Consider the following 56577-nt stretch of genomic DNA (forward strand, 5'->3'; position numbering starts at 1 on the left):
GCCTTGGCGACGTCGGCGCCCGGCAGCACGACGAGCGCGTTGTTCCCGCCCAGCTCCAGGTGCACGCGCTTGAGCGAACGCGCGGCGGCTTCGCCGACCTTCCGCCCGGCCGCGGTCGAGCCGGTGAACGACACGATCGACACCTCCGGCGCGTCGACCACCGCGGCGCCGACGGCGGCGTCGCCGGGCAGCAGGTGCAGCAGGCCTTCGGGCAGCCCGGCCTCCTCGAAGACGCGCAGGATGCTGACCCCGCCGGACACCGCGGTCCGCAGGTCGGGCTTGAGCAGCACGGCGTTGCCCAGCGCGAGCGCGGGCGCCACCGAGCGGATGGCCAGGATCAGCGGGAAGTTGAACGGCGAGATCACCGACACCACGCCGGCCGGCACCCGCCGCGCCAGCGACCAGCGGGGTTCGCCGGTGCTCAGCACCTCGCCGAGCGGGTGCGTGGGCAGGGCCGCGGCCTCGAAGCAGATCCCGGCCGCCATCTCGGTCTCGATCCCGGCCTTGGGCCGCGTCGAGCCGGCTTCACGGACGATCCAGTCCTGCACCTCGGCGGCGTGCGTCTCCCACAGGTCGCCGGCGCGGCGCAGCACCGCGGCGCGTTCGGCGGGTTTGCGGCGGGCCCAGTCGCGCTGGGCCTGCGCGGCGGTGGCGGCGGCTTCCGCGACGTCGTCCGGCGTCGCGATGCCCACCCGGCCCAGGACGTCCCCGGTGGCCGGTTCGACGACCTGGTGGGTCCCGCCGCTGCCGCCGCGGAATTCGTTCTCCAGCAAGGTCATGATCACTCCGGTGTGGTCGGTTCGGTGTCGACCTGGATCAGCCGGGGGCCGTCCGGGGTCGCCTTGAGCTGGGCGCGCAAGTCGTCTTCGTCGCGGGCGGTGGTGGCTTCGACGCCGTAGCCGGCCGCGATGGCGGTGAAATCGAGCCCGGGGATCTCCGTGCCGGGCACGTCCGGCGTCCCGAGCAGCTCGCCGAACCACCGCAGAGCGCCGTAGACGCCGTTGCGCAGGATCACGAAGGTGACCGGCACGCGGTAGTGCGCGGCGGTCCACAACGCCGTGATGCCGTAGTTGGCCGAGCCGTCGCCGATGACGCCGACGACCGGGCGGTCCGGGCTCCCCATCGCGACGCCGACCGCGGCGGGCAGGCCGAAGCCGAGGCCACCGGCGGCCGGGAAGAAGTAGGAGCCTGCGCGGCGCAGGTCCATCTGCCGCCACCAGGCCGAGTTCGTCGAAGTCGACTCGACGACGTAGCGCGTGTCACGGGGTTGGGTGTCGCGCAGGGCGGCGAACACCTGCTCCGGGTGCAGCGCTTTCTCGCCGGTCCTGGGCTCCGGGCTTTCGACGTATTCGCGTTCTGCTTCGCGGGCCGGGATTTTCCCCAGCAGCGCCTCGATCACCGGCGCGGGGTCGGCGACCAGCGCCTCGCCCATCGGCGCGCGGGCCGCGGCGCCGAAGTCGTCGGTGACCTGGATCAGCCGGGTGCCTTCGGGCAGGTACGCGCCGGGCACGTGCTGGTGGTAGCGGAAAACCGGCGCGCCGAGCACCAGCACGAGGTCGTGCCCGGTCAGCGCGGCCGACACGGTCGCGATGCCGGCGGGCAGCACGCCGCGGAAGAGCGGGTGCCGGTTGGGGAAGGGCAGCCGGTGCGGCGACGGCGCCACCCAGGTCGGCAGGCCGAGGCGCTCGGCCAGGGCGACGGCGCGGTCGAAGAGCCCGGCGGCGTCGATGTCGCCGCCCAGGACCAGCGCCGGGTTCTTCGCCCCGGCGACGCTCGCGGCGAGATCGTCGAGCTGGGCTTCGCTCGGAGCCAGCCCTTTCTGGACCCGCCGGTCGAGCGTCGCCGTCTCCTCCAGCTCGACGGCCCAGTCGTCGTAGGGCACCGAGAGGTAGCTCGGGCGCCGGTGCAGCTCGGCCTCGAACACCGCCTGGGCGAGCGAGCGCGGGACGTCCGCGGCGCAACTCGGCTCACCCGACCAGGCCACCAGGGGCCGCATCAGCTGCGTCGCGTCGACGTTGGCGAGCATCGCCTCCAGCCCGATCGCCGTCCTGACCTGCTGGCCCGCGGTGAGCACCAGGGGAGAGCGCGAGTAGACGGCGTTGGTGAGCGCGCCCATCGCGTTGCCGGAGCCGGCGGCGGCGTGCAGGTTGACCAGCACCGGGCGGCCGGTCGCCTGGGCGTAGCCGTCGGCCATCCCGACGACGGCGCCTTCGTGCAGGCCGAGGACGTACCGGAAGTGCGCCGGCAGCTCGGCGAGGAACGGCAGCTCGTTGGACCCGGGGTTGCCGAAGATGGTGGTCAGGCCACGGCGGTCCAGGAACTCGTGGGCGAGCCGGCGGGCGGTGGGCATGGGCGGGGCCTCCTCGAAGTCGGACCGACCCTATGGAGCCGCGCGGCTGTGTTCCAATAGATGTTGGCGCGTTGCATCATCGATGGGATCGATATGCCGGACTTCGACCTGAACCTCGTGCGCACGTTCGTGCTGCTGTACGAGACCCGCAGCGTGACGGCGACGGCCGAGTCCCTGCACGTCACGCAGCCGACGATCAGCTACAGCCTGCAGAAGCTGCGTCGCCGGTTCTCCGACGAGCTGTTCCGCCGCACCGGCGGCGGCCTGGTGCCGACGACGACCGCCCGCGCGCTCTACGAGCCCCTGCACAGCGCGCTGTCGGAGATCGAGACGGCGGTGAGCGGCGCGAAGTCGTTCCCGCCGTCGACGGCCCGGGCGGCGTTCACGCTGTGCCTGTCGGACCTGGGGGAGATCTCACTGCTGCCGCGCCTGATGGCGGCCCTGCCGTCGCGCGCTCCCGGAGTGACGCTGACCGTCCGGCCGCTGGACGTCGACCGCGCGGCCGACCAGCTCGGCCGCGGCGAGATCGACGCGTTCGTCGCCTCCTCGCTGACCAGCTCCCAGCGCGTCGCCCGGATCCCCCTGTTTTCCGAGGGCTACCTGGGCATGGTGGCCTCGGACCACCCGCGCCTGGGTTCTGCTGTGTCGTCGGATCAACTGGCGGCCGAGCGCCACGTGACGGTGTTCGGCCCGACGGGTCACGACGGCCCGCGTCGCGCGCTGGAGGCGTCCGGCCTGCTGGACCGCGTGGTGCTCGAGGTGACCCGCTTCGCGGCGCTGCCGTACCTGGTGCAGGACGGCGAGCTGGTGGCGATGGTCCCGCGGCTGGTGGCGGAGATGTTCGCGGCCGAGCACCGGGTCCGGCTGTTCGAGCTGCCGTTCGAGGTCGAGCCGGCCCAGGTGTCGGTGTACACGCGGCACACGCACGCCCGCAGCCCGGCCCAGCACTGGCTGGTGGGCTTCATGCGCGAGGTGCTGGGCTAGGTGGTGCAGCGGGCGCCGTCGAGGGTGAACCCGACGGGTGTCGGGTTGCTGCGGTCGAAGGAGCCGTTGAAGCCGATGTTGACGGTCGCGCCGGGGGCGAGGCTCAGGTTGTAGGAAACCGCTTTCATGGTGACCCGCGAACCGCTCTGGGAGAAGTCGCCGTTCCAGCTCTGGGTGACCCGCTGCCCGGCGGTGAAGTTCCAGGCGGAGGTCCACGGGTTGAGCGTCTGATTGCCGGTGTTGGTGACGAAGACGTTGGCGGTGAAGCCATTGGGCCACTGGTCGGTGACGGCGTAGCGGACGCTGCACGAGGCAACCGCAGCGGGCGGCGGCGGAGCCTGCGTCTGACTGGTGGCAGCGGTGGTGGTCTTGGGCGCGGAGGAGGTGGGTGAGGCGGAGGTCGAGGTCTGCTTCATGACGGTGGGCACGGGCGTGGCACTCGGCGCCGCCGTGGTGGTGACCGTCCGCGGAGTGGTGGCGGGAGCGAGCGGATCGGGCGCCAGGGCAGCCTGCCGCCCGGGCGAGCTCTCCGAGGTGACGGCAATGATCACCAGGCTCCCGATGACGACAACGCCCCCACAGAGGGCCGACACCCACCGAATCCGCCGCCCGGCACGTTGTTGAGCAGCGGAGGCCTCCCGCGCCCGCTGCTCGAGCCGTTCCCGATATCCGGCATCGGTGTCATCCACCCGAGGCCGCGTGATGGGCACATAAGTCCCAAGCGACCGCGGCATGGCCCCGGTCTCCCGAAGCAACTCATCGACCGAGATCTCTTCATCATCCGGCCGGCCGACGCGCGCCATACCGCAACCTCCAGTTCGCGAGGGCGCTCGAACGCGCTGGCTTGCCCGGCGAATCCTAGGAAGCGAAGGCGCTCTTGTAAACCGTATGAGCATGACGGCGTTTCGCTGGTAGGTGACCAGATCCGCGGCCATCAGGTCGAAAGGTGTCGGCACTCTTCTGGTCTCGTCACTGCGAGGCCAGGGTGCCTGGATCGATGCAGGCTCGGCGAAACCTACCGATCTTGCCAGGGGTGCTTGAGGTGTGGATCCGGACCCCCCTGAACGAGGGGGCGGGGTGGCCGTATACTCTTTCTTCAGCAGGTCCGAGTGGCGGAATGGCAGACGCGCTAGCTTGAGGTGCTAGTGCCCTTAACGGGCGTGGGGGTTCAAGTCCCCCCTCGGACACTTCCCATATCCCCAACTGTGCGCATCGAGACTAGTCTCGATGCGCACAAGTCGTTTACCGGGGTGGTAGGTCGCGTGCAGCTGGAGCTGTCGGTAGACCTCCGCTTTGCGGTCGGTGTCGGCTGCGGCCAGCACGTTCCGGATGTCGCCCAGCCGCTCGATTAGTTCGGCGATCTGCTCTTTGGTCAGCCGTTGCGGCAGGGGGCGTGCGACGAGGCGTGCCTTGGCCTCCGCGCGCCGGGCCTGTGTTTCGGTGATCCAGGCGGTGACGAGCTTGACGTCGGCTCCGGCTTCGAGGGCTGCGCGTTGGCGTCCGAGTGCTCGGTCGCATTCCTCGACTGCCTTGGCGGCGGCGACTGCGCCGGGATCGACGTCGAGTTCGGGCTGGGCTGCGTAGAGGTCGTCGATGGTCTCGGCGAGGCGGTGAGGTGCGAAGCAGGTGCTGAGCCAGCTGTCGAGCGGCCCGATGAGGTCCCGTTCGGCGAGGTAAACGTTGCGGGGGTGCTCGGTCCTGTTGGCCAGACCGTACTCGTTGGGGTAGCGGCAGCGGTAGAAGAGCTGGTCGCGGCTCTTCTGGCCCTGCATGCGCCGGCCGCAGATCCCGCAGTGCAGCAGGCCGCGCAGGACGTAGCGGTGCTGGGTATGCGTCCGTTCCCTCGTCTTGCGGCCGGCGCCTTTGGCGGCGGTGATCTCCTGAGCGCGTTGGAAGGTGTCGACGTCGATGATCGGTTCGTGGACGATCTTCTCGGAGAAGATCCACTTGTCGCGGGTGTTCCAGCGCATCTTGGTCTCGTGGCCGAGCCCGACGTCCTCGACGTCGATGAGGACTTCGTCTTTGCGCTGCTTATTCCAGACTTGGCGGCCGGTGTAGCGAGGGTTGGTCAGGATGACGCTGACTGCGCCTTTGGCCCAGGCGACGCCGGTGCGGTGCCGGTTGCGGGCCGGGTCGCTGCTTGACGGGGAGAGGATGCCGTCGCGGGTGAGTGCCTCGGCGATGGCGAACTTTCCACGGCCGGCGATGTACTCGGCGTAGATCCGCTGCACGACCGGCGCGGTGGCGGGGTCGGGTTCGAGCCGATGCAACCGTTTGCCTTCAGCGGCCTTCGCCGGATTGGGGTGCGGACCGGCGTCGGCAAGCTGGTAGCCGTAGGGCGGCCGGCCGCCGAGGAAGCGGCCTTCGACGGAGGCCTGGGCGGCCATAGCGGCCCGGACACGGATCTTGATCCGGTTGCGTTCGCCCTTGCTCATCCCGCCAAAGACCGACATGACGAGATCATGCGCTTCGGACTCCGGCTCGATCGCGCCGCCGACCTCAGGTACCCACAGTCCGACGCCGTAGTGGACGAGGACGGGGAAGGTCAGGCCGTACTGGTTGCCGTAGAAAGCGCGCTGGGGCTCGCCGATGACGACGGCGTCGAACCCGCGGTCGGCGGTGCGCATTACCGTCAGCAGCCGGGTCGCCTCGGGCCGGCGCTTCCAGGGAATCGAGCGAGACTGTCCGACGTCGAAGAACTCGGCGACGATCTCGCCGTGCTTGTCGACCAGCGCCTTCGCCCGGGCAAGCTGCCAGTTACGGGATGCCTCCGGGTCCTGCTGGTCCTCGGTGGAGACGCGGCCGTAGAACGCGAACCGCATGATCAGGCCGCCTTGTCGGCGTCGAGCAGCAGTCGTAGCAGAGCGCTGGCGGCCTCGTGCGACAGTTGCGGTGGAGACGCTGGCAGCAGCACGATCGTCGCGCCGACGTCGCGCCGACGAACGAGTTGAGGCCGGCTATCGGCGGCGTCCTGGCGCGTCGGCGGTCGTGAACGGCGACGCGCTGCGCTTGATGGTGAAGAGGTGTTCGCAGGAGTCTTCATGTCCGCCCCAGGGCGTGGTCGGTGTGCACGGATCGTCCACGACACCGTCGTAGCTACCAGAGCGGAAGTGCCCGTTCAGGTCAACGTCGGCGGTGCGCGACTCGATGACCAACTCCGCTCGGGGAGGAGGCAGGGAGACACCGCGATGCCAACTTGTTAGCTACGGGCCCGGTTCGTCGTCGCTACCGCCTGGTCCTTAGTACGGATCTCTGGTTCGGAATAGATCGCTGTTCTGGCGCCACCTGACCACAGAGGCCCTGGGGTCTGTTCAGCGACACCTGCCGGGGCTCCGACCTGCGCTTTCAGGTCATGTGAGGGGCTCGCGGCGCCCTACGGGGTGGCTGCTGGTTCTGTGACGCCCCTGGAAACACTCCGAGATACCGTCGATCGTAGCTTGCAGGTCCCCCTTGGGGGAGAATGCGGGACATGCAATCGGTCTACGAGGTTCTGTCGGAGTTTGGGGCTTCTGCTCACTCGGATGTGGACGAAGGTGCCACGTTGAGGGCTCATCCGGACCGTCCCCAGCGTCGAACATTGTCTACGCGGACCGGTTCAAGGAGTTCTGGCTCTGGGAGTGGCTGGGCACCGGCTCGTCGCCGCTGAAGCCGTCGATGCCCTGCTCGATCTAGACTTCAACTACTACCGTGTGGCGCTCCTGCGCCCGCGATCTGATGGCAGCACCGACCTAGACCCCGCCGAGCAACCTGCAGAGAGAACCGAACCCGTGCCGAATATCTTCGACAACATCACCGACGGCACCCGTCTCGGGTTGGCGCTACGCGAGTCCCTCCGCGACTTCGACACTGTCGATGTTGCTACAGGTTACCTTGACTTGCGCGGATGGTCTGCCTTCGCCGATATTCTTGACTCCAAACTCAAGCCCACTCCGGGCGAGCGACCGGCCGCGCGCGTCCTCGTCGGGATGGTGGCTCCTTCGGACTCCGAGCAGCTATTGGACTTGCTGCAGGACCAGGTCCAACCACCGGAGTACGGGGCGGACATCCACGACCGCGAACGGGCCCTCGCGAGGCGTGACCAGCTCGTCAAGCACTTGCGCACCCAACTTATGCGCGGCCTTGCCACGCCCGACGGACAAGTGACGCTGCAAACGCTCAAACGCCAGTTGCATGACGGAGTCGTCGCGATGAAGGTTTTTACCGAGAAGCCACTGCACGGTAAAACCTACATATTCCACGCCCCGGCGAAAAAGCACGGTGCCCGCTGGGCATACGTCGGCTCGTCAAACCTCACTGGCGCCGGTCTGCATCGCAATCTTGAGCTCAACATCGACGTTCAAGATTCGGACGCCACCGGTAAGCTTGCCGCCTGGTTCGACGAGAGATGGGACGACCCGTTCTCTCTGACCATCACCGAGGAAATCATTGGATTGATCAGCGAATCGTGGGCCGACGAAGACCAACCCACCCCGTTCGAAGTGTACTTGAAAGTATGTCACTCCCTGGCGCAGGACGCTCGTGACGGAATGGGCTATGTGCTTCCGAAGTCAATGAGCACCCTGCTGCTGGATTACCAGGAGAGCGCTGTGCGCACCCTGGCCCGGCGGGTAGTACGTCGCGGCGGCACAATGCTTGGTGACGTCGTCGGTCTCGGGAAGACTCTCACCGCGGTCGCGACTGCACTGATGCTTCAAGCCGCCGAAGACTACTCTACTCTGGTGTTGTGCCCGAAGAACCTCGAGCCGATGTGGACGGAGCACCTCGACGCCTACGACATCAACGGCAGAGTTGTGCCCTACTCGATGGTCGACAAGGTCCTGCCTGAGCTCAAACGGTTTAACCTCGTGATCTGCGATGAGTCGCACAACCTGCGCAACAACGGTACTGTCGCATACGAGGCGATCCACCGCTACATCCGTGCCAATGGCTCCAAGGTACTCCTGCTCACGGCGACGCCTTACAACCTTGCCTTTACCGACGTCGCCAACCAGATCGGCCTCTATATCGACGAGGACGATGATTTGGGCATCGTCCCGACTGCGGCCTTACTCGCCGATCCCGGCCTGGTCGCCAAGGTTGACGGCAAGATCAACACCCTGACAGCATTCCGCCGGTCCGAAGAGCCCGAGGACTGGAAGCGGCTAATGAGCGATCACCTCGTGCGCCGTACCCGCTCTTTCATCAAGCGCACCGCCAAGAAGCAGCTGGTGACTGGGTCCAACGGCACCTACGTGGAGCGTGAGTACCTTCAATTTGCCAACGGCGAGAAATTTTTCTTTCCAACCCGAATTGCAACTCCGCTCAGTCACACCTTCAGCATGGACGACCCCGCCGCACTGATGGAGGACGACGCGACGCTCGATGCGATCCGTGACCTGATCCTCCCCCGATACAGGCTTGCCGACTACGATAATCCTAGGGCCAACCATACTGAGGCTGACGCGAGAAATCTTGACGATATCCGCTCAGGTCGCGGCAACGTCAGCGGCTTCGTGCGGATCGGCTTGTTCAAGCGGCTCTCTTCGTCCGGCCACTCGTTCATCTTGTCCCTGCAACGTCAACGCACGCGCAACGAGCTGTTCATCTACGCCATCGACAATCAGCTTCCGATACCGCTCGGGTCCTACAGTGACAAGCAGATCGCCATCACCGATGAAGACATCGAAGGCGACGGTGACCTACACGGCAGCATCGCCACCCGTTACCAAGCTCTGGTCTCGTCCTTGCCCGTCAAGACCAAGTGGGTTAACAGTACCGTCTTCAGATCCTCCTTGCGCAAAGATCTGATAAGGGACAACGAGGCCATCACTGCCCTCCTTGACCGGTTCGGCAACTGGGATCCCGCTCGCGACTCCAAGATCAATGCACTCGTCGACCTGCTAAGCAACCAGCACCTTGGCGAAAAGGTCCTCATTTTCAGCGAGTACGTCGACACCGCTACATACGTCGCCGGCACACTAAGTGAAGCTGGCATAGATCACGTCGGCCTCGCTTCCGGCAGCACGGACAACCCCGCGATGATCGCTCGACGGTTCTCGCCGGAGTCCAACAAGCTTCCGGGGCAGAACCAACCTGACGCAGCCGCCCTCTCCGATCCGATCGATGTGCTGGTGGCCACAGACGTTCTGTCTGAAGGGCAGAACCTGCAGGATTCCCACATCGTCGTAAACTACGACCTGCCGTGGGCCATTATCGGGATTATCCAGCGCGCCGGTCGTGTCGACCGCGTCGGCCAGAAGTCTGACACCGTTCACGTCTACCTGATCACCCATGAGAAGATCGAGCAGCAGATCCGCCTGCGACAACGCATAAGGGCGCGCCTTGGTGCAGCCGCTGAAGCTTTCGGCTCGGACGAGCAGTTCTTTGGGGGTGAGCAGGAAATTAAGATCCTTGATGACTTCTACAACGGCCGAGTCGCCGACGACCCCGATGACGCAGAGGGGGAGGCTGACGCTGTCAGTGAAGCTTGGCTTGTGTGGTCCAATGCACAACACAAGCACCCCCAAGCCGCGGCAAAAGTTCTGACTATGCAAGACATGGTCCACAGCACCCGCGACCAGTACCTGCACGAGAACCACGGTAGCGTCACCTGCTACGTCGCCACCGCCTCCGGCGTCGACGCCTTCGCCACTGCCATCAGTACCCCGCACGGGGTCACTCAACAGCTGCTCACCCCGCTGGAAGCGCTGCGGATATTCCGCGCCGACCCCGATACCCCGACAGCACCCCTACGCCAGGACCACTTCGACCAGGAGAAGGCCCTGGTCCAGGGCCCGCTGAAGACAGAGACGATCGCTGCTGGCAACTTGAAAGGTGTTCGCAAGTGGGCCTGGCAGCGCCTTGGGGGAACAGTGTTCGGTGAGAAGGCGGCAGATGCGCTCAGTGCCCTGCACGAGCGGCCGCTCACAGAGCACGCCACCGTCCGGCTAACTCAGGCACGCCGCAACCGGTACAGCCTCGATGACCTAGCCGACCTGATCGCGCAACTGCACGCCGAGGATCGGCTTGTCATCAAGTCAACCGATTCTGACACGATCAAGATCGTCTGTTCGGTAGGAGTACGAGAAGAATGACCGACCCGCTCATCTCCCGAGCTGAGGAGCATGACTACCAAAAGTTGTTCATTCAAGACCTGAATTGGTCGCGGCCTGACCACCCTCCAGTCGTCTACAGCGAAGACGGGCACAACCTCATCGCGACCAACGTCTCTTCCTATAAGGGACTTCGCGTCTGGGTGTGCGATCAGAGGCCAGGTTCAAAGCTCGAGGCAGCGCTCGATCAGCTGATCGCGAAGACAACAACGGACCGGCTCGTCATCTTCCACGACGCAACCGAGCAGGTGTGGCGCTGGCCGGTCAGGCGCGCCACAAGCAGCTCCACTGCGATTCGGCTGAGTCGACACCTGCACCGCACCGGTGTTCCCAATCCGAAGTTTGCGGCTAAGCTCGACGCTATTCGTCTACCCGCCGATGTAGTGCTCGATCCAAACGCGGTCCTGGCGAAAGTTCGCTCCGCGTTCGACGTTGAAGCGCAGAACGAAACGAAGCATGCGTCCAAGATCATGGCCCGCCTCTATATGGCAATGGAAAAGGCGTATTCTGTAGATTGCGAACGTAAAGAGCGTGACCATCAGATCTCCGTTACCCTTGCGCGGATCCTGTTTCTCATGTTCGGTGATGATACAGGCATGTGGGCTCAGGATCTCTTTCGCGACTTCATTTACGAGCATACCTTCCCGGATGGTTCAAACATTGGGGAGCGTCTCGCAGAACTGTTCGAGTATCTTGATATGCCGCCAGCCATGAGGGATGGTGCATCGGGGAAGTTTGACGGCTTTCGGTATGTCAACGGCGGTATCTTCCGCGAACGCATCACGCTCCCGGTTATTAACGCCGAGTTCCGCAACATCATACTCGAAGCCTGCGACCGGGACTGGGCAACCATTAGTCCCGCCATCTTCGGATCAATGTTTCAATCTGTCCGCAACGCTAAGACACGCCGGGAGCTTGGCGAGCACTATACGTCCGAGGAGAATATCCTTAAGACCCTAAACCCGCTGTTCTTGGACGAGCTGCGAGCCGAGTTTGCGCACATCAAGACTCTCGATAAATACGAAGCCGACCGGCTCCGCAAACTCCGTGACAGGCTCGGCGCAATCCGTTACATGGACCCCGCCTGTGGCTGCGGAAACTTCATTATTGTTGCGTATCGGGAGCTCCGCGACCTCGAACTGGCCATCATGGAACGCCTGCATGAGATTACCGGCGACGGTACCATGCTGTTCGCCAATGTAGGCCTCAAGGTGACGCTCGACCACTTTTTCGGGATTGAAATCGATGAATGGCCAGCGCGAATCGCTGAAACTGCCATGTTTTTGATCGACCGACAGTGTGACCTAAAACTTACTGAACGCCTCGGCTGGGCCCCTGATCGACTTCCTATCCAAGAGCAGGCTACTATTGTCGTAGCCAATGCGCTTCGCATGGATTGGGTGCAAGTCTGCACTCCATCGGATGGAACCATTATTGCAGGAAATCCTCCTTTTATTGGCACCAAGGAACGTAGTAGAGCTCAGGTCGAAGATCTTCGGCTTGTATGGGGAGCTCGCTATGACGGATTCCTCGACTATGTTACAGGTTGGTACGCAAAGGCAATAGACTATTACGCAGATCGCCCTGGGCTTTGGGCTTTTGTTTCAACAAACTCGATCTCTCAAGGCCAGGCTGTCCCGACCCTTTGGGGTCGTATCTTCTCATTGGGATGGCGAGTCAAGTTTGCACATCGAACGTTTCCGTGGAAATCTGAAGCTACTGGCCAGGCTGCGGTGCACTGCGTAATCGTGGGATTCACCAAGGAGGCGGGCACACCTCCGCTCTTATTTGAGCACGGCTCAAGTCCTGTTGACGAGCGGGTATCGCGCGTTAAGGAAATCAATGCCTATCTGGTTGACGGGCCGAATCTATTGGTGCAGAAGCGGATGCATCCACTGTCGCCTGAACTGCCGGAGGTGATCGCCGGCTCAAAGGCGGTCGATTGGGGGTTTCTCACCGTGGAGCCAGAAGAGTACGCCGTTGTGTCGTCGGACCCCGTGGCTGCTCGGTACCTTCGGCCGTATAAAGGTGGTGACGAGCTGATCAACGGACACGATCGCTGGTGTCTCTGGTTTGTCGGGGCCGATATTGAAGAACTAATGCAGAGCCCATTAGTGCGTGAGCGACTTGAGGAGGTTAGAAAGAAACGACTTGAGAGCCCCAAGGTTGCTACCAGAAAGGGTGCGACCACGCCGCACCTGTTCGAAGAGCGCCGCCAGCCTGCCTCGGACTACCTTGGGATCCCGCAGACGTTCACCGAGAATCGGCGCTACGCAACAGTTGCGAGAGTCTCCCCGGAGGTGATCGCGTCGATCAAGTTGTTCACCTCGCCCGACCCAGACGGTTATCTTTTTTCCGTGATTTCATCGTCCATGTTCATCACGTGGCAAAAGACTGTCGGTGGACGGCTGAAGTCAGACCCAAGCTTCACGAACACGATCGTCTGGAATACGCTGCCACTGCCGCCTGTTACTGCGGCGGTTCGGAGTCAAATTATCGATGCTGGCCGAGAGATCTTAGCCGCACGCGCGATGAAGCCGGAGAAGTCACTCGCTGAGCACTATGAGCCGCAAAGTATGGCCGCGGAGTTGATCGCGGCACACGATGCGTTGGATCGCGTCGTTGACCGCGCTTTCGGGGCCTCGCGCCCCTGTAGATCAGAACGGGAGCGCCAGCAGTTGCTATTCGATCGATACGAAGAGTTGATCTCTCCGCTCATGGCCACCGCGAGTCTTGACGGTCGGAAGCGTCGGCGATCTCCCCAAGGTTGATTACGAGCCGCTTGGAAGTCGCGGATATCGCCTGTGGGGACCGCCGTCCTGCTTGGTCTGGCGTGTTGTGAGTAGAGATCTGGGCTGCGTGCGCCTGCTGGATTGTGTTAATTGCTGGTCAAGACGGTTTCGCATCCTGCAGAACTGCCGCGATTGGGCACTGCGGTTAGTCGCTCTCGGGTTCTTGGCTGTCGGCTCTGGTGATCGACAGAGCTTGAGTGGCTGTGAGCGCGGAGAAGTCGGTCGGCTGTCGATGGGCGAGCAGTTCCGCAGCTCGGACCAGCGATGCGATCGATGCACCCCCACGTCCCGCAGTAACTGTCATTTCCGTGAAGTCCACGTTCAAGCTTCCAGGTGACTCGTCGTCGGGCCGGCGAACGTTCACCTTAGTGACTTGGTAGCTGTCGTCGATCGAAGATCGAATCCGCGCGATATCTGAGCTGACGTCGCCATCTCCCTCGGCGCCGACGTAGATCCGCCGAGACAAGCCGCGCAGGTCGACTGAGTCGAGCGCAAGTCCGTTGATCAGCGGAGCGATGTCGTCCCAGTTCGCAGCGGTACTATCGGTGCGTCCCTTCAGCCTGCGGGCGTCGGATGCGATCAGAAGGCGCCACAAAGCAGCTTCGGCGGTAAGTAGCCGGTTGCGAACGAACCAGAAGGGATCACCGTCGTTCAGGCCCTTGCCTCCGTCTTCCGAGTCTAATTCAGAATTCCGTAGCATCGGCGTTGATAGCTCTGCGGTTGAGTCATCGTCATGTGAGCTGTTGATCACCAGCTGTGCTCGCTTGCCTGTCCAGACTTCAAGGTTCGGCACGACGAGGGCGGTAACGTCCATGTCGACTAGGACGTCGCTGAGCTCTTCGAGCCTCTCAAGGGACATCATCGAGCCAATGAATTGCCAGAGTCGGGTGTTGGTTCGCGCGGTCTCGTCGGCGAGCAAGTACGGAATCAGTACCCGAAGCTCAATTTCGGACAGCTCTCCGCTTGTTCCAGCAATAGCGTCGACGACTTCGGTTGAGAGCCCAAGTCTGAGAAGCTCTGCCGAGCGTCGGAGACGTAAGGCAGCATCGGGTGTGAACATCTCATCGGTAGTCTCCTGGAAAGTTGCCAGGAACTGTTCGGTGAGAGCGGCGCCGTTCTCCGGCGGTGCGGCGCTCCGCGCAAGCCGCTCGACGTCATGAGGTGTCAATAGGCCACGGCCGCCCTTGAGAACGTTGGCCTGCACGAGGCGCAGCAAAGGGGCTTCTTCCCGACCCTGCGGTGTGGAGCGCGGGGTGTCGAAAGGTGCTGCCAGGTCTGCGAGCGAGACCACGTCGGTAAGGAGCACGCGGCTGGCCTCGCGGGCGCGCTCGCGCAGAGGGCCGGCTGCGACGGAGGGCTCGTCAAGGGCGGTGATGGACAGTACGACCGGTTCCTGGCGGGCTAGGCTGCGTACATCCTGTTCGGTGACGTCCGGTCGAAGGTCGTTCCTCAAGAAGATCGGCCGTGCGTACAGCTTTCCGGCGTCATGCCATTCCACCACGAGGTCCGGCATGTAGCTATGGTTGAAGTAATCTGTGCAGACGATCTTGGCGTCAGGGCTGAGCGACGTGACCTCTTTCGCAACCGCGTCCTTGACTCCGGTGATGATGTCGTCGGCGTTGTTCGACGCCATCGCTGAGCGGATCTGCTCGGTCACGGCGACGCTGCGCGTGCTCACTTCATACCCTTCCGGTTCAGCGTGCCCTCCACTAGGGCCAGCTCTTGAGCTGTGAGCATGAAGTCCTCCTGGCGCCGGTTGACGACGAAAACTTCGACCCGTGCAGCAGCTGTAGCCAATGTGTCAACGTCGATCTCGTTGTCCGCCAGAGCTTCCGAGTGATGCTCCTCAAGGGCCGTCTTCATCCGTTCGGCCGATGTTAAGTCGGCCCAGTCGCTTGAGCTGAACGGCATACGAGTGATCCACCAGAACTCGCGGCGCGCGTCCTCTCCGTCCTTCAAGTCTTTCGCCGTAATGCTGTACGCGTTGGCCAGGAACTCCCAGAACTCCTTCGCCTGTTTCCCGCCCACCGAATCGTAGCCCTTGGACTCGATATACAGCGGAGTCTTCGGGCTCCCGTGAATCATCCCGAACAGGTCGTAGACCTTCTTCTTGCCGTCCAGGCGCGTCAGGGTGCAAATCGGAGCATTGTGGTAGGCATCGAAGGGCAGTTCGATCCACGTGGTGCTCTCCAGCCAGCGCTTGGCCAGATCGGCACCGTCGATGCCCTTCTGCTGCACCGTCTCAGCCGCCGACATGGGGAACAGGATAGCAACCCTAAGTGATCAGCGTCACCCGTGGAGGGAGATGATCATGGCATGTACAGCGCAGACACCGATGAGGTGGGCCAACTCGCCGTTCAGCACCGCGGCCTGGGCGTCGGGGCGGGGACACCGGCGAGGTCGGCGAACTCGTGGATGAAGCCGATGCCGTTGAGGTTGGTGAGCGGCCGGCCGTGGAGCTGTTAAGGGCGATCTGCATGCAAGCCCGGTAGTCATCCGGCTTGTACTCATACGCCACTCCGAGCCTTCACGCAGCCGGCTGCCGTCGGCCTTGGCCAGCATCGGCTCGACCCAATCCGGGACGCGGGAGGAGGCACGCGCAGCCATGGACAGCCTCCCGACGTCGAGACATCATCGCCTGGTTTCGACGGTAACCCCGACTGGTCTAACTTCGCCGTGTTTGCGCTGGTCACCACCCTGATCGGTGACATTGGGTGCGGGGACGAGCGCCCTGAGCTGCCGCCTAGCTACGGCGGGGGTGAGCTTGAGCGGCTCGGCTTGACAGCGTGCGAGACGTCTCGCAGTATCCGAACAAGTGTTCGATGAGTTCGGGTTCGCTCGCGGCTTCCCCTCGTGGGCGTCTCCGGTGCGTGTTCGTGGTGCTGGAGGTGCGTGGTGGCGGTGCCGGAGGCGGTGGCCGGGCTCGCGGCGATCCCTGGTGTCCGCACTGCGGCGCAGCTTGGTGACCCAGCCCCGGATGCCTCGGCGTCTGCCGGTTCTTTGCCGGTGGCGCCGGCTCTCGCCGGGCTGGTGCCGGACGGTCTGCGGCGCGGCAGCACGGTGGCGGTCCGCGGCTCGACCGCCTTGGTCCTGGCCTTGTTGGCCGAAGCGATGCGGGAAGGATCGTGGGCGGCGATCACCGGCATGCCCGAGGTCGGCCTGGTGGCGGCCGCGGAGCTGGGTGTCGACCTCGATCGGCTCGCTCTCATTCCCGCTCCCGGCGCTGAGGTCGCCGCGGTGCTCTCGGCGTTGATCGACGGGTTCGATCTGGTCGTGCTCGGTCCGGCTGTCGCCCGCGGGATTGAGCCGCAGTTGGCCCGTCGGTTGGCCGGACGTGTCCGCAACCGGGGCGCGGTGCTGCTCGCCGCCGGCCAGTGGCCCGGCGCGGAGCTCGAGCTGAGCGTGTCGAGTCGTCGGTGGCGGGGTCTTACCGGCGACGGCTTCGGCCACCTGGAGTTCCGTGACGTGGTGGCGACCAGCCGCGGCCGCGGTGCGGCGGCTCGTCCTCGCACGGTGGCGCTGCGGCTTCCGGGCCCCGACGGTGCTGTCGCTGCCGTCGAGGCATCCGCCGACCGCAGGCTGACCGAGGTCGCCGGATGATTCACACAGCGCGGCGGCGGCCTGTGAGCTGGTCGGAACCGTGGCGGGGTGCGCGGTGATCGACCAGGCGAGCAGCGCCGTTCGGTCAGGTGCGCGCGGCGAGTTCGGCGGACGGATTCCCGTCCGGCCGGCGACGGGCAGTCTCGTCGTCTGCTTGCGCGGTCACCGGTTCGACCTGGACCTCTACGACAAGCTCAAGCCCTACAGCCACCGCTACCGGCTGCACGGCACGCTCTGCGAGGTCTGCCGCGCGCAGGAAGGCTGCGATCCCGCGGCCCGGCGCCTCGCCGAGTGGGCGCACCTCGACGTCACGATCCAGCACGCACCTGGCACGGCCCCGGGCAACGGGCTCGTCCTGGTGGCCCATCCACCGGCCGCGGGGACGTTGGCGGGCCGGATCGAACTCCACCTCGACGGCGCCGAGGTCGGCGCGGTCACCGCGAGCCTGTGCGCGAGCTGCCGGACGGCCACCCTCGACTACGTCCACGTCGCCGCGGACTACCGGCGCCTCGGCTTCGGCCGGACACTGGTGGCGGCCGTGGTGGCTCGTGCCCCGTCCTACCGGTGGACGGCTCCACTGCCGGACGGGCCGGTGGCGCAGTCGTTCCGTGCCCGGATCGCCATGCGCCGGGCGGATCTGCCGTGTGTCCACGCCGGTCTCGTGGAGCGTAGGCGATGAGTATCTATGAGGCCTTCTAGCGGTCCGGCGGCGCGATTGAATGCTGTGCGTCTCCTGCTCAAGATTCTGATCAGCCCTTGAGAGGACGCCAGATTGCTTGGCGCGTCGTGTCGGATGCGCGGTCACTCGTTCGTGGTAGGGATGAGCTCGGCGCCAGACCGGGCCGCAGGGGAAGGGACTTCACCATGGCGGGTACCTCCGCACGCGAGATCAGGCCGTTGCGGTTCGGGGTCGTTGCGCCGATCACCGCTGACCTGCCGGCCTGGCGTGATCAGCTGCGTGTGCTGGCCGACAGCGGTTACTCGACGATCTTGATGCCCGACGTGCCGCAGTGGCAGCCGGCACCGGGGCCGGCGCTCGCGGTGGCGGCGACGATCACCGGCTTGCGGGTGGGCACCTGGGTGTACGCGTCTCCGGTCCGGCCCGCGTGGATCACCGCGTGGGAGGCCCACTCGTTGTCCGTGCTCACCGAGGGCCGTTTCGAGCTGGGCATCGGCACCGGCCGGCCCGGGATCGCCGACCAGCTCCGTGAGCTGGGCCTGCCGGCCACCCCGGCGGGTCAGCGGCTGAGCCAGGTGCGTGACGTGGTCGCGGCCCTGCGTGACCTCGATGGCCCGGACCGGCACACGCCGGTGGCCATGGCCGTGGGCGGCCCGAAGGCGCAAGCGCTCGCCGCGGAACTCGCCGACACGGTCACCTTCGTGATGCCACAGATCGAGGCACGGACCGAGACGATGCAACGGGTAGAACAATTCGAGAACCGCCGCGGGGTGGAACTAGCGTTGCACGTGCCGGTGGTCGGCGATTCGGTCGCGGCGTTCATGGCCGGACCCGACACCGACCCCGCTGCCGTCCGGGCCGCGGACTCGCTGGCGTTCCTGCCCAGTGACCCTGCTGCCGCGGCTGAGGAGATCCAACGGCGACGAGAGGAGATCGGGTTCTCCTACTTCGTGGTCGGCGCCGAGGCTGCCGGTGCTCTTGCGCCGGTCGTTGCCGAGCTGGCTGGCCGGTGACCGCGAAGGTATGCGTCCCGAGTGCGACACTCTCACGCGCCGGCACGGCGGCAGCTTCGACTGCGCCCTCGTGCCGATGATCTAGCGGTGGTCCTGCAGCGCTACGGTCGGTGACAGAGGAGCACGGATAGCGGGAGGTTGGTGTCGGGTGGTGGAGGCTGGATACCCGGTGTCGATCAAGGGCGTGCTGGTCCGGGATGGCCGAGTCGTGTTGATGCATAAACGAGCGCGACGAATGGGAGCTGCCGGGCGGCCGGATCGAACCCGGCGAGACCCCCGAGTAAACCGTCGCTCGCGAGATCACCGAGGAGGCCGGGCTACCGGTCGAGGTCGATGAGATCCTCGATGCCTGGGTGTACACATCGCCGTGGCCGCGAAGGATGTGTTCATCGTGACCTACGGCTGCACCACGACCTCCAGCGCCGCGCCGGTCCTCAGCCATGAGGACAGCCGAATCGGCGAATTCCGGGAAGACGAGGTCTCCGAGCTTCCGATGCCGGAGGGGTACAAGCGGTCGATCGCCACCTGGTTCGACCGGCTCCGCGCCCGGCAAGCGGCCCAGTAGTGTCCCTCGCCGGGGCCGTTCAGCACGCTGTGCCACCAGCAACGGCGAGGTCAGGCGGTGAGCGCCAGGGAAGAGGTGGGGAAGTGATCGTTCAGAAGCGCTTGCAGAAGGTCAGGCAGCTGAGCAGGCAGCAGCTTGTCCCGGCAATCGGCGAGGTCGATCGCTGACCACCAGCGGCGCTCGATGAGCCCGGCCCGTTCGTTGGCGGTGTGCCGGATGGCGACCTGCGGTGCAGTGTCGTCCGTGCGGGCGAGGTAGACGTGGTCGATGCGGTGGTGCTCGCGGCCGCGGTAGGTGAAGCGGCTCTCGCGGGTCCAGAGCTTGCGGCCGATCTCGTTCAGGACAAGCCCGGTTTCTTCGGCGATCTCGCGGCGGGCGGTGTCTTCGAGCTTTTCGCCGGGGTCTTGTCCGCCGCCGGGGAGTTCCCACCAGTGGTGGTCTGGGCTGTCCGGGTCGCGGGCGTGGATGAGCAGGACGTCGTCGGCGGGGTTGAGGAGCAGGACGCGGGCGCCGACCCGCAGGGCCGGTTCGCTGGCGACGGTCATCGGGTGGGGCCCCTTGTGTTCGGCGGCTGGTGCGGCGGCCGGGGCACGAGCCCTCTGGTTAGAACAGTGTTGCTTCGCGGTCCGCGGCCGGGTCGGACGTTATCAGCGGCGTGGTCGCGCTGAGCGTCAGCGCGACGGCGAGTCCCGAATGGTCCGTCAGCGCAGGGTTCCCCGAACGGGTGTCGTGGACGTACGAGCAGCTGGTGAGGTGGGCGAGGAGCGAGGGCGAGGCGTGAGCGTGGTCGTAGCGGTAGCCGAGCTCGGCGCGGCGGGCCCAGCTGTGCTCGACAGCGGTCGGATGCAGCGCGCGGAAGGCATCAGAGAGGCCGTGTTGGTGGGTGAGTGCGGTGTAGAAGGTGGTCTCGAACGGTGCGAACTGCCCTGGGTGCGGCGGCACGTGCCCGGGTTCCAGGACGTTGAGATCACCCAGCAGGAGAACGGCGGCGTTGTCGCCGGTGGCTTCGTACGCCTGGTGGAATGCGTTGATCCACTCGCGTTTGCGGGTCGTCTTCGCTTCGGTGGCGTCGCGGGAGGGGACGTAGGCGCCGAGGATGCGCAGCGGTCCGTCGTCGGTGTTCACCGCGATGCCGGCCAGTCGGGCGGGCAGGTAGGTCATCGCCGCATTGATGGGGTCCACGGTGCACTCGAATCTGGAGAGCAGCATGACGCCGCGTTCCTTGTCCGGGTGCTCGGGGAAGGTGACCGACCAGCCGGCGTCGCGGTAGGACTCGGCGATCAGCTGGGTGCCGGGCCCGGAGCCGGTTTCGGTGAGCACGAAGACGTCCTCGCCGCGGCGGGCGAGCCAGTCGCGTTGGCGGCGGGCTCGTTCGAGGGCGGGGTTGCCGACGTTGAGGGTGAGGACGGTCAGGGGCACGCCGGGCTCTCCGTGAGGGTGCGGTGGATCAGGTCGACGATGGTGCCAGCCGTGGTCCGGGGATCGTCGGCGCACTCGACCAGCTGGACGGGCCAGCCCTGGTCGCGCAGGAACGTCGTGGCCGCGAGGTAGCCGTAGGTTTCGCGGAAGCTGCTCCCTGCGGTGCGTTCGAAGCGGCTATGCCCGCCGCGGGCACGAAGGCGTTGTTCGACGGCGGCCGGGGCTGCGCTGAGTGTGCAGACGAGGTCGGGGCGGTACACGCCGTGGTTGAGTGCCCAGACGACATCGAGGGGAATGTCGTCCAGCCCCTGCAGGACCAGCGACGACGCGACGTACCGGTCGCATAGCACGACCTTGCCCTCGGCCAGAGCGGGGAGGATCTCCGTGGCGAGCTGGTGATGGCGGTCGGCCGCGCAGAGGCAGGCCAGGGCCATGTCGCGGTAGGTGTCGGTGCCGTGCCGGGCCAGCTCACCCAGAGGCGTGCGGGACGGCTGGATAGTGGCGTGCACGGGCACGCCGTCTGCCTCGAGCAGGTCGGCGACCAGCGTGGTGATCGTTGTCTTCCCGACGCCGCCGGGGCCTTCGAAGGTCACCAGCTTGCCCGGGAGCCGCGGCGCGCTCATGCGACGTCCAGCGGCAGCAGCCGGTGTCCTTCGGCGGTGACGGGGCACTGCTCGGTGTCGACGTCGCCGATGCGGCCGCCCGCGGCGACGACGGCGGCCGGGCAGCCCTTGCCGCACCGGGATTCGAGGCTGCAGGAGGTGCAGGTCGGGTTGGCGCCGACCTGGAACCGGTCGTGGAAGCGGTAGTTGTCGAGGCGGGCGGCGATGCCGCGGTCGGTGAAGATGTTGCCGACGATGAAGTCGGTGTCGGGGTGGCGGGAGATCGGAGTGCGGGCGGCGAAGACGAGGTAGGGGCAGACGGTGACCTCGCCCGGGGTGAAGACGTAGATGATCGTTCCGGCTTCGCAGCTGGCGAGGGGTTTGCGGGCGGTGTTGGGGAAGCGGATGTGGGCGATGTCGAGGTCGGGGCCGTCGAATGGTGCGGTCAGTTCGAAGATCTCCTGCATGTGCATGGTCGTCTTGGCGAGTTTGCGCTGGGATTTCACGCCGCGGCCCATGCTGCCCAGCGGGTTGAGCAGCACGTAGCGGGCGCCGTTCTCGCGGGCGAACTCGCACAGCCGGACGTACTCCTCGTTGGCGGCCAGGGAGTTCGGCGTACAGAGCAGGCCCTGCATGAGGCCGGCTGCGGCGAGCTTGCGGACGTTGGCCACGGTCACGTCGAAGGATGCGCGGTCGCCGCGGAACAGGCCGTGGGAGTTGGCGGCGAACCCGTCGAGCGAGACGTTGACGTGGACGCCGGCCGTGGCCAGCTGCCGGATGAGCTTGTCGTCGAGCTCGGTGGCGTTCGTGCAGATGCCGACGTCGATGCCGACGTTGCGGAAGGCGTGCACGATGCCGAGGAAGTCCGGGTGGATGGTCGGCTCGCCGCCGGTCAGCGTCACCCGGCGTACCCGGGCGTCGGCGAGCCGGGGAACGACCTTCTTCACGACCTCGGTCAGCGGCATGTCCTTGCCGTGCTTGGTCGCGGAGACGAAGCAGTGTGCGCAGCGCAGGTTGCACCGTTCGGTGATCTGGACGAGTGCCTTGCGGTACGGGGTGTTGACGGTGGTGCGGAAGTAGCAGCTCGACGCCTGCTCGTCGACGGCGATCGGACGGACGGTCATCGTTCGGACCTCCAAGTCGGGCGAGCGGTGGCGGTGGCACGAGTAGACCACTCGGTGCTCGCTGGAGCAATAAATTGACTGGTAATGCTCGAAAGAAAACTTCGGAGCATTATGGCTACACTTGCTCGAACTAGAACTGGAACTATCCGGCTGGAAAACAAGCGAGGAGACGCTGGTGAGGGACTCGGAAGTCGTCGAGCTGCTCGGGTTCCCCGCGGAGCTGCTGGACACGAGCCTCGATCAGCTGCGGACGCTGGCCGTCGTGCATGCCACCGGCAGTGCGCAGCGCGCGGCCCGGGTGCTGCAGCGGTCGCAGTCCAGCGTGCAGAAGCAGCTCGACACGCTGAACGATGCGGCGATCCGGCTGATGGGCGAGGCGCTTGTCGCGAAGCAGGGACGCGGGAAGGACTTCCTGTTCACCAGCTCCGGCGACGAGGTCGTCGCGCTGGCCACGAGCACGCTGCGCGCCTGGACCGAGCGCGTCCATGGCGCCCGCCGGCGGGTCGGGTCCACCATCACGGTGGGCACCACCGAATTCACTGTCGAGTTCCTCGGCGCGGTCTGGCCACAGCTGCGCGACACCTTCGAGCGCCGAGGCATCCAGCTCAAGATCGAGCACGTCCGGACCCGCGACCTGAAGACCAAGCTGGATGCCGAGCAGGTCGATCTCGTGTGCGGCTCGTTCGCTGCCGAACGCGGCCGCGGTCCGGACGTGCCGCACGACTTCCTCGAGTGGCACCGCGAACGCGTCGCCCTGCTGACCAACTTCAGCACCCGTGAGGTCCCCGACCGGCCGGTGGCGCGTGACGCCCTCGTCGGCCTGCCGCTGCTCGCGCCGACCGCGGGTCTCCTGGCCGATTTCCTCACCCGCTGGTACGGCCCGGAGTACCGCGGCAAGCTCCATGTGGTCGCCGACATCGACGCCCTCAACTACGGCCTCAACCTGCTCAGCAGCAAGCTGATGTTCGGCTGCCTGCTTACGACCGAGCGGGTCGCCGACGCAGCGATCGACGGTCGGCTGCCCGGGGCGAACCTCCGCAAGATTCAGCTCGGCACAGGCTACGAACCTGAGCTCGAAATCGTCACGGGAATCTTCGCTCGCGCAGGCGAACGACAGCGATACGCCGCTGATCACCCACTCAACTTGCTCTGGGACGCCTTCGCGGCTGCCGCTCCGGCAGGCCGTGACGCTCAACATGAGGTCGCCGGGTCATAGGCGACAGCTACCCGCTGGAGCGCATCGAACGTCGACTTGTAGCGCCTCACTGTCGCCAGGTCGGACAGGTAGACCGTCGAGTGCTCGTGTCTCAAAACGACGGTGAAGGCCTTCTCCGCGGTCTCGTAGATGACAAATGACTCGATCGTCGGAGAGACGGCCGCGTCGGCCGGGACGATCCGGGCGTCCACCCGCCACCGGTTCGGTGAGTTGGTAATCTCCTGAAGTTGCGCCTGCACGACCTCCGGCGGGATGCCTTCCAGGGTCAACGCGGCCGAGCCCAGCAGGAGGGTGTGCCGATGTCGGGAATCTCGATCGACCTGTCGGACGCGGCGCGCGAAGATCTCCTGGTCGACGTCGTCGGGCCGGGTGCGCGCTCCCGGAAGCGCGTGAGCGTAGCCGAACGTCTGGAGAAGGTCCGGGACGACCTTCGGTGCCCATTCATAGGTGTGAAGGGTGTATCGGTCGTACGCACGCTGGAGGCTGATCTCACCGGAGTTGTTTCCTTCGACGTAGCTCGCACGCTCGGATTCTGCGTGAAGTCGGCTGAGGAGATGGCATTCGGCGGCCGGTACTTCGAGCAGGCCGAGCGCCCAGCCCAGCGGCACCGCTGGAATGCGTCGTTCTCCGGTCTCCCAACTCGAAAGGAGACTTGGGCTGGTGCCCATCAGGCGCGCCAGCTTCCGAAGGCTCATGTCCCGAGCCATTCGATGTTCCCGGATCGCGCGGCCGACCACGTAGAAGCCGGGGTAGCGCAACGATGCGTCGGTCATGCCAAGTGCCGTTCTGCGAGAAGAAAGTCGTGCGGAGCCAGCACGATGCCGGCGTCGACGTCCGCGGCGTGAGACTGCAGGATGTCCAGCAGCTCCTCGAGCCCGTCTGCGAACTGCCGCTGATCATCCGTTGTCGCCGTTCCGTCCTGAAGCTGGTGCACGAGCAGGCTGATTCGGACCTGCGTCGCCAGCAGCGTGTCGACGAGTCGGGTGGTTTCGCGGGACATCGGTGCTCCGGTCGATCGTGGTGGTGATTCCGAAAAGGACGGACGGCGTAGCCCGAGGAGCACCCGGCAAAGAACCACATATCCGGCGTCTTCTGCGAGAAGCAAGTCGCCCTCGGAGGGCCATTGGACTTCGTTCGGTGCCATGGTGTTCACCCGGGCCATACCTGTGGTGGAGGCGGCGGAGTTGCGGTCGGGGCAGCAACTCCGCCGCCGGTCTGGGGGTTATCCGCGTTCGATCACATAACCGATGGCGAGTTCCAGGGCGGTGCCGTGGTCCGAAGAGGGCACGGGAACGTTAGTGACGTCAAGGCTTTCGGCAACCCGGCGCACCCAGCGATCAGCAAGGCGCCGAAACACCTCATCGTCGGTTTCTCCATCGGTCGCGGCCGCGTCGAGCGTCGTTCGGAAGAGCAGGTTGTAGTTCGAACTATGGTTCCGCACCAGGCTCTCGAGCTGATCGAGCTCTGCCTGACCGGATGCATCGCCACGGTGCTCCAGGGCGGCGCGGTAGTACGCCAGAGCGTCGGGAACAGCACCGTTGACCAAGATGACGTCAGCGTGGACCCACGCTTCCAGTTCATCGCTGATGCCGCGGGTGATGAACCACATCGTCGATGCCCAGGAGTGGTTGTGCAGGATCGGTATCCCCAGCCGTTGGGCCCGCTCCACAAGCGCCGCGATGGTGGCGACTTGGTATCCGTTGCGTCGAAGCTCCAAGGCCAGGCGGGAGATGAACGTGCTCTTGCCCGTCAGGTGCGGACCCATGATCCCGATGGTCAGCGGCCGCTCGGAGGCCCCGGGCATCATCGAGTCCACCCTTCGGCGTTCCTCAAATCAGGTAGTGCTTCGCCGGATACCGGCATGGCGGTTGTGTTCACCGGTTCCCTCCTGCATCGTGACGTCGGAACGATCACCATGGGACCCTGGCCAGCGACGATGCCGGAAGGGGGTAAATGACGAACGTGCCGATTTACCCCCTGTGAACGGATCGGGAGAACGACGTGACTGACGAGCAGACGGAGACGCGGCCGGCCGCCGACCATCTCGTGCGGGAGATCCGGCGCCTCCGATCGGCCGCGGGCCTGAGTCAGTCCGAGCTGGCCCGGCGGATCGGCTACACGCGCAACTACGTGTCACTGGCAGAGCGGGAAGGGCGGAACCTGCCGTCGCGTGAACTGGTCGATGCGCTCGACCGTGGTCTGCGCACGGGTGGCGAGCTGCGGCGGCTCTGGGAGGCGGCGAAGCAGGAGCAGGCGGAGCTGCGGCGCGAAAACCGATCCCCGCGCACCACTCAGCTCAGGGACGATGCAGTGCGTGTCGGCATGACGGCGCTAAGGCGGGCGCTGTTGGCTTGCGACGAGCCGGACGACGGTCCCGTTCGTCCGGCGCACGCCCTGCGAGCAGCTGTCTCCCAGGTGACAGAACAGCGTGTCCAGGCGCGCTATGCGCAACTGGTCGTCGATCTGCCGGATCTCCTGATGGAGCTGGGGCGGGCGTGCCACATGGCGATCGACGAACAGGAACGCAGCAACACAACGGAGTTGCTGGTCCTGGCTTACCGGGCAGCTGACGGCTTGGCTTTCAAGTACGGCTACACCGACCTCTCGAGCCAGATCATCACCGCCATGCGGCTGGCCGGTTCCCAGATCGATCGTCCATTCCTCGATGCGGCAGTCGCCTATGTGCGTACCGAAATGTTCTTTGCGGTGAGTGATCTGGAAACCGCGCACCGCTCGCTCGTCCGCGCCATCGATCGGATACCAGCTACCCGATCCACAGTAGACAGCGAAGCTGCCCGCGGATCGCTGGCGATGCGGGCTGCCGTCGTTTCTGCACGTGCGGGTAAGGCGGAAGAAGCAGGTGATCACCTCGCAGAGGCGTATCGAGCTGCCGAGCACACGCCCGAAGGTGTCTACCTCGGAACGGCCTTCGGACCGGCTTCGGTCCGTATTCACGAGGTAGCTGTTGCGCAGGAGCTGGGTGACAGCCCGACCGCGGTGCAGCGCGGCACCGGCTGGCATCCGCCGCGCGAGCTTCCGGCCGAGCGCCGATCGCACTTCTACATCGACCTGGCTCCGGCACAGCTCGAGGTCGGTCGGCCCGACGACGCTTTCGCGTCGCTCCAGCTGGCCAAAAGCGTCGCGCCGCTCCACACCCGGGAGCATCCTCGGGTCAAGGCGGCACTGCGATCGCTCCTGCGCGGGCAGCGGACGGTCAGCGACGAGCTGGCGACGTTCGCCGCATGGGCTGACGTGTCGTGATCAAGTTCTGGCGATCAGGTTGGGCAGTTCGTTCAGCGAGTTGATGATCCAGTCGGCGTTCGCCAGCACTGCCGGGTCGTCAGCCCACAAGTGTCCCCATGGACCGCGACGGATCAATGCCGTCCAGAGCCCGGCGGCGTGACCGGCGACGACGTCGTTGTCCCGGTGGTCCCCGACGTAGAGCAGCTCGTTGGGAGCGACGCCGGCCAGCTCGATGACGTGCCGGAAGAAGGCGGGGTCCGGCTTGGCGACGCCCCACTCGGCCGAGGTTGCGATCGCGTCGACGGAGAGGTCGAGCTTGCGGAGCAGGCTTCCGGCTTTGGTGGTCTGGTTGCCGGCGAGCCCGACCCAGAGCCCCTTCTCCTGGAGCTGGGCGAGGGCGGGCCGGACGTCGGGGTAGAGGTCGCTCTCATCGATGTGCTCGCCCTTGCCGGCGTCTTCGCGACGCTGCCGCTCGGCGGCGACGTCGAAGTCCGGCTTGAAGTACCGGAAGGTCTCGGCGTTGTCCCGGCCGGAGACGGTGACCGCGCCGAGCACGGTCGAGAACGTGTGCCGGCCGACGCCGATCCAGTCGGCCCAGGCGTTCCACTCGCGCGTGTCGTCGAGCACGGTCTCCCCGATGTCGAGGACTACCGCCCTCACCGGCATGGCTCTTCCTTCCGTCGATGACGTTCTGCGCCCGAGTCTGTCACTCTGTTGCTGCTGCGGCAGGCCGTCCCCAACAAGGCTGGCTGGAGCTGTCGAGGTGGGCCAGATTGGAGCGGTCGCCTTGTGATGGCCTGACCTGAGGTGACTGGAAGCCGTCGATCGAACACATGTTCTAGTTGCGTGGTAGGTTCGGGTTGTTCGAGGTCGCGGAGTCCGGGAGGTCGGAGTGGCGTGGTTGCTGCGGGAGCGAGCCACTGGCTGCGAGTGGCGCGTCGGCGACAGTGATCTCGCCTGGGAGGCCGGCGGCTACGACACGGCCAGGTTCGAACTCCATGTCCTCGATGAGGAAGTCATCGGGGCGCCAGACGGCCTCCCTGGCTCTCGCCGACCATCGGAAGCCTGCACCGCGGCCGTGTAGCCGCCGTGCAGATCTCGCGCTCGGCTGCCGTGATGATCACTGCGGTGGCTGGTTTAGCTAGTCATGCTGAGCGGCGGGCGCCGTCAGAGTCTTGGCTCCGGCGATGCCGTGCCTGGGCGACGATATCCGGGTGCTGGCTCACCCAGTCGGCCAGCGGCTGCATGGCTTCGAGCGCCTCTCGCGTCGCCGGCGCCAGCGAGTAGGTGACCGACGGTGGGAACACGCCTGCCTCCTGGTCGCGCACGATCAAGCGGTCGGCCGTCATGGTCTTCAGCGTGCGCGTCAGCACGCTGGCGTGCAGCACCCGCGGCCGTCCGGACCAGCTGTTGGCCGCTGCGGCGTCGTTGAGCGAGCCGACGAGGTCCAGCAGCTCGGTGTAGTGCTTCGGGCCGCTCTTCAGTGCCAGCAGGATCGCCGTCATCCAGTCGCCGCCGAAGAGCTGCTTCGCGTCGTGCAGCTTGCGCAGGCGCTCGGCGTCCTCGGCGGTGATTGCCTGTGTGCTCGGTCGAGTCATCGTTCCCTCCCCGGTTCGATCACCCCAGGCTGTTGATCTTAAGTTTCCGCAGGTCGTGTCTCAACTATCGGACGGGTGTTCACCTGATCGGGTCTTAATTTCAGTTAAGACGCCTGGTGAGCGATACCGTCGAGGGGAGCTGAGGAGGGGTGATGGCCGAACGCGGGCGTGACTTCGCGGACAAGCTCAACCACCTGTTCGCCGTCACGAAATCGCCGGACGGCGACGAGTACAGCAACGACTTCGCCGCCGACTCGATCACAGTCGCCGGCACGAAGATCTCGGGCACGTACGTCTGGCAGCTGCGCAAGCGGAAGCGGGACAACCCCACGATCAAGCACGTCGAGGGGCTGGCGAAGTTCTTCGGGGTGCCGGTCAACTACTTCTTCGACGATGACGTGACCGACCGCGTCGACCAGCAGCTCCGCGAGCTGGCGGCAGAACAGCAACGCCTCAAGGCGAACGCCGGCGACCAGGAAGCGCAGCGGATCGCGATGCGGGCCGGTGAGCTGACGCCGGATCGCCGTCAGCTGGTCATGGACCTGCTCGACGTCGTATACCGCGACCAGCAGGCAGCGCGGGAGCGAGGGGAGCGGTGAACGAGCGGCTGCTGCGCCGCCGGTGCCGGCGGCTGCTGAAGGAGCTGGACATCCGGCCTCCGCTGGACGTCCTCGAGCTGTGTCGGCGCGTCGGTGAGCGCCGTGGCAAGCCGATCAAGCTGCTGGCCCACTCCATCCCGGTGCCCGGCCCCTTCGGCGTTTGGATTAGCACTCGCCCAGCGGACTACATCCTGTACCAGCAGGAAACCAGCAAGCCGCACCAGAACCACATCATTCTCCACGAGCTGGGCCACTTGCTCGCCGGTCACGAGAGCGATCCGTGCGATGACGAGCTGCTGGCCGAGTTGTACCCGGACATGTCGCCGGAGAGCCTCCGTCAGCGGTATCCGGATCTCGAGCCGGACGCCGTCCGCCGGGCGCTTCGGCGTACCTCGTACGACACCGACCAGGAGCGGGAGGCCGAGACGACGGCGACGATCATTCTGGAGTGGGCGTCGGTCCTGGACCAGGTCGCTGTCGGTGGAAGATCGAGCGAAGCCACCCAGCAGATGGGCGCCGCGCTTGAAGGCCGTCTGGGGTGGCTGTGACGCCTCTGGTCCTCGCGTACGGGATTGTGTCGGCTGTCCTGCTGCTGTGGCTGGCCGGGAGGTTGGCGCGGAACCCGAGGAACACCGCGCTTCGCAGCGTGACGGCGCTCGTGGCCTGCCTGGCCGTCGCGTTTCCGTTCGGTGCTGCGGCCGACAAGGGCGCCCACGTGCTGGGCCTGCCCCCTATGATCGCGCGGCTGGTCCAGCACGGTCTTCTGCTGGTCGGCGTGTACAGCCTCGTGTGCTTCTTCCTGTTCTCGGCACGGGAGCGCGCGGCGGCCAGGCGACGCGCCGGTTGGTACGCCGGCCTGCTGCTGGCCGCCGAGATCGTGCTTTTCGTCGCCGCGCTCGCGACGCCGGCGTCCGCCCGGACCAACGACCAATCGGTGCCCAGCGTCGCGGTCTTCTTCATCGCGGCCGACGTGTTCATGGCGGTCGGCTTCGCCGCGGCGGCGGTCTGGGCTTGGCGGTACGCCCGCGAAGCGGGCGGCAGGCTGGCCCGAGGTCTGCGGATCGCCGCCGTCGGCCTGGTCGCGATCGTCTTGGCGAACTGCGTCTTCGTGCCCGCGATCGTGCTCGGGTTGATCTACCACGTCGGGGTTGCAGATCGCGCCGGTTCCGCCGGCACGGTGGTGGGCGCGCTCGCCGTCACCGTTCTGCTGATGCCGGGCGTCTTGCTCTTCCTGGCCGGTGTCAGCTACCCGGCCGCGATGACCAGGGTGGGTGCGATGCGGATCTGGTGGCGTCACCGCCGTGGGTATCGGCAGCTCGCGCCGCTGTGGACGGTGTTGCACTCGGAGTTTCCCGATGACGCACTGGATCGGGTGCCAGCTGCGCCTTGGCGTGACGCACTACGTCTACGTGGGACGCACCGCCGGTACTACCGCCGGGTCGTCGAGTGCCGCGACGGCTTGGTGCGGATCAGTCCGTATCTGGCGCGAACGGACGCCTCTGCCGACCTGCCGAGTCGTCTGCAGCAGGCGCTCGCCGCTCACGCGGCCGGTGAACCGGCTCAGACAAAGGCGGTGCCCGTCGCGCTCCCGGAAGGTGACGGGCTGGATTCGGACGTTCGCGAGCTGGTGCGGCTGGCTCGTGGCCTGGAGACGAGGGGAGTGGGATGACCAAGGCGCTGATCATCGGTGGAGGTATCGCGGGGCCGGTCACGGCCATGGCGCTGCAGAAGGCGGGCATCGACTCCGTCGTCTACGAGGCCTACCGGACGGGGGCGGACGACGTCGGCGCGTTCATGACAATCATGAACAATGGCTTCGACGCCCTCAACGCGATCGACGCCGACAAGCCGGTGCTGCAGGCGTCCTTTCCGGCCGACCGCGCGTTGTTTTGGAGCGGCTCGGGCAAGCAGCTCGGCGAAGCACCCATCGGCGGGGGCTCGGCTGGTGGGTACGGGCCGCACACCATCAAGCGGGCGGAGCTGTACCGGGTGCTGCACGAAGAGGCCACCCGGCGCGGGATCAAGATCGAGCACGGCGAACGGCTCGACGACGTGGACACCGACCTCGCCGACGGTGTGGCGGCTGTCTTCGAGGACGGCTCCCGGGAGGAAGGCGACCTTCTGATCGGCGCCGACGGCATCCACTCGGCGACCCGGGTGCTCATCGATGCGGAAGCGCCCGAGCCGCGCTACACCGGCACGGTCGTGCTCTGCGGCTATGCCCGACAGGCACCGGTCGATCCCGTCCCCGGCGTGTACCGGATGATCTACGGCAAGCGCGTCTTTTTCGCCTATACCACCGCGCCAGATGGCGAGACGTGGTGGTTCGTGAACATTCCGCGCCCAGAGCTGTCGAAGGCAGAGCTCGCACCGACACCACTCGAGGAATGGAAGCGGCAAGCGACGGCACTGCTCCGGCGAGACCGGTCGCCGGCGGCCGCGATCGTCGAGGCGTCGGAGCAAATCCGCGCGAGCAACGGGTATGACATCGCCTCGACGCCGAGGTGGCACGCCGGCCGGATGATCGTCATCGGCGACGCGGCCCACGCCGCCGCGCCGAACGCCGGCCACGGCGCGTCGATGGCGATGGAGGACGCGGTCGTCTTGGCGAAATGCCTACGCGACATGCCCGATCCGGCGACGGCGTTCCGAGCCTACGAAGCTCAGCGCCGGGAGAGAGTCGAGCGTTTGGTCGCCACAAGCGCGAGGATGGGCGGCACGGCGACGCCCGGACCGATCAAGCGGATCGTCCGAGACCTGGCGATCTCCAAACGGCTCAAAAGCGGCCCGCGCAACACGGCGGCTTGGCTGACCGGACACCACATCGACTGGGACCTGCCGGTGTCACACATTGCGTGACATCGGCGGGCACCCTCGGTCCGCTTGATCGCGTCACCGCGCCGATGACTTCACCTCGACTGTCGAAATCTCGCGTGCGCAGATCGTCGCGGCTGCCGCTGCCGGGTACGCCGAGCCACCGAGCCTCCTTATGAGGGCGGATGCGGGTTCATCCACACCCAAGGCATGCCCATGCTGCTCATCAAGACCAATCGGCCGCGGAAGTGATTCCCCATCACGGTGAGGTGTCGCAGGAACAGGCCGGCGTTGGGGTGAGCTTGACCTGGCCAGGTGTCGAGCTCGAGGACGGCATCATCGATTTTTGAGTGAACTTGACGGGCGCCGTCATGCGTACTTGAAAGTCCGTGTCATACGCCGTTTGCAGTGCGTGGGACCGTGGCCTGTAGACCGGATTCATAGCAAGAACATGGATCGGTTGGAGGCCGCGATGAACAATTCAAAGTATCTCCGCCTGGCGGGCCGGATCACCGCCGCGGGATCAATCATGATCGCCATGCTCGGTGCTGCGTCGGCGCCCGCTGCGTACGCTGCTGTCCGTTACGAGCCGAGGATGTCGTGCGGGTACCAGAGCTGGGGTGAGTACCGGCACTGCGACGGCGGCACCGGTTCAACCGTCATGCTCGACGTCCAGGACATCTGGGGGAACATCTACCACTACTGCGTAGGGCCGGGAGTTACCGATCTTCAACCGGTAATCAGGTGGCGCGTCACGGGCGCCTGGTGGAACGGCGATGTGGGGTGCAATCCCGGCTACTACGGTCCGGCGTAGCCGCTTCATTCGTGTGATCAAGTCGCTTGCAGTCCATGTGGTGCGGCTTGCCCGTTTTGATAGATCTGCTCAACGATCGCCGGGGAGGATGAACAATGGTGCAAAGCTGGTTATCGGTGGTGGCGATCATTCTGGTTTCGACGAGTTTGGTCAGCTGTTCAGGAGACACCCGGGAGACCGCGTCCCGCCCGTTGCGTTCCGACGTGTCGCTGCGGCCGGATTCGCAGGTCGGCCGCCTCGAGGATGAAGCTGGCCCGGCAGCGTTGGTCGCGATGGCCGACCCGGCGCTGACCGGCCACGTGAACGAGGTCGCTACTGTCTCGGCCCCGAAGCGACAGACCGTCGGTGGCCCGGGACTTCGAAGGTCGGCCGTAACCACAGACTCGAGGACGTCTCCCAGTCCTCGGCCAGTCGACGCGGTGGGCGCTTATGCCCCCTCTGCGGCGCCCTCCGCGTCGGCGTTGAGCGGCTCAGCCCGAGATCGCGAGCACCGTGGTCATAGCCGCCAAGAGACACGGCCCGAACGGCACGGCTTTCCGCCGGCTGCTGTGGTGGGGCAGGAGCAGCAGAAGCAGAGCTCCGAGCGACGCAAGCACTAGCGAGCCGGCGAGCTCGGGCCAACCTGACCAGCCGGTCACCAGGCCGACGACAGCGGCGAGGCTCACGTCACCGGAACCGACGCCTCCCTCGACCAGGACGGCAAGCAACAGGTAGAAGCCCGCCGCCGCGAGCGCCGCCCCCAGGGCTCGCAGGCCAGAAGCCAAGTCGAAACGCATGACGCACAACAAGCCAAGCCCCAAAGTGGCGCCAGCCAGCTGGGGAAGCACGACGATCCGAGGTAACCGATGTTCGACCCAGTCGATGACCGCCAGCGGGACGCCGAGCGTCAGGACGTAGGCGTAGACCAGCAGCTCTCCTCGAAAGCCGATGCGCCAACCCAGGAGGGCCAGCAGCGTCGCGGTGATGACCGCACCGAGCCACCAGGACTGCGCGATATGAACCGGTCGCCGCAGCAGCGTCCTGGTGATCGAGCTGGCAGCAGCTCCCACCACCAGGCCGACAGCCGCGCTGCCCGCGGTGAGCCAGGCGTTCACCATGCCACCGGCTCTTTGCTTGCGTCGATTGCCGTCCCCACGAAGCCATGCTGGCCAGCGCGGCGGGCCGGCGCATCGCTCGTCCTTCCAACGAGTGAACCTCCGCCGCGGTGGTTTTGCAGGCCCGGCGGCCAGCTGATCATCGTAACGGGAGGGGAATCCATGAATCTGCGTCCAGCCGTCCGTATCACCATCGCTTCGTCCGCCGCCGTCGTTCTGCTCGGGGGCTGCAGCGCGACCGAACCGAGGCAGCCGACAGCGTCGTCGAGCGCCTCGGCGACCACAAGCGTGGCGCCTCGGCCAGCCGACCTCGCGAAGCAGCGCGCGACGGCCGCGTACGTCGGCATGTGGAGCGACATGGCGGACGCCGCGATGACGTCCGACTGGCAGTCGCCCAAACTCGCGCAGAATGCCACCGCCGAGGCATTGCAGACCATCTCGCGCAGCCTTTACGCCGACCACTACAACGGCCTGGTCACCAAGGGGCGGCCGGTGAACCATCCGAGCGTTCAGGCAGCGGAGCCTCCGGCAGATCCGACAACCATCACCATCTCCGATTGCGGTGACTCGACGAACTGGCTGAAGTACCGCGCCGACAACGGCCAGCCCGCCGACGACGGCCCCGGTGGCCACCGCCGGATCGAGGCGCTCGTTAAGAAGGCAGTCGACGGCTCCTGGAAGGTCACTACCTTCGCCGTCCACGAGGTCGGATCATGTTCAGGCTGAGCAAAGCAGCGCTAGCCGCGGCGGCGGTGCTCGGATTCTGCGTGGTGCTGACGTCGTCTGCGCGCGCCGACGGCTGGGGAGAAGTCCATTGCGGACAGAGCGGGAACCCCTCCTGCGACGTCGGCGCCGGCCGTGACGGCGGTAAAGCACCGCAGCCGCCCGTAGTTCCCGGAAAGCCGGCGCGCCCCCATCCGGTGCCGGGGCAACAGCAGCCTTGGGGCGACAGCATCATCGGCGGCAACGACACGACGGCGAAGTGTTCGTACGTCCGGAGCAACTACCAGCCTCCGGCGAACGGGGTGCAGACCATCGCGCACCACGACGTCCGGCGAACAGGTGTCTGGACGGCTTTTGTGGGATTCAGCCGTCAGCAGCCACCTGCCGGCGCGTGGTACGTCTACCGGTGTTCTGGCCCAGGCGTGCATGACGGCCTGTACCGGGCTCCGATCTGGCTCCCGGACGGGCAAGTTCCGGCTGCCGCCGCGTTGCCTTCTCCGCAAGAGCTGGCTGATCAGGCGCGGGCCCAGCTGCGGTTGCCGACACCCCGGATCGAGGCGAATCCGCCCGGCGACAAGCTCGTGAGCTTGCCGACGTGGATGTGGCTGGATCGCAGCAGCTGGGGTGCCCGGCAGGCCACTGCTGCTGTACCGGGCGTTTCGGTCACCGCGGTGGCCACGCCGACCACCGTCTCGTGGTCGATGGGCGACGGTGAGGAGGTGACCTGTTCGGGGCCCGGTACTCCCTACTTGGCCGCCGGAGATCCGCGGGCGCCTTCGCCTGACTGCGGCCACACCTACTGGCGCTCGTCAGCTGTGGTGCCAGGGCAGCACTTCGCCGTCAAGGCAACCGTGCACTGGATGGTGACTTGGTCGGGTGCCGGAGCCAACGGCACGTTTCCGGATCTGACGACTTCGGCGACCGCGGCTTTCCGTGTCGCCGAAGTGCAGGCGCTCGGTACCGGTCACCGCTGAAACTAACCGGTTCAGCGGCCAAACGAATCTGATTCTTACTGCGCATCAACCCTTTTTCATGATGCGCGGTGCGGTCGAACCATGCCTGGGGAGGCACGTCATGACCAGCACGAGTCAACGCAGCACCGGACCCGACGGGGGCACAGTCGCGTGGCTGGGGAAGAACGGCCGGCTCGCTGCCGTGCCGACCGGTCGCCGAACGCGACGGCGTCTGCCGCACCTGCTGGCGGGCGTGCTGCTCGTCGTGGTCTGCGTCGGTGGGGCGCTCTGGTGGGCGGCTAGCGCTCAAGACCGCGTTTCGGTCCTGGCCGTTGCCCGGCCCGTGAACGTCGGACATGTCCTCGAGCCAGCCGACCTCCACCAGGTCGAAATCTCCGCAGCCGACGGGGTCGCCACCATTCCGGCTGGCGAGGTAGCAACCGTGCTCGGCAAGCCGATGGCCACCAGCCTCACCGTCGGCGCGCTGCTCACCCCGGGCAGCCTCGGGCCGTCGACGATCCCTGCCGCCGGTCAGGCGGTCGTGGCGGTGGGCCTCAAGGCAGGCCAGTTCCCGCTCGAACTCGCTCCAGGAGCGCCGGTCCTTGTCGTGCTCGCTACGACGTCGTCGCCGCCGACGTCGCTCCCGGCCGCGCAAGGCAGTGGCGACGGGCTGACCTGGGCGGCGACGGTGACCGGCGTGGCCCGGGCCGAGAGCGACCAGACGACGGTGATCTCGCTGCAGCTGCCCAGCGCCACCGCGCCGACGCTCGCGCGAGTGCCGGCCGGGCAGGTCACGCTGGTCATGCTCGCGGGCGGTGAGCGCTGATGTTGATCGCCGTGTCCAGCGTGAAGGGTTCGCCCGGCGTCACCACCTTCACCGTGGCGCTGGCCGCGAACTGGCCATCCGCCGTTCGCCGGGTCGTGGTCGAGTGCGACCCAGCCGGGGGAGACCTCGGCCAACGCTTCGGGCTCGCACCCTCGCCCGGCCTGCTCAGCCTCGCGGCCGCGGCCCGCCAGCCCATCGATTCCAGCGCCTTCTGGAACCACACGCAGCTTCTCGCGGACGAGCTGCCGGTCGTTCCCGGGCCAGCCGGCGGACCGCAAGCTCGCGCAGCGTTGAGCACCCTGGTTCTGGCCAGCTCGCTACTTCACCGGGCTGCTCGCGAACCCGGCGTGGTGATGCTTGCCGACTGCGGTCGCATGGACCCCGGGTCGCCGGCGGAGCCGATGATCCGGCAAGCCGATGCGCTACTCCTGATCTCCGGTACGCACCGCGACGAACTCGCGCACGTGGCCGCTCGGCTTCACGAACTGGGGCAGGTAGCTGCTCGGCCGTCCCTCGTCCTCGCGGGCCGGGGCCACCACACGAAGGAAGTCGAGCAGGAACTCGGCATCCCGGTCATGGCCCGGATCCCTTACGACCCGACCGCTGCCACCAGCCTCACCGGCCACGCGATCCCGGGACGCGCGCGCAAAGGCGGGCTGGTCCGCGCTGCCGTCGAGGTGGCGCGAATCCTCGCCGCCGGAGCGCCGTCGATACAAGCTGCTGGGCCGACCGTCGGGCAGCACGTGCCGGGTGTCCCACCTCAGCGCGTCCCCGCGTACGGGGTCCGGATCGCACCCGAGCTGCACAAGGTCGCGCTGCCTGACGGGGAGGTCTCGCCATGACCGTGCTCGACGAACATCGCCGCCCATCTGCGGCCAGCCCCGAGGGACGGCTTCGCGCTGTCCTCCACCACGCACTCGCGACCGAGCTGCCGAACCGGGCCGAAGCCGAGAGCACCCCGATCACTGCAGAGCGCCGCCGTGAACTTGCCGGGGAGCTCCTGCGGTCCGCCGCAGCTGCACACAGCGAGGCCGAACTGCAAGCAGGCCGTGTGCTCCTGCCGCCAGACGTCGAGCGGGGGATCGCCGAGGCCGTGCTCGACGAGGTCTTCGGGCTGGGCGGGCTGCAGCCGCTGCTGGCGAATCCGAAGGTCGAGACGATCAACGTCAACCGCTTCGACCGGGTCTTCGTCCAGTACGCCGACGGCTCTCGGGCGCAGGTCGCTCCGGTCGCGGCCTCGAACGACGAGCTGACCGACCTGGTCCGGACGCTCGCGGCCCGCGCCTCCTCGGAGGAGCGCCGCTTCGACCGCGGCTCGCCGGCGCTGAACCTCCAGCTGCCCGGCGGCGAGCGGCTCTTCGCCGTGCTCGGGCTCACCGCCGAAGGCGTGACGGCGTGCTCGATCCGCCGGCACGGCTACCTGACCACGAGCCTCGCCCAGCTCCGCCGCCGCGGCACCCTCGACGTCGGCCTCGAGCGATTCCTGCGTGCCCTCGTCCGGGCGCGGAAGAACATCCTTATCACCGGCGGCGCCGGCTTCGGCAAGACGACCTTGCTGCGCGCGATGGCTGCGGAGATGGACCCGCTGGAGCGGATCGTCACCGTCGAGGACGCCTTTGAGCTCGGCCTCGGGCTCGACCCCGAGCTGCATGCCGACGTCACCGCGCTGCAGGCTCGCGAGGCGAACATCGAGGGGGCCGGCGCGATCAGCCAAGCCGAGCTCGTCCGCTGGGGCCTGCGGATGTCCCCGGACCGCGTCATCGTCGGCGAGATCCGCGGACCCGAGGTCATCCCGATGTGCAACGCGATGTCCCAGGGCAACGACGGCTCGATGGCGACCTTGCACGCGAGCAGCTCGAGGATCGCGTTCACCCGCCTCGCCTCCTACGCCGCGCAGAGCGTGGAGCGGCTGTCGCTGGAGGCGACCGCGCTGCTGGTGGCCTCCAGCGTGCACTTCGTCGTGCACCTGGACAAAGCCGCTGATCGCGCGACCCGGGTGATCTCCTCGATCCGCGAGGTCGTCGACGCCGACGGCGGCACGGTCGTCTCGAACGAGGTCTACCGCCCCGGCGCCGACCGACGAGCCTGCCCGGTTGCCGGCGCACTCCGCACGGACACCCTCGACGACCTCGTCGAGGCCGGGTTCGACCCCAAGCTGCTGGCCGAGCCCGACGGGTGGTGGGCGACATGACCACCACCGTCGTCGCCGGCCTGGCAGGGCTCGGTACCGCCGTCGGATTGCTGCTCGTCCTCGTCGGTCTCCGCGGCCCGCAGACGGTTCGCCGCCCGCGGTCGGCCCCGCCCTGGCGAGTCGATCGGATGTGGGGTCTTCGGCTGGCATTCGCGCTGGGCGCCGGCCTGCTGGCCGGTGTCGCAACTGAGTGGCTCGTCGGAGGAGCGCTCGCTGCTGGAGCGGTTTGGTTCCTGCCGCGGCTGATCGGCCCTGATCGAGCACACGTGCGCCGGGTCGCGCGGATCGAGGCGGTCGCGTCATGGACGGAGATGCTGCGCGACACGCTCTCGGCCGCGGCCGGGCTGGAGCAGGCGATCCTCGCCACCGCTCCACTGGCGCCCGCCGCGATCCGCGATGAGGTGGCCGGGCTCGCGTCGCAACTGCAGAACGGGCACCGGCTCGCGCCGGCGTTGCGGCAGCTGGCGGAGGAACTGGCCGACTCGACTGCCGACCTGGTCATCGCTGCACTGGTCCTGGCCGCCGAGCACCAGGCGCGGCAGGTCGGCGAGCTGCTCGGATCCCTGGCCGAGACGGCGCGGTCGCAGGCGGCTATGCGGATGCGCGTCGAGACCGGCCGAGCTCGGACCCGAACCTCCGTGCGGGTCGTCGTCGCCACCACCATCGCCTTTGCAGTCGGTGTCGTGGTGTTCAACCGCGCCTACCTGACGGCCTACGACAGCGCGCTTGGCCAAGCGGTACTGCTGGTCATCGGTGGGCTGTTCGGTACCGGCTTCGGCTGGCTGGTCAGAATCGCTTCCGGCCGCGCCACCTCGCGTGTCTTGTCGCTCACCGAGCCGACCGCCGCGACCTCGGCTCGATGGGACGGTGAGCGCGCATGATCCCGTCCATCTGTCTCGGAGGCGGTGGAGGCATTGGCTTGTGGATGCTGCTGACCTGGGCAATCCCGCCACAACCATCCCTTCACGAGCACCTGTCGACGGCGGGCAGCGGGGCAGCGGCTCCGGTCGTGGACGTGTCGGAGGCCGGCTGGGCGGTGGCCGTGGCACGCCCACTCGTTCCGGGCCTTCGGAGGCTGGGCCTGCCAGGCGACAAGCTCGAACGCGACCTGCGAGTCCTCGGGCGCGGGGCCGACACACACGTCGCCGTCAAGGTCGTCGTCGGGTGTACCGGCCTGGTGGCACCCCTTCTGCTGCAGGGCTTGCTTGCGCTCGCGGATGTGCCGGTTGGCGTCGAGGTTCCTTTGTTGGCTGCTCTTGGCCTCGCTGTGGCGGGGTTCGTCGTTACCGACCTCGAGGTCCGAGCCAAGGCGGCGCGAGCACGGGCCGACTTCCGCGGCGCGCTGTCGGCCTTCCTCGACCTCGTCTGGATCACCCTCGCCGGTGGCGCCGGAGTCGAGGTCTCGCTCCTGGCGGCCGCCGCAGTCGGGCGCGGGCCCGCGTTCACCCAGCTGCGCCGCGCGCTGGACGCCGCCCAGCTGACCCGCACCACCCCGTGGTCGACGCTCCGCCGGCTCGGCGAGGAGCTGGACATCGCCGAACTTGCTGAGCTCGCCGCATCGATTTCCCTCGCCGGCACCGAAGGCGCCAAAATCCGCACTTCGCTGGCAGCAAAGGCCAAGGCGCTGCGGACCCACCTGGTCGCCGACGCCGAAGCCGACGCCCAGGCCGCGACCGAACGCATGGCCTTGCCGGTGACGCTGCTGTTCCTCGGCTTCCTCGGATTCATCGCCTACCCGGCCGTCACTCAAGTCCTCAACGGCCTCTGAAAGTCCACAGGAGACGCATCATGCTGACTTACTGCCGAACACTCTGGACCCTCACCACTGCTCGCGTCCTGCTGCTACGCAAGGACAACGACCGTGGCGAGATCACGACGACCGTCATCGTGACCGCACTCATGGCGGTGCTGGCCATCGCCCTGATCGCGATCATCGCCGCCAAACTGACCGCGAAAGCCAACAGCATCGACCTCGGCCTCGGCGGCTGACATGCCCGCGAATCCGGTCGTAGCGACTGCTTGGCGCGTTCGGCGAGTCCTGTCGGGAGAGCGCGGCTCGGTCACCGCCGAGCTCGTGATCGCGACACCACTGCTCCTGCTGGCGCTGCTGGCGATCATCCAGTTCGCCCTCTGGTCGCACGCGACCCACGTCGCTCAAGCTGCCGCCGCCGAAGCGCTCGCCGCGGCCCGCGTCCAGAACGGCACCGCCACGGCCGGCCACGCCGCCGGCCAGCAGCTGCTCGACCAACTTGCGCAGGGGCCGCTGCGGTCTTCACGGATAAACGTCGAGCGCACCGCGACCTCGGCTTCGGTGAGCGTGCAGGGCGAGGTCATTGCGGTCCTGCCCGGTATGCACCTGCACGTGCACGCCGAATCCGCAGGAGAAGTCGAAAGGTTCGTTCCGGACGCCTGAACGGGGGAGGGAAACCATGTCACTGCTGGACAAACCCGATGTGGTTACCGTCGGCGACTTCGCTGACGGGCACGACATCATGCTGTGGAACCCCGCTCTCACAACCAGACGTTGGCGCGGATTGGTCACGCGTGCTTTCTTCATGAGCTTATTCTCGACTCGCTCGGTGGCAGGGCTTCTGATCCCGGCGTTGGTCCTAGGTACGGGCGCCGCGGAAACCCTCGGCGGTGCGCTGGCGGTCGTCGGCGCCATCGTGCTGCTGCTGAGCGGCCTCTGCGACGCGGGCGTCACCGCGGCCTGCCTCGCGACCGATCACCAACACCGACATCGTTGCCTTCTGGAACGGTCTCCCGGTGAGTTTTTCCTCCGAACTGCGGACTTCCTCCACCTCGGCCCAGCGGCGCACCGCACGGCCGGACTCCTGATCGACCTCACCGGCGAGCTGCACGCCACGGCGACACGCGACTGGATCGACCCCGAGCTGCCCGGCCGAGCCCACCAAGCGGCGTGGGACGCGTTGACCCGCTTGATCCGGACCGCGCCTGCTCGTCGGCACGCCGCACGGCTGGTCGCGATGCCAGGCGAAGCCGACCTCGCAGCCACGACCGCCACGGCGATCGCCGAGTTCGACGGTCTGCTCGGCGAGCTGCTGTTCCACCTCCAGGGCTGCGTCACGCTGACCCGAGAGTGGGAAGCCAAGCTTCGGCACGCCGAGCTCGTCCAGCGCACCAGCGACGTCCAAGCCGGGCTGCAGGCCGCGTCGATCGGCCCGATGGTCGAGGTCGCCGAGGAACTGCCGATGGCCGTCTTCGCTCATGTCACCGCAGCCCGCGACCTGACCGGCGCTGGCCGGTTCCCGTGGGAACTGCCGGCCGCGGAGCCGGTTCCATGACCGCGGCACAGCCTCGCCGGAGCCTCGGCTGGTGGCGCGCAGAGCGCGGGTCGGTGACCATCGAGGCGGTCCTGATCGCGCCGGTCCTGGTCATGCTGCTGGTATTCGTCGCCGTGGTCGTCCACCGCGGCGTCGACGCCCGGCTGCGGCTCGACGACGCCGCACACCAGGCCGCGCGCGCCGCAAGCCTGCAACGCACCCCGGCTGCGGCCGTCGCCGCGGCACAAACGACCGTCACTTCCGCGCTGGCCCACGCCGGACTGGCCTGCGGCGACGCCACGGTCAACACGACGACCTCATCGAGCCCGGGCAACACGGTCGTCGTCAGCGTCCGCTGCACCGTCGACTTCGGCCAAGCCCTCGTCCTCGGCGTCCCCGGCAGCCGAACGCTCACCGCCGAGGCCAGCGAGGTCGTCGACACCTACCGATCCCAGCCGACTGCCGGAGGCGCGTGATGGATACCCGCCGTGCTGCCTGGTGGCGGGCCGAGGACGGCCAGGTCTCGGCGTTCGTCGTCGTGCTGATGCTCGGGCTCCTGGCCTTGGCCGGCCTCGGGCTCGACGGCGGCCTTGCACTCGCCGCGAAGGTCCGAGCCACCGGTCAGGCCGAGTCCGCGGCCCGCGCCGGCGCGCAAGCGATCGATCTCGCCGCCTACCGGGCCGCCGGAACGCTCCGGCTGGTACCCGCAGAAGCCGACGGTCTCGCCCGCCGGTACCTCGCCAGCGTCGATGCGACCGGAACGGTGAAAGCCACCGCCGACACCGTGACCGTCACCGTCACGACCAGCCAGCGCACCCAGCTGCTGTCGCTCATCGGCATCCCGTCGATCGACGCCCACGGCAGCGGCGCGGCCCATCCCCAGCGCGGCGTCACCGAGCTGGAGCCCTGACCAATAAAGGAGGAACACGATGATCACGACCGACGAGATCGAGAGGCGCGTCGAGAAGGTCGACGCGGAGAAGAGCGCGAGGAGGACCGCGGCGGCGCGCGAGGTCGGGGAACTCGCGCATCGTCGCACCACACTCGTCGAGCAGCTGGCCGACGTCGAGCGCCGGCTCGGCACTGTCATCGCGGCCGCCGCCGACGTGATTGGTACCGACGAGCTGGCCGAGTTCACCGACGTTCCAGCTGCCGACCTCACCAGCTGGTTGACAGCCGGTAAGCCTCGCGCCCGGCGTGGACGGCCGCCCGGTAGCCGCCGCCCGAAGCCGGAGACTCAGCCGGGGACGTCGTCGACACCTGCACCGGCGGAACCTCGACCGGGGCCCTCGCCAGCCGGTGTGCGGCCCTCGGTTGTCCAGGGCGAGCGACGCTGAGCTGTGCCTACAGAACGGCAGACCGGACAGCGGCGACCTCGTCGTGCTCTCGTGCTTGGCGCAGGGCGGCTGCTGCAGGCTGGTGTGGCGCTCGCGCTGCTGGCCGGGTTGTGTGCCGGGCTGCCGTGGGCGCTGGTGCGGTTCATCGGCTGGCCCCTCCCAGATCACCTGCCCACCATGGCCGAGCTCGGCGAGGTGCTGACGGCTCGGCTGTCGACAAGTCTGCTGCTCAACGTGCTCGCGTGCGGCGCGTGGCTGCTGTGGGCTGCATTCCTCGTCGAGCTCGCCCGGTGCGCACGCGACCTCGCCCTCACCACCGGCCGGCCGGACTCGACCTGGCACGGCAGCCCACTCCGCCGGATCGCGGCAGTGCTCATCACCACCGTTGTCGTGTCGTTCGTCAGCCGCACCGCCCTTGCCGCTTCCAGCGGAAGCAGCGCAATGCAGACCGGAGTGAGCTCGTCGGTCACCGCACCATCGGATGTCGACGGCCGCCCTGAGGACCTCGAGCTGGTGCGTCCGCCCCACGACGGTGTCCACGATTCGCTGTACCGGATCGCGCAACGCCGCCTCGGCGACGGCAACCGCTGGCCGCAAATCTGGCGCCTGAACGCCAAGAGCGTCCAGCCCGGCGGCCGCACCCTGACCTCACCCAGCCTGATCCACCCGGGCGATCGGATCCGCCTACCGCCGACGCCCAGGCCCGTTGCCCCCGAACCACCGCAGCGCCAGCCGCCACCAACGAAGCCCACAGCTACCTCCCCGCCGAGCCCGACGGCACCTCCCACAGCTGCTTCGCACCCCGGCTCGTCATGGGAGCCCGGCGTATATGTCAGCCTCGGGCTGGCGGGCGCGATCAGCGCGGCGCTGCTGGTCGCCCGACGACGTCACCGTGCCGGCTACCGGCCCGGCAGCGGCCGGCGCGGCGACGACCTGCCCGTCGCCCCGATCGTCTACCAGCTACACCTGGCACACCAGCACGCCCAGACGGGACTTGACGATTTCGATGTCGCCGACGCAGAAGCGGCCGGCGACCTTCCCGAGCCGGATACGCGGCTCAAGCTGGGTGAGCCCGCAGACGAGGCGGCTGCGGACCTGGCGTTGGACCTCGCGGCAAAGCACGGCCTTGGTCTTATCGGCCCCGGCAGCCACGCTGCGGCCCGCGCGCTGCTGCTCACAGCCATGACCTCCACCCGCCACTCCGAGGTCGTCGCGCCCGCCGCGGACCTGCGTGGCCTGCTCGGCCTCCCGGAGCCAGGCGCCGAACTACCGGCCTGCGTCCGCGCTGTCGACGACCTCGCCGCCGCGCTCGCACGCCTCGACTACTACGGACCGCCTCAGAACCTGCGGCGAATCCTCCTGGCCGATGCGCCGGCAGGCGAACCCGATCGCGCCCGGCTGCGGCACGCCCTCGCCGACGGCGCGAGCACAACCGCGCTGCTGCTCGGCCAGTGGCATCCGGGTGTCACGGTCTATGTGGACGCCGCGGGCGCTATCACCGCAACTTCCCCCGGTCCGGGTGAGGAGCTGCGCGGCCGGCGAGCATTCTCCCTCCCCGAATCCGCGACTCGCGAGCTGTTCGCCCTCTTCGACGCTGCACACGGCGCTCAGGACGAGCACCTCGAACCTGCTCTCGAGCCCACCTATGGGTTGGAGATCGCAGACCCGCCGTCTCCCGGTCAAGCAGAGGCGCAGGCCGAGCCGGTCACGGAACTGACCGTCGACACCGTGCACGACGCGGCCACGCCGCTGGTGCTGTCGGTGTTCGGGCAGCCGACGTTGAGGTGGCGACCGGACGTCACGTGCCCCAGCCACACCGTCGAAATCACCGGCCGACTCTCCGCGCGGCTGTGGGAGCTGCTGCTCTACCTCGCCCTGCACCCGCACGGAGTTCCGCGGGCCGCGATCATCGACAGCGTGTGGGCCAGCCGCCCAGCGCAGGACCCGGCCGCGGTGCTGCGCACCGTCTTATCCCGCCTCCGCAGCACCCTCCACAAAGCCACGTCCCCGGACATCGGCGACCTCGTGGTCGCGCAGCACGGCAGGTATCGGCTCGAGCCGGCCGTCGTCGAGGTCGACTACTGGTCCTTCGCTGACGCGGTCGCTCGCCGCCGCACCACGACCGACGACGGGCAGCGCGCGATAGCCAACGCCGCGATCGTCGCCAGCTACGGCGGCGAGGTGGCGGCCGGCGTCGAAGCCGAGTGGCTCACCGCGCTTCGGGAAGGAATTCGCCGCGACGCCCTCGACGCCGTCGCCGCCCTTGCCCGCGACCGGGTTCACAGCGATCCCGAGTCCACGCTGGAGCTGCTCGAATCGGCGCGAGACTTCGACCCGCACAACGAGCTGCTCTACCGGGACATCATGCGACTCGAGCACAACCTCGGCCGGCACGACGCGATAGCCAGAACGCTTCGGCTGCTGGAAGCGCGCCTAGCCGAGATAGACGAAACACCGACTCCCGCGACATTCGAGCTCGCCGAGCGTCTCCGAGGACTCCACGTCGGCATCGGCGATCCGGAAAACGAAAGGCATGCCCGGTACGGTGAAAATACCTCGGCGCAGAAATAGCTGATCAGCCGCGACGGATGTTAGTGTCGACCTACTGATTATGTCGCGCAGAAAAGCCTCCTGGTGTTCTCGTTCGAAGTTGCTGTCATTGGTGGCATAGCCATTGGCTTCGTACTGCGCGGAATGCGGACGGGCACGGCGCCGCGCCGCTGCCCCAGGAGGCCGTTTCACGGACGCCCGTCGAGTTGGGATGCGGACCTTTGCCTGCTCGCCGGCCGCCGGGGGTTCCCGTGCACCCACCGATCGCGCTGGCGCTCCATGGGCCGTCTAAGGCGGATCCTCCGTAAGCGCGCATATGCGCAGGTCAAACCCTTCGTGCGGGGATCCGCGAGTATCCCAGACTCGCTTGGCGACAAGCAGGTAAGAACATCGGGCCCGCATCGTCGGTCACGGCTCCTCTGCGAACTCTCCCGCCGATCCGGTCTGATGGTCATCTCACCTCGTATTCCTGGCTGTTGTCCACCCCTTATTTTATTGCAGAAGAACTCATATTTGCTTCCTTGTTTGCGGCTCCTGCCGGCCGCTTCTCGTTCGCTGACCTGCGCAAACGTATTGGAGAATTGTCTGTGGTTCTTTTATGGGTCGGAATGTGTCACCCGAATGAGGTGGCGAAAAGTATTGTGCGGCGCCGGATTGTCGAGCTACTTTTGATGTGTCGCCGGAATCGGAAACCAAATCCTGGAATCGCCCGATGTGGACCGCGACAACTACCAATCACCCGCCACGTCTGAAAGGGACACCGCGATGACCACGCCCACACCGCCCGCCACGGGACCGACCACCCCGGCGGGTGCGACAGCGACCCGCCTCCGCAACGGCGAACTTCGTGCGATGGTCGCCAAAGTTCTCGCCGACGACCCCGCGAGCGCTCACACCCCGGGCAGCATCGCGAGCGCCCTGAACCGGTCATCGGGCGCGGTCGGGAACGCGTGCCGCGCGTTGACGGACCGGGGGCAAGCCGAAGTCGTCACGGTGGCGCCGGTGACCTATCGGGCGACCGCGACCACGGCATCCGCTGCCGCGCCCGCCGTCACCCCAGGCTTGTCACCTGGACGCCGCTCGCGACGGCCGAAACGCGCCAGCACAGCGCCCGCCGCGCCCGTGCCCACACCGGCCCCATCCGCAACCGGCAGCACCACTACGCGACCGGCGCGCAAGGTCACCGGGCCGGTGAAACGTCCGAACGGGATGGATTACCACCCCCGGTTGCTGTCCGGCATGCCGGACGTGACCGCGCTGCAGCGGCTGCGCGATGCTGGGGTGGCTGCCCTGCTGTACGGCCCGCCCGGCACCGGAAAGACCTCAGTGGTGGAGGCGGCGTTCAACGACTGCCTCACCGTGCAGGGCGACGGCGACACCGTGGTCGCCGACCTCGTGGGCGACTACACCAAAACCCCCGACGGCGACTTCGTGTTCGTCCACGGTCCGCTGGTCCGCGCGATGCGCGCCGGGGTGCCGCTGTTCATCGACGACGCGACCCTGATCCCGCCGACCGTGCTCGCCGTGGTCTACCCCGCGATGGACGGACGCCGCGAAATCATCGTCAAGGCCAACGGCGGCGAAGTCGTCAAGGCCGAGCCGGGGTTCTACGTCGTGGCCGGGCACAACCCCGGCGTGCACGGGGCCATCCTCACCGACGCACTGTCCTCCCGGTTCTCCGTGCACATCCAGGTCTCCAGCGACTACGCCCTCGCCGAACAGCTCGGGGTCGACAAGAAGGCCGTGCGGGTGGCGCGCAACCTCGCGACCCGGCAGGAAAAAGGCGAGATCGGGTGGGCCCCGCAGCTACGCGAGCTGCTGGCGTTCAAGAAGCTCGCCGACGCGTGGGACCTCGACGCCGCCGCCGGAAACCTGGTCGGGATCGCACCGGAAGAGGACCGCGTCACCGTCGCCGCCGTGGTGCGCGACGTCTTCGGCAAGACCGTCACCCCGCTCGCCCTCGGCGCTCGCATCACCACCAAACCCTGAACCCGCCCCGCGTACCCGTCGCGAAAGGACCCGCGCCATGAGCGCCCACTTCACCGCCGACCCGACCGCCACCGGTGCCGCCGTGTTCCCCGCGCGGCCGGAATGGCTGACCCTGTCCGCCGCGTTCGCCGACGAGGTCCCTGTGATCGCCGACCGCGACGACCTCGTCGTCAGCGTCGCCCCCGGCGCGGGCGGCGGGGCACCCGCCTGCTTCTACCCGCACCGCGCGCTGATCGAAGTCGACGGCGACCACCTCGGCGTGGACCCGGCCACCGTGAACCCCGCCAATCTGTCCGATCGGGCCCGCTATGCCCCGGCCTGGGGTGCCCTGACCCACGAGTGCGGCCACGCCAAACACACTGCGTGGGAACCGCCGGACGGCGCCCCGCCCGCCGTGGTCGCCGCTGCGATGCTGCTGGAAGAGCCCCGGATGGAAGCGGCGCACATCCGGCGCCGCCCGGACGACCGGCACTGGCTCCGGGCGTGCGTGAAGGGCATCGTCGCCACCGACCTGCACCTATACGCCGACCCCGCGACGGCCCCGAAGATGACCCCGGCCGACGCCGCGCACACCGCCGCGCTCCTGCTGGGACGGGCCGACGGCGGCGTGCTGAGCCACGCCGAGGTCTACCCCGTTGCCCGGGTCGTCGAGAGCGTGCTCGGTGAGGAGGTCCTCGGCAAGCTGCGGGCGGTGTGGGGGCAGGCGCTGCTGACCGCCGACGACGCGGGCGAGGAGATGCTCGACCTCGGGCGGCAGTGGTGCGAGATCCTCGGCACCGACCCTGACAGCCCGGACTCGACCTCGTCGCCGGCCTCGCCCGGGACCTCGGACCCGTCGGACGGCTCGCCCGGACCCGGCGCACCCGTGAACCCGTCACCGCTTGCGGATGCCATCGCCGCCGTGCTGGGCAGCGTTGCGGCGAACGTCGCGGGCGAGAAGGCGCCCGAGGACCCGGCCGCCGTCGCCGCTGCCGCGAAAGAATGCGAAGACGCCGCCGCGAGGAAAGCCGCACGGGTGGCGCGGGGAGTGTTCAGCACCGGCGACACCCCCGACGGCGACACCCTGACGGCGGGCACCCGGCCGCCCACGCCGGAGGAGTGCGCAGCCGCTCGGGTCCTGGCGCGCGCCTTAGACACCGCCGGAACCCCGGAACGGGTGGCCGTGCGCTCCACCTCTGAAGTGCCGCCGGGGCGACTGCGGATGCGCGGAGTGCGTGCCGCCGAAGCTCAGCGCGCCGCCGGGGCCGTGGTGACGGCCGAGCCGTTCACCCGCACCATGCGCAAATCGGTCCCCGTGCCGCCGTTGCGGGTCGGGATCGCGTGCGATGTGTCCGGCTCGATGGGCTGGGCACGCGCTCACGTCGCCTCGGCCGCCTGGATCCTGGCCAACGCCGCCCGCCACACCCGCGTACCCGCCGACACCGCGAGCGTGATCTTCGGACACCACGTGCGCCCACTGACCCATCCGGGCAAGCCGCCCGCCGCGGTCACCGAATTCTGCTCCCGCGACAACTACGAGGACATCCCCCGAGCGCTGGACGCCCTCGACGGCGCCCTCGGCCTGTCCCGCCCCGGCGCGGCACGGCTCGTGGTCATCGTGTCCGACGGCGAATACCGTGCGACACCCCGCCGCCACGGGCAGAAGAAGCTCGACCGCCTGCGCGCGTCCGGGTGCGCGGTGCTGTGGCTGACCACCAGCGACACCGACACCCCGCTCGACGGGGCCACCGTCCACATCCTGACCGACCCCACCACGGCCGCCCGCGCCATCGGCCACGCCGCCACCACGGCATTGCGCGCGACCGCTCGCCGGTAGGCGCGTCGGGCGCTGCACCTCTGCTACCTCCATACCCCCGAACAACTACGGAAGGCGAACCGACATGGCTACCCGCGAAGCGAATCATCGGCGCAGTACTCGATTTGACGTGCGAGCTGGATGGGTCGTGGGGCCTCGTGACCTATGTACGCAACTACGGCTACATGACCAGCTTGTACGGCCGCATGGTGCTGATCGGCCCAGCAGGAGATGCCCTTCGCGTTGATCCGGTGAGGAATCGACGGCCGTGGGCGTACACCATCCAACCCGTCTTGCTGTCTGACGAGGACGAATTCGCAACCGGATGGGTCGAGCCTGCCGGGTACGTCCACCACCCTCGTTTGAAGTACCCGCCGGGCTGGTTCATGCCCAGGGATTATCGCCCCCGTCCGTTGGTGGTGGAGACTCGCACGCCGATCAAGGAAGTGGCCGACCGCCTCGAAGAGGATGTGCTGCCCTCTTACCGATACTGGGCCGACCGCATCCGGGCACGCAACGCCCGACGCCATGAGCGACTGGCGCAAGAACGCGCAGCCGCACTCGACCTGGCGCAAGAATTCGGCGGGCCAGTGCGCCTCGTGTCCGGGCCGCCGAGCGTCACCTCGTGTCGACTCGACGACGGGCAATCGCGCATCCAGCTGGACACTCGTTCGCCGTACGTGGAGATGTCGTTCTTCGTCCCTTGTGATCGCGCTGCCGTGATCGCGCCGGAGTTGGGTCGGCTGCTGGGTTTCGCCTCGACCACGGCGACCTGACAGTACTTCGGGCGACCTGACAGTACTTCGAAGGAACAGCACAAGCCCACACTAGAAGTGAAGGAGATCATGATGAATGCCTCGATGACCGAACGCGATGAAGCCACCGGCGCTACCACCACCAGTTACCACCACACCCGCGTCGTCGAGTTCGCCGGACGCACGCTCCGAGCGCGCGTCGAGCGCAACTACTACATCAACCAGAGCTTCGCTGTCGCGGAGGTGCTCAGCGACCAGATGACGTGGACAAGCCTCGCCGCCGATGCTTCCAGCAACTGGTGGCACGACACGCCGCTTCCGAGCGCAGACGTCCACGCTGCCACCGCTCTCGGTCCGCTGACCGAGCGTCTTCTCAGTAGGGCCGCCGAAATCCTCGCCGCCCCGCCGACCACACAGACCATTTCACCCCATGTCCACGGCGCGATCAGCGCGCTGCTGGCCACGACTTACGGCTTCGATGGCGAGAAGTGCATCGACCCGGACGACATCATGTGGGCGTACCGCCACGGCGGCGCATTGCACATCCTCGAGCACCCTGATGGCAGCGTCACCTTCACCAAGGCCCACCGAGACGACTGTCCGTTCATCGCCACCACTGGCGAGCACGACTGCGACAACGAGTGCGTCTTTCCCCATCCGGCCGATGTGAGCCAGCAGGCGACACAGTGACCTCACTGCCGGGTTCCAGAACCCAGTAGGGCCGGATCGCCGCGATGGCGATCCGCCCCTGCCGAATGTGCTGCCGTCAGCTGGAAGTGAAGCGCTTCGGCGCTTCGCAAGTTTTCGTTGCCAGGCCGTTGGTGACGAGCTTCTCCAGGGCGTTGTTCACTGCGCCGCTGGACCGGACGAGCTCCGCGCCGATCTTGGCGGGGCCGAATTCCTCGCCGGGATGCGCCTGCAGGAATCCCAGCACCATGTCGTAGAGCGCGCCTTTGGGCAGCCGTTCCTTCTTCGGTGCGTCCGCCGTTGCGGCTTCTGACGTTGCCGGGGCGCAGGCGGTGGCGACGTCGGAGTCGGGCACGGGCGAAGGATCGCCTTCTCGCGCGTCGTTTTCAGCGGTCGGTTCCTCCGTACGCTGATCTGTCGTGTCGGCCGCCGCTTCTTCGGTCGTGGCAACTTCGGTGGCCTTGTCGTTCTGGTCGTCGTCGCGCAGCGTCCAGGTGACGGGGACCGACTGGTCTTTGCCTGCGGTCCGGGTCACCAGTCCCTCGGCAGCCCAGCGGGAGAGGAGCTTCGACGCCGTGGAGCGTCCGACTCCGGCCGCGCTGGCCAGGGCCGCGGTAGTCGCGCCGGGATTGGCTTCCAGTGCGCGCCGTACCTTCGGTTCCGCGGTTTCCGGCTGGGCGTCGGTCGCTGAGGTGTTCTTGGTTTCGGGCATGACAAGCTCCGTTTCGGGAGAAGCGGTGGATGGTCATGCCCCGGCCGGGGCGTTCGCCCGCCGGTGCGCGTCCGGTGGTTCGGGCTACATGTCCATAGACGCTCCGTGCACCGCTTCATGTCAAGCGTTTGTCCAAACAAGACACGTGTATCGCCCGGAAGTGCTTGACTGTGTCAGTTTCAGTGCTGCGTGGTCGGTCTGGTTGCGCCGATGTAGTCGTCACCAGGGTGGCGATACGGCTCCACCTTCACGGCTTGTCCGAAGTCGGGGGCGTCGATCATGTTGCCGCCGCCGATATACAGACCGACGTGGTGCACGCGTCCAGCGGTCGCGTAGAAGACGAGGTCGCCGGGCAGAAGCGGCGCGCCGGCGGGCATGCGCGGTCCGGCGGCGTACTGCTCGCGCGAGGTCCGCGGCAACGCGATGCCGGCAGCGCCGTAGGAAGCTCGGGTCAGGCCAGAGCAGTCGAAGCCGGTGTCACCGTTCTCGGGGCCGTTGCCGCCCCAGACGTACGGCAGCCCGCGTTGCCCGCAGGCGTAGTTGATGGCGGTGAGCGCGGCGGACGTCGGCGCGGTGATGGTTCCGCAGTCCCCGCCGCCTGTGTGCTCGCAGGTCACTCCCGCGACCGCGGCCACGATGGCTTCGGCGTCCGGCTGGTGCTGGCCGTAGGCGTCTGGTGTCCCGGAGCGCTGGACGGCCTGGGCGACGTCGTTGAGGCTCATCTGTTGCCACCCGGGGACGGCCTGCAGATGCCGGTAGAACTGCGTCGCCGCGTAGGTGGGGTCCATGATCTGCTGGGGCGTGCCCCAGCCTTGGGACGGGCGTTGCTGGAAGAGGCCGAGGCTGTCCCGGTCGCCGTGATCGAGGTTGCGCAGGGTGGATTCCTGGATGGCGACGGCGATCGCGATGACCCACCCGGGCTCGGGGACCTGCAACTGCTTGCCGACCGAGGTGATGATCGCCGCGTTGGCGAGCTGGTCGGCCCCGTAGCCGGGCACGCCGCCGGAGGTTGCGCCGCTGGGTGTGCAGGTCGTGCTTCCGGTGCCGGTGAGGGAGGTGACGACGGCTTGCGGCACGGCGCCGAGCAGCACCGGGAGCATCGCGAGCACGGCGGCGACGCCGACCGCGATCTTCGATCCCATGACGCACTCCTCGCGTGATCAAGCCCCGGGCCGGCGAGTTCGGCTGGGGGTGGCGTCCGGCGGTACAGGAGAGGGCGGCGGCAGCCGGTAGGCGACGGCTTGGCCGGACGTCGCGCCCGTCGCGTCGTCGAGGCCGGAGGATGCCGTCAGCGCGAGGGCCGGCCAGGCATGCGGCAGCTCACTGAGCCGGTGCCGCGGCGAGGTAGCCCGGTTCGATGACCTCGCGTTGAGCGGGAGCCAGACCTCGTCGGCCGGGCTCGGGCACGCCGTGCTCGGCTCGAGGAGGTCGGCGGCCGCGGTGGCGACGGGGACGTCGGCGCTCTGGTCGAGGTCGGCGTGGATACGGGCGAGTGCGGTGCGGGCGCCGGCTTCGCGGCGGCTGGTCGGTAGCCAGAAGAGGACCGGGGTCGCGATGCCGGTGGAGTCGGCGAGCCGGGCGTAGGCGAGCAGCTTGCGGGCGAGCTTGGTCAGCGACTCGCTGCCGGTGTCGTACTCGAGGAAGAACTCCAGCTCGCCGCCGATGCCGGCCCAGCGGCCGTAAGCGTCGGGGATGACGAGGTCGCCGAAGTGGCGGGCGCAGCGGGCCTCCGACCACCAGGCCGTGACCCCCTCACCATCTCGAACAGGGTCACGGCGTCGGCTGCGCGCGATGAGGGAGGTGAAGAAGTCACCGACGCCGACGGTGTGGGCGAGGCGCTGGTTGTGGGCGATCGCCATCGCGCGGTCGTGCCGGTAGCCGAGGTCCTTGACCTCCAAGCCGTGTTCGGCGGCCAGCACGGCGGCGCCGGCGGGCCCGAGGACGTAGTGCATCGGCGCCGAGCCGAACTGGCGGAAGGGCTGGAAGCGGCTGACCGCCCGCCAGAGGTACAGCTCGCGCAGACGCTGGCGGGTCGAGCGGCCGGAGGGGAACGCGGCGTCCTGGATCTGGGCCGAGGTCAGGACGCGGTGTTCGAAGAGCAGGGCCAGCAGCCATTTGTCCCGGGCGGTGAGGCGGGCCGCGAGCGCCGCCTGGTGCTCGACGGAGCTGGCCGCACGGGCGGCCACCCGGCCGGGGAGGTGCTGTCGCAGCTGGTGCTGGCGTGTCGTCGTGGTGATCAAGGGGACCTCCGAACGGGGGCGTCAGAGCTGGGCGCGACGCGGGTCGGTCTTGCGGTCTCGCGTCGGCCGGCGCGGCGGAGTGGTGGCGCCGGTGGGCCTCGACGGCGAAGGCCCGCTTTTGCGGAGTGCAGCGCGGATCTCTTTGGCACGGCCGGGAACGGCGGGGCGCATCGGGGTGGTGGTCATGGTGAACGGCTCGGTCTCGGCGCCGTGGGCGACGAGCCGGGCGGCGACGTGGTAGACGCCGAGGTGGGCGAGGTCGTGTTCGGACAGCCGCGGCGCGGTGTGGCGGGCGAGTTCGCGGGCGTCCTCGGGCGAGGCGTTGAAGAAGATCTTCGATCGGGCGTTGGTGGAGATGCCTTCCTTGAGCTCGCGGGGCAGCTGGCCGAGGTGCTGATGCGCGAGCGTCATCGCCAGCCGGAAGCCGCGGGCCTCGGCGAGCATGTCCTCGATCGGGTAGGGCAGGTTGAGGAAGTTGTGGCACTCGTCGATGACCAGCGAGGCGTCGGGCCGTTCGCGCTGCGGGACGCGGGCACGCCCGGTGGTGGCCTGCCAGGTCCGCGCCACGACCAGGGACCCGACGAGTCGGGTCGTCTCGTCCCCGAGCGAACCTTTCGGGATCCGGACCAAGCAGATCCCGCCCTCGTCGAGCACCTCGTTCAGGTCGACCGTGGAGCGGCCGCCGGCGATGGCGTCCTTGACGAACGGGCGCAGCAGAAAGGCGCGCAGCTTGTTCATCAGCGGGGAGATGACCTGGCTGCGGCTGGAGTCGGTCAGCTCGTCGTACCACTCCCAGAACCCGGCCAACACTGGGTCGGTGAGCCCGCCGGTGATCCGGGCGCGGAAGGCTTCGCTGGTCAGCAGCTTGGGCAGGTCGGCGAGGGTGGGCACGCCGTCCTGGGCGCGCAGGGTGAGGCAGGCAGCGCGCATGAGGTCGTCGGTGCGCGGACCCCAGAACGCGGAGTAGACGCGACGGAAAACGGAGACGAGGTTGTCGACCTCGCGGTCGGTCTCCCCGCCTTCAAGGGGATTGAGGCAGGGCGGCCGTTGCCGGGAGTCGGCGTCGAAGAGCACGACCCGCTCCGCGGCCTCGCGCGGGAGCCGGGAGAGCACGTCGGTGACGAGGTCGCCCTTGGGGTCGATGAGCACGACGCCGCGGCCGGCATCCGCGTCGTCGAGAATCAGGTTCCCGAGCAGGGTCGACTTCCCGGAGCCGGTGGCACCGAGGACGTGCAGGTGGTGGCGGGCGTCGGGTACGCGCAATCCGATGGGGCGGGCGTGGCCGGTGTCGGCGACGCCGAGCGGTTTGACCTCGGGACCCGGAACGGCGATGCCCAGCGGTGGCGCGACGGCTTTGGCTCCGGCGCGCTCGATGCCCGGGATCTCGGCGTCGACCGGCAGGTGTGCGATCGCGGCCAGCTCCGGGACGGACAGCAGGTCGCCGCGGTCGAGACGGCGAATGCCGAGCGTTCGAGCTGGGTGGTGAAGTCGGACTCGGTGGAAGTGGTTGTGCTCGGTGTAGGCGGCGAAGCTCGCGGCGAGCGCGTGAGCGCGCCCGCGGGCGGTGTCCCGGGTCCGTCGGACCTCGGCCTCGGTGGCGTCGGCCGGCAGGTGGGTGGTGACGGCGTAGCGGATGACGGTTTCGTACTGGGAGCCGCGCTGCTTGCCGACGATCGCGCGGTTCTGCGCGGAGTACTCCAGCGACAGCTGCGGGTCCTGGCTGATCCGCCGGGTGTCGCGCGTCCGCCCGGGACGAGTTGCCGACGCGCCCGGTGTGACGAGGTCGAGCACGCGGCCGCCGAGCCGGGCGGAGGCGCCGGCGTGAACCCGCCGGGCGGCGCGGCGCGCTCGGCTGACCCGTCGGCCGGTGACCGGCCGGGTAAGGACCTGCACACTCGCGTACTCGCCGCGGCCGAGTCCGACCGGCGCGCCGAGCAAGCCGCGGATCGGGTCGGCGTCGAACCCGGTCCGGATCGGCAATGCCTCCGGCCTCGCGAGTCGCAGCTGACCGCCGACGGTGATGGCGCGCTGACCAGCCTTGGGCTCCGGTAACGGCGGGTCGGCCACGACCGCGCGGGTGTGGGTGCCGGGCCAGGCAGCTTCGACCGCCCGCTCGACCAGTCCCGGCGGGATGACACCCGGGACCCACAACCGCAGGCTGACGCCGTGCTCGGAAAACCGGTACTCCCACGCAAGGTGCGGCTGGCCGGTGAACCAGCGTCGCCACCCTGGCCGCAGCAGACCGACGAGGTTGGACCACAGCAGGACGCCACCGGCAGGATCCACAGTCGGCGGGGCGAGTACGGTGACGCACCGCGCGTCGGCCAGCAGCGCGGCGTGGCACCTGCCTCGCCACCAGCGCCGAACGGCCTCAGAACCCGCTACGACGAGTATGAGCACCGGAAGCGCGATCGGCGTCCACCGCAACGCCTCGTCGATGACGCCGGCGAGCAGCTGGTGCGTCGCGCTCCACGGGTCGGTCAGGTAGTCGCCGATCCACCCCAGGTGCCAGATCACGGTGCCACCTCCGATCCGGCTGGGCCGAGGTCGATGACGTCCTCGACTGCGGGGTCGCCGAAGTCGTGGGCGATCTCGGCGAGTTCGGCGGGATCGGTCGTGACCAGGACGTTCTCGGTCGGTGACGCGAGCGCCTGGAAGGCGACCCACTCGGTGCCGGAGCCGAGCAGACCTTGACCGCGGTCGGCGGTGAGCAGGAACTGGCGCTGCCCTTCGGAGAGGTTGAAGGTGGCCGCGATCTGGTCGATCGCCTGCGGGGACTGGCGCAGCAGCACGCTGGTCGCGGCGTTGGCCACGATCGCGCGGCCGAGCTCGCTGCGCAGGAAGTCCTCGATGTCCTGGCTGGCGACGGTGAGCCCGGCCCAGTGCTTGCGGAACGTCTTCGCCATCCGGTGCAGGAACTTCGCACCCTCGGTCGACT

At 67.7% G+C, this 56577-nt stretch carries 53 protein-coding genes and 1 tRNA gene (2 of these 54 cut by a window edge); 33 read left to right on the forward strand and 21 right to left on the reverse strand.

Translation table 11 applies throughout. The features are described 5' to 3' along the window. A protein-coding gene (locus tag ACLJQF_RS21235) for a benzaldehyde dehydrogenase (protein ID WP_410610980.1) crosses the window boundary here: on the reverse strand, window positions 1-779 show its 5' portion. The gene continues 649 nt to the left of window position 1, outside the view; 779 of the gene's 1428 nt are visible here — the first part of the coding sequence; it begins with the start codon at window positions 777-779; the stop codon falls past the left edge of the window. Window positions 780-781: 2 nt separating this feature from the next. Then, complete coding sequence (gene mdlC / locus ACLJQF_RS21240; protein ID WP_410610981.1) at window positions 782-2350, reverse strand: benzoylformate decarboxylase; 1569 nt, start codon at window positions 2348-2350, stop codon at window positions 782-784. Between the two features lie 93 nt (window positions 2351-2443). Here mdlC and ACLJQF_RS21245 point away from each other — a divergent pair, with 93 nt between their 5' ends. Then, entirely contained in the window at window positions 2444-3334 is an 891-nt protein-coding gene (locus tag ACLJQF_RS21245; RefSeq protein WP_410610983.1) for a LysR family transcriptional regulator, read from the forward strand. Here ACLJQF_RS21245 and ACLJQF_RS21250 read toward each other — a convergent pair. Continuing rightward, window positions 3331-4137: a cellulose binding domain-containing protein gene (locus tag ACLJQF_RS21250; protein ID WP_410610984.1), complete on the reverse strand. Its 807-nt coding sequence runs from the start codon at window positions 4135-4137 to the stop codon at window positions 3331-3333. The two genes, ACLJQF_RS21245 and ACLJQF_RS21250, sit on opposite strands and share 4 nt — an antisense overlap. A 300-nt stretch (window positions 4138-4437) precedes the next feature. Here ACLJQF_RS21250 and ACLJQF_RS21255 point away from each other — a divergent pair. Further along, window positions 4438-4521 (forward strand) — tRNA-Leu (locus ACLJQF_RS21255). Here the strand turns inward: ACLJQF_RS21255 and ACLJQF_RS21260 are convergent. Then, window positions 4486-6156, reverse strand: coding sequence for a recombinase family protein (locus tag ACLJQF_RS21260; protein WP_410610985.1), 1671 nt, complete (start codon window positions 6154-6156; stop codon window positions 4486-4488). The genes ACLJQF_RS21255 and ACLJQF_RS21260 overlap by 36 nt on opposite strands. Window positions 6157-6951: 795 nt before the next feature. Here ACLJQF_RS21260 and ACLJQF_RS21265 point away from each other — a divergent pair. Both ACLJQF_RS21265 and ACLJQF_RS21270 read left to right on the forward strand, forming a co-directional pair. Then, window positions 6952-10407, forward strand: coding sequence for a helicase-related protein (locus ACLJQF_RS21265; protein ID WP_410610987.1), 3456 nt, complete (start codon window positions 6952-6954; stop codon window positions 10405-10407). Beyond that, window positions 10404-13196 (forward strand): class I SAM-dependent DNA methyltransferase, encoded by a 2793-nt coding sequence (locus ACLJQF_RS21270; protein WP_410610989.1) that lies wholly within the window; start codon window positions 10404-10406, stop codon window positions 13194-13196. The genes ACLJQF_RS21265 and ACLJQF_RS21270 overlap by 4 nt, the downstream gene beginning before the upstream one ends. 166 nt (window positions 13197-13362) lie before the next feature. On the opposite strand, the gene ACLJQF_RS21275 is transcribed toward ACLJQF_RS21270, so the two are convergent. Next, the gene (locus ACLJQF_RS21275) at window positions 13363-14895 is read right to left on the reverse strand and encodes a hypothetical protein (protein WP_410610990.1); all 1533 of its coding nucleotides are present in this window, start codon (window positions 14893-14895) and stop codon (window positions 13363-13365) included. Continuing rightward, window positions 14892-15473, reverse strand: coding sequence for a hypothetical protein (locus tag ACLJQF_RS21280; protein ID WP_410610991.1), 582 nt, complete (start codon window positions 15471-15473; stop codon window positions 14892-14894). The genes ACLJQF_RS21275 and ACLJQF_RS21280 overlap by 4 nt, the downstream gene beginning before the upstream one ends. 750 nt (window positions 15474-16223) lie before the next feature. On the opposite strand from ACLJQF_RS21280, the gene ACLJQF_RS21285 reads away from it, so the two are divergent. From ACLJQF_RS21285 to ACLJQF_RS21300, 4 genes are all read left to right on the forward strand, one after another. Next, window positions 16224-16817: a hypothetical protein gene (locus ACLJQF_RS21285; RefSeq protein ID WP_410610992.1), complete on the forward strand. Its 594-nt coding sequence runs from the start codon at window positions 16224-16226 to the stop codon at window positions 16815-16817. A 55-nt stretch (window positions 16818-16872) separates the two neighbouring features. Continuing rightward, window positions 16873-17496 (forward strand): GNAT family N-acetyltransferase, encoded by a 624-nt coding sequence (locus ACLJQF_RS21290; RefSeq protein ID WP_410610994.1) that lies wholly within the window; start codon window positions 16873-16875, stop codon window positions 17494-17496. 185 nt (window positions 17497-17681) lie between these two features. Further along, window positions 17682-18509 (forward strand): LLM class flavin-dependent oxidoreductase, encoded by an 828-nt coding sequence (locus ACLJQF_RS21295; RefSeq protein ID WP_410610996.1) that lies wholly within the window; start codon window positions 17682-17684, stop codon window positions 18507-18509. Window positions 18510-18876: 367 nt separating this feature from the next. Further along, complete coding sequence (locus ACLJQF_RS21300; protein ID WP_410610997.1) at window positions 18877-19074, forward strand: hypothetical protein; 198 nt, start codon at window positions 18877-18879, stop codon at window positions 19072-19074. 50 nt (window positions 19075-19124) lie between these two features. On the opposite strand, the gene ACLJQF_RS21305 is transcribed toward ACLJQF_RS21300, so the two are convergent. The 4 genes from ACLJQF_RS21305 to ACLJQF_RS21320 are packed head-to-tail and all read right to left on the reverse strand — an operon-like array spanning window position 19125 to window position 22219. Next, complete coding sequence (locus tag ACLJQF_RS21305) at window positions 19125-19619, reverse strand: NUDIX hydrolase (RefSeq protein WP_410610999.1); 495 nt, start codon at window positions 19617-19619, stop codon at window positions 19125-19127. Between the two features lie 58 nt (window positions 19620-19677). Continuing rightward, complete coding sequence (locus tag ACLJQF_RS21310) at window positions 19678-20493, reverse strand: endonuclease/exonuclease/phosphatase family protein (RefSeq protein ID WP_410611000.1); 816 nt, start codon at window positions 20491-20493, stop codon at window positions 19678-19680. Continuing rightward, complete coding sequence (gene tmk, locus ACLJQF_RS21315) at window positions 20484-21116, reverse strand: dTMP kinase (RefSeq protein WP_410611002.1); 633 nt, start codon at window positions 21114-21116, stop codon at window positions 20484-20486. Before tmk ends, ACLJQF_RS21310 begins: the two co-directional genes overlap by 10 nt. Then, window positions 21113-22219, reverse strand: coding sequence for a radical SAM protein (locus ACLJQF_RS21320; protein WP_410611004.1), 1107 nt, complete (start codon window positions 22217-22219; stop codon window positions 21113-21115). Before ACLJQF_RS21320 ends, tmk begins: the two co-directional genes overlap by 4 nt. Before the next feature lie 175 nt (window positions 22220-22394). Here ACLJQF_RS21320 and ACLJQF_RS21325 point away from each other — a divergent pair, with 175 nt between their 5' ends. Beyond that, complete coding sequence (locus ACLJQF_RS21325) at window positions 22395-23435, forward strand: LysR family transcriptional regulator (RefSeq protein ID WP_410611006.1); 1041 nt, start codon at window positions 22395-22397, stop codon at window positions 23433-23435. Here the strand turns inward: ACLJQF_RS21325 and ACLJQF_RS21330 are convergent. The 3 genes from ACLJQF_RS21330 to ACLJQF_RS21340 form a co-directional block, all read right to left on the reverse strand. Then, window positions 23411-24208, reverse strand: coding sequence for a Scr1 family TA system antitoxin-like transcriptional regulator (locus tag ACLJQF_RS21330; RefSeq protein ID WP_410611007.1), 798 nt, complete (start codon window positions 24206-24208; stop codon window positions 23411-23413). The two genes, ACLJQF_RS21325 and ACLJQF_RS21330, sit on opposite strands and share 25 nt — an antisense overlap. Next, window positions 24205-24435 carry a hypothetical protein gene (locus ACLJQF_RS21335; protein WP_410611008.1) on the reverse strand — a complete coding sequence of 77 codons (231 nt, stop codon included), beginning with the start codon at window positions 24433-24435 and terminating at the stop codon, window positions 24205-24207. The genes ACLJQF_RS21330 and ACLJQF_RS21335 overlap by 4 nt, the downstream gene beginning before the upstream one ends. A gap of 222 nt (window positions 24436-24657) precedes the next feature. Next, window positions 24658-25242 (reverse strand): hypothetical protein, encoded by a 585-nt coding sequence (locus ACLJQF_RS21340; protein WP_410611384.1) that lies wholly within the window; start codon window positions 25240-25242, stop codon window positions 24658-24660. Between the two features lie 194 nt (window positions 25243-25436). On the opposite strand from ACLJQF_RS21340, the gene ACLJQF_RS21345 reads away from it, so the two are divergent. Continuing rightward, window positions 25437-26696, forward strand: a complete 1260-nt coding sequence (locus tag ACLJQF_RS21345; RefSeq protein WP_410611010.1) for a helix-turn-helix domain-containing protein — start codon at window positions 25437-25439, stop codon at window positions 26694-26696. Here ACLJQF_RS21345 and ACLJQF_RS21350 read toward each other — a convergent pair whose 3' ends face one another. Both ACLJQF_RS21350 and ACLJQF_RS21355 read right to left on the reverse strand, forming a co-directional pair. Then, window positions 26697-27344 carry an HAD family hydrolase gene (locus ACLJQF_RS21350; RefSeq protein ID WP_410611011.1) on the reverse strand — a complete coding sequence of 216 codons (648 nt, stop codon included), beginning with the start codon at window positions 27342-27344 and terminating at the stop codon, window positions 26697-26699. 479 nt (window positions 27345-27823) lie between these two features. After that, complete coding sequence (locus tag ACLJQF_RS21355) at window positions 27824-28276, reverse strand: winged helix-turn-helix transcriptional regulator (RefSeq protein WP_247021938.1); 453 nt, start codon at window positions 28274-28276, stop codon at window positions 27824-27826. A gap of 152 nt (window positions 28277-28428) precedes the next feature. Here ACLJQF_RS21355 and ACLJQF_RS21360 point away from each other — a divergent pair, with 152 nt between their 5' ends. The 5 genes from ACLJQF_RS21360 to ACLJQF_RS21380 all read left to right on the forward strand — a co-directional run bounded on the left by ACLJQF_RS21360 (window position 28429) and on the right by ACLJQF_RS21380 (window position 32503). Further along, window positions 28429-28875, forward strand: coding sequence for an XRE family transcriptional regulator (locus tag ACLJQF_RS21360; protein ID WP_410611012.1), 447 nt, complete (start codon window positions 28429-28431; stop codon window positions 28873-28875). Further along, window positions 28872-29423 (forward strand): hypothetical protein, encoded by a 552-nt coding sequence (locus ACLJQF_RS21365; protein ID WP_410611014.1) that lies wholly within the window; start codon window positions 28872-28874, stop codon window positions 29421-29423. Before ACLJQF_RS21360 ends, ACLJQF_RS21365 begins: the two co-directional genes overlap by 4 nt. 26 nt (window positions 29424-29449) lie before the next feature. Next, window positions 29450-30544 carry an MAB_1171c family putative transporter gene (locus tag ACLJQF_RS21370; protein ID WP_410611386.1) on the forward strand — a complete coding sequence of 365 codons (1095 nt, stop codon included), beginning with the start codon at window positions 29450-29452 and terminating at the stop codon, window positions 30542-30544. After that, on the forward strand, window positions 30541-31734 hold the full coding sequence (locus ACLJQF_RS21375; RefSeq protein WP_410611015.1) for an FAD-dependent oxidoreductase: 1194 nt from the start codon (window positions 30541-30543) through the stop codon (window positions 31732-31734). Before ACLJQF_RS21370 ends, ACLJQF_RS21375 begins: the two co-directional genes overlap by 4 nt. 406 nt (window positions 31735-32140) lie before the next feature. After that, entirely contained in the window at window positions 32141-32503 is a 363-nt protein-coding gene (locus tag ACLJQF_RS21380) for a DUF6355 family natural product biosynthesis protein (protein ID WP_410611017.1), read from the forward strand. Between the two features lie 470 nt (window positions 32504-32973). Here ACLJQF_RS21380 and ACLJQF_RS21385 read toward each other — a convergent pair whose 3' ends face one another. Further along, window positions 32974-33600, reverse strand: coding sequence for a prepilin peptidase (locus ACLJQF_RS21385; RefSeq protein WP_410611018.1), 627 nt, complete (start codon window positions 33598-33600; stop codon window positions 32974-32976). A 159-nt stretch (window positions 33601-33759) separates the two neighbouring features. Between ACLJQF_RS21385 and ACLJQF_RS21390 the strand changes: the two genes are divergently transcribed. The 18 genes from ACLJQF_RS21390 (at window position 33760) to ACLJQF_RS21475 (ending at window position 50690) form a co-directional block, all read left to right on the forward strand. After that, complete coding sequence (locus ACLJQF_RS21390) at window positions 33760-34323, forward strand: hypothetical protein (protein ID WP_410611020.1); 564 nt, start codon at window positions 33760-33762, stop codon at window positions 34321-34323. Beyond that, the gene (locus tag ACLJQF_RS21395; protein ID WP_410611022.1) at window positions 34311-35294 is read left to right on the forward strand and encodes a hypothetical protein; all 984 of its coding nucleotides are present in this window, start codon (window positions 34311-34313) and stop codon (window positions 35292-35294) included. Before ACLJQF_RS21390 ends, ACLJQF_RS21395 begins: the two co-directional genes overlap by 13 nt. Window positions 35295-35394: 100 nt before the next feature. After that, a complete protein-coding gene (locus tag ACLJQF_RS21400) occupies window positions 35395-36099 on the forward strand; it encodes an SAF domain-containing protein (protein ID WP_410611024.1) in 705 nt (234 codons plus the stop codon). Beyond that, a complete protein-coding gene (locus tag ACLJQF_RS21405) occupies window positions 36099-36941 on the forward strand; it encodes a carbon monoxide dehydrogenase maturation protein (RefSeq protein WP_410611025.1) in 843 nt (280 codons plus the stop codon). The genes ACLJQF_RS21400 and ACLJQF_RS21405 overlap by 1 nt, the downstream gene beginning before the upstream one ends. Next, window positions 36938-38290 carry a CpaF family protein gene (locus ACLJQF_RS21410; protein WP_410611027.1) on the forward strand — a complete coding sequence of 451 codons (1353 nt, stop codon included), beginning with the start codon at window positions 36938-36940 and terminating at the stop codon, window positions 38288-38290. The genes ACLJQF_RS21405 and ACLJQF_RS21410 overlap by 4 nt, the downstream gene beginning before the upstream one ends. After that, a complete protein-coding gene (locus ACLJQF_RS21415) occupies window positions 38287-39171 on the forward strand; it encodes a type II secretion system F family protein (RefSeq protein WP_410611029.1) in 885 nt (294 codons plus the stop codon). The genes ACLJQF_RS21410 and ACLJQF_RS21415 overlap by 4 nt, the downstream gene beginning before the upstream one ends. Further along, on the forward strand, window positions 39168-40058 hold the full coding sequence (locus ACLJQF_RS21420) for a secretion system protein (RefSeq protein ID WP_410611031.1): 891 nt from the start codon (window positions 39168-39170) through the stop codon (window positions 40056-40058). The genes ACLJQF_RS21415 and ACLJQF_RS21420 overlap by 4 nt, the downstream gene beginning before the upstream one ends. 20 nt (window positions 40059-40078) lie before the next feature. Next, window positions 40079-40279: a hypothetical protein gene (locus tag ACLJQF_RS21425; RefSeq protein ID WP_410611033.1), complete on the forward strand. Its 201-nt coding sequence runs from the start codon at window positions 40079-40081 to the stop codon at window positions 40277-40279. Window position 40280: 1 nt separating this feature from the next. Continuing rightward, on the forward strand, window positions 40281-40703 hold the full coding sequence (locus ACLJQF_RS21430) for a TadE/TadG family type IV pilus assembly protein (protein WP_410611034.1): 423 nt from the start codon (window positions 40281-40283) through the stop codon (window positions 40701-40703). Window positions 40704-40719: 16 nt separating this feature from the next. Further along, window positions 40720-41595, forward strand: coding sequence for a hypothetical protein (locus ACLJQF_RS21435; RefSeq protein WP_410611036.1), 876 nt, complete (start codon window positions 40720-40722; stop codon window positions 41593-41595). Beyond that, a complete protein-coding gene (locus ACLJQF_RS21440) occupies window positions 41592-42050 on the forward strand; it encodes a TadE/TadG family type IV pilus assembly protein (protein ID WP_410611038.1) in 459 nt (152 codons plus the stop codon). The genes ACLJQF_RS21435 and ACLJQF_RS21440 overlap by 4 nt, the downstream gene beginning before the upstream one ends. After that, the gene (locus ACLJQF_RS21445; protein ID WP_410611039.1) at window positions 42050-42484 is read left to right on the forward strand and encodes a pilus assembly protein TadG-related protein; all 435 of its coding nucleotides are present in this window, start codon (window positions 42050-42052) and stop codon (window positions 42482-42484) included. Before ACLJQF_RS21440 ends, ACLJQF_RS21445 begins: the two co-directional genes overlap by 1 nt. A 19-nt stretch (window positions 42485-42503) precedes the next feature. Next, window positions 42504-42911, forward strand: coding sequence for a hypothetical protein (locus tag ACLJQF_RS21450; RefSeq protein ID WP_410611041.1), 408 nt, complete (start codon window positions 42504-42506; stop codon window positions 42909-42911). A gap of 84 nt (window positions 42912-42995) precedes the next feature. Beyond that, on the forward strand, window positions 42996-45482 hold the full coding sequence (locus ACLJQF_RS21455; protein WP_410611043.1) for a BTAD domain-containing putative transcriptional regulator: 2487 nt from the start codon (window positions 42996-42998) through the stop codon (window positions 45480-45482). Between the two features lie 1170 nt (window positions 45483-46652). Then, entirely contained in the window at window positions 46653-47450 is a 798-nt protein-coding gene (locus ACLJQF_RS21460; protein ID WP_410611044.1) for an AAA family ATPase, read from the forward strand. A gap of 37 nt (window positions 47451-47487) precedes the next feature. Next, entirely contained in the window at window positions 47488-49266 is a 1779-nt protein-coding gene (locus ACLJQF_RS21465; RefSeq protein ID WP_410611046.1) for a vWA domain-containing protein, read from the forward strand. Window positions 49267-49403: 137 nt separating this feature from the next. Beyond that, entirely contained in the window at window positions 49404-50021 is a 618-nt protein-coding gene (locus tag ACLJQF_RS21470) for a hypothetical protein (protein ID WP_410611047.1), read from the forward strand. A gap of 57 nt (window positions 50022-50078) precedes the next feature. Next, complete coding sequence (locus ACLJQF_RS21475; protein WP_410611048.1) at window positions 50079-50690, forward strand: hypothetical protein; 612 nt, start codon at window positions 50079-50081, stop codon at window positions 50688-50690. 76 nt (window positions 50691-50766) lie between these two features. On the opposite strand, the gene ACLJQF_RS21480 is transcribed toward ACLJQF_RS21475, so the two are convergent. The 5 genes from ACLJQF_RS21480 to ACLJQF_RS21500 all read right to left on the reverse strand — a co-directional run. Continuing rightward, entirely contained in the window at window positions 50767-51399 is a 633-nt protein-coding gene (locus ACLJQF_RS21480; RefSeq protein ID WP_410611050.1) for a MarR family transcriptional regulator, read from the reverse strand. 179 nt (window positions 51400-51578) lie between these two features. Further along, window positions 51579-52541: a C40 family peptidase gene (locus ACLJQF_RS21485; protein WP_410611051.1), complete on the reverse strand. Its 963-nt coding sequence runs from the start codon at window positions 52539-52541 to the stop codon at window positions 51579-51581. Window positions 52542-52559: 18 nt separating this feature from the next. Then, window positions 52560-53639 (reverse strand): replication-relaxation family protein, encoded by a 1080-nt coding sequence (locus tag ACLJQF_RS21490; RefSeq protein ID WP_410611053.1) that lies wholly within the window; start codon window positions 53637-53639, stop codon window positions 52560-52562. Window positions 53640-53660: 21 nt separating this feature from the next. Then, window positions 53661-56156 carry a type IV secretory system conjugative DNA transfer family protein gene (locus ACLJQF_RS21495; RefSeq protein WP_410611055.1) on the reverse strand — a complete coding sequence of 832 codons (2496 nt, stop codon included), beginning with the start codon at window positions 56154-56156 and terminating at the stop codon, window positions 53661-53663. Then, on the reverse strand, window positions 56153-56577 hold the final stretch of the coding sequence (locus tag ACLJQF_RS21500) for a VirB4 family type IV secretion system protein (protein ID WP_410611057.1). It continues 1402 nt past the right edge of the window; the window shows 425 of its 1827 coding nt (coding positions 1403-1827); its start codon lies beyond the right edge, outside the window; it ends in the stop codon at window positions 56153-56155. The genes ACLJQF_RS21495 and ACLJQF_RS21500 overlap by 4 nt, the downstream gene beginning before the upstream one ends.

Source organism: Amycolatopsis sp. lyj-109 (assembly GCF_046548995.1).
Lineage (GTDB): Bacteria > Actinomycetota > Actinomycetes > Mycobacteriales > Pseudonocardiaceae > Amycolatopsis.

Coding starts and splice junctions, on each gene's coding strand:
- ACLJQF_RS21465 (WP_410611046.1), top strand. CDS start 47,488: ATGAGCGCCCACTTCACCGCCGACCCGACCGCCACCGGTGCCGCCGTG.
- ACLJQF_RS21295 (WP_410610996.1), top strand. CDS start 17,682: ATGGCGGGTACCTCCGCACGCGAGATCAGGCCGTTGCGGTTCGGGGTC.
- ACLJQF_RS21260 (WP_410610985.1), bottom strand. CDS start 6,156: ATGCGGTTCGCGTTCTACGGCCGCGTCTCCACCGAGGACCAGCAGGAC.
- ACLJQF_RS21305 (WP_410610999.1), bottom strand. CDS start 19,619: ATGACCGTCGCCAGCGAACCGGCCCTGCGGGTCGGCGCCCGCGTCCTG.
- ACLJQF_RS21320 (WP_410611004.1), bottom strand. CDS start 22,219: ATGACCGTCCGTCCGATCGCCGTCGACGAGCAGGCGTCGAGCTGCTAC.
- ACLJQF_RS21355 (WP_247021938.1), bottom strand. CDS start 28,276: ATGACTCGACCGAGCACACAGGCAATCACCGCCGAGGACGCCGAGCGC.
- ACLJQF_RS21380 (WP_410611017.1), top strand. CDS start 32,141: ATGGATCGGTTGGAGGCCGCGATGAACAATTCAAAGTATCTCCGCCTG.
- ACLJQF_RS21420 (WP_410611031.1), top strand. CDS start 39,168: ATGATCCCGTCCATCTGTCTCGGAGGCGGTGGAGGCATTGGCTTGTGG.
- ACLJQF_RS21430 (WP_410611034.1), top strand. CDS start 40,281: ATGCCCGCGAATCCGGTCGTAGCGACTGCTTGGCGCGTTCGGCGAGTC.
- ACLJQF_RS21425 (WP_410611033.1), top strand. CDS start 40,079: ATGCTGACTTACTGCCGAACACTCTGGACCCTCACCACTGCTCGCGTC.
- ACLJQF_RS21480 (WP_410611050.1), bottom strand. CDS start 51,399: ATGCCCGAAACCAAGAACACCTCAGCGACCGACGCCCAGCCGGAAACC.
- ACLJQF_RS21435 (WP_410611036.1), top strand. CDS start 40,720: ATGTCACTGCTGGACAAACCCGATGTGGTTACCGTCGGCGACTTCGCT.
- ACLJQF_RS21335 (WP_410611008.1), bottom strand. CDS start 24,435: ATGTCCCGCGAAACCACCCGACTCGTCGACACGCTGCTGGCGACGCAG.
- ACLJQF_RS21395 (WP_410611022.1), top strand. CDS start 34,311: ATGTTCAGGCTGAGCAAAGCAGCGCTAGCCGCGGCGGCGGTGCTCGGA.
- ACLJQF_RS21350 (WP_410611011.1), bottom strand. CDS start 27,344: ATGCCGGTGAGGGCGGTAGTCCTCGACATCGGGGAGACCGTGCTCGAC.
- ACLJQF_RS21340 (WP_410611384.1), bottom strand. CDS start 25,242: ATGATGCCCGGGGCCTCCGAGCGGCCGCTGACCATCGGGATCATGGGT.
- ACLJQF_RS21330 (WP_410611007.1), bottom strand. CDS start 24,208: ATGACCGACGCATCGTTGCGCTACCCCGGCTTCTACGTGGTCGGCCGC.
- ACLJQF_RS21405 (WP_410611025.1), top strand. CDS start 36,099: ATGTTGATCGCCGTGTCCAGCGTGAAGGGTTCGCCCGGCGTCACCACC.
- mdlC (WP_410610981.1), bottom strand. CDS start 2,350: ATGCCCACCGCCCGCCGGCTCGCCCACGAGTTCCTGGACCGCCGTGGC.
- tmk (WP_410611002.1), bottom strand. CDS start 21,116: ATGAGCGCGCCGCGGCTCCCGGGCAAGCTGGTGACCTTCGAAGGCCCC.
- ACLJQF_RS21250 (WP_410610984.1), bottom strand. CDS start 4,137: ATGGCGCGCGTCGGCCGGCCGGATGATGAAGAGATCTCGGTCGATGAG.
- ACLJQF_RS21400 (WP_410611024.1), top strand. CDS start 35,395: ATGACCAGCACGAGTCAACGCAGCACCGGACCCGACGGGGGCACAGTC.
- ACLJQF_RS21390 (WP_410611020.1), top strand. CDS start 33,760: ATGAATCTGCGTCCAGCCGTCCGTATCACCATCGCTTCGTCCGCCGCC.
- ACLJQF_RS21445 (WP_410611039.1), top strand. CDS start 42,050: ATGGATACCCGCCGTGCTGCCTGGTGGCGGGCCGAGGACGGCCAGGTC.
- ACLJQF_RS21415 (WP_410611029.1), top strand. CDS start 38,287: ATGACCACCACCGTCGTCGCCGGCCTGGCAGGGCTCGGTACCGCCGTC.
- ACLJQF_RS21270 (WP_410610989.1), top strand. CDS start 10,404: ATGACCGACCCGCTCATCTCCCGAGCTGAGGAGCATGACTACCAAAAG.
- ACLJQF_RS21375 (WP_410611015.1), top strand. CDS start 30,541: ATGACCAAGGCGCTGATCATCGGTGGAGGTATCGCGGGGCCGGTCACG.
- ACLJQF_RS21485 (WP_410611051.1), bottom strand. CDS start 52,541: ATGGGATCGAAGATCGCGGTCGGCGTCGCCGCCGTGCTCGCGATGCTC.
- ACLJQF_RS21450 (WP_410611041.1), top strand. CDS start 42,504: ATGATCACGACCGACGAGATCGAGAGGCGCGTCGAGAAGGTCGACGCG.
- ACLJQF_RS21245 (WP_410610983.1), top strand. CDS start 2,444: ATGCCGGACTTCGACCTGAACCTCGTGCGCACGTTCGTGCTGCTGTAC.
- ACLJQF_RS21440 (WP_410611038.1), top strand. CDS start 41,592: ATGACCGCGGCACAGCCTCGCCGGAGCCTCGGCTGGTGGCGCGCAGAG.
- ACLJQF_RS21385 (WP_410611018.1), bottom strand. CDS start 33,600: ATGGTGAACGCCTGGCTCACCGCGGGCAGCGCGGCTGTCGGCCTGGTG.
- ACLJQF_RS21280 (WP_410610991.1), bottom strand. CDS start 15,473: ATGTCGGCGGCTGAGACGGTGCAGCAGAAGGGCATCGACGGTGCCGAT.
- ACLJQF_RS21410 (WP_410611027.1), top strand. CDS start 36,938: ATGACCGTGCTCGACGAACATCGCCGCCCATCTGCGGCCAGCCCCGAG.
- ACLJQF_RS21360 (WP_410611012.1), top strand. CDS start 28,429: ATGGCCGAACGCGGGCGTGACTTCGCGGACAAGCTCAACCACCTGTTC.